Source organism: Shewanella seohaensis, from assembly GCF_023283775.1.
In the GTDB taxonomy this organism is placed as follows: domain Bacteria; phylum Pseudomonadota; class Gammaproteobacteria; order Enterobacterales; family Shewanellaceae; genus Shewanella; species Shewanella seohaensis.
In genome coordinates this window covers 1-57,671 of sequence record NZ_JAKILE010000016.1, presented here as the reverse complement: position 1 = coordinate 57,671, position 57,671 = coordinate 1, and the positions used below count along the sequence as shown (strand labels likewise).

At 47.1% G+C, this 57,671-nt stretch carries 50 protein-coding genes and 1 riboswitch (1 of these 51 running past the window's edge); of the genes, 26 read left to right on the top strand and 24 right to left on the bottom strand.

The window, feature by feature from the left end:
• Positions 1-173: riboswitch (FMN riboswitch) on the bottom strand; it reaches 62 nt to the left of the window's first position.
• 240 nt (positions 174-413) lie between these two features.
• Complete coding sequence (locus L2713_RS17190) at positions 414-2,549, top strand: S9 family peptidase (RefSeq protein ID WP_248968709.1); 2,136 nt, start codon at positions 414-416, stop codon at positions 2,547-2,549.
• Positions 2,550-2,559: 10 nt separating this feature from the next.
• Positions 2,560-2,997 (top strand): GIY-YIG nuclease family protein, encoded by a 438-nt coding sequence (locus tag L2713_RS17185; protein ID WP_248968708.1) that lies wholly within the window; start codon positions 2,560-2,562, stop codon positions 2,995-2,997.
• 268 nt (positions 2,998-3,265) lie between these two features.
• Here L2713_RS17185 and L2713_RS17180 read toward each other — a convergent pair whose 3' ends face one another.
• On the bottom strand, positions 3,266-3,601 hold the full coding sequence (locus tag L2713_RS17180; protein ID WP_248968707.1) for a hypothetical protein: 336 nt from the start codon (positions 3,599-3,601) through the stop codon (positions 3,266-3,268).
• Positions 3,602-3,820: 219 nt separating this feature from the next.
• Here L2713_RS17180 and L2713_RS17175 point away from each other — a divergent pair, with 219 nt between their 5' ends.
• Together L2713_RS17175 and L2713_RS17170 are read left to right on the top strand one after the other, a co-directional pair.
• Positions 3,821-4,654, top strand: coding sequence for a hypothetical protein (locus tag L2713_RS17175; RefSeq protein WP_248968706.1), 834 nt, complete (start codon positions 3,821-3,823; stop codon positions 4,652-4,654).
• Positions 4,641-5,039, top strand: coding sequence for a hypothetical protein (locus tag L2713_RS17170; RefSeq protein ID WP_248968705.1), 399 nt, complete (start codon positions 4,641-4,643; stop codon positions 5,037-5,039). The genes L2713_RS17175 and L2713_RS17170 overlap by 14 nt, the downstream gene beginning before the upstream one ends.
• A gap of 322 nt (positions 5,040-5,361) precedes the next feature.
• On the opposite strand, the gene L2713_RS17165 is transcribed toward L2713_RS17170, so the two are convergent.
• A complete protein-coding gene (locus L2713_RS17165) occupies positions 5,362-6,213 on the bottom strand; it encodes a LysR family transcriptional regulator (RefSeq protein WP_248968704.1) in 852 nt (283 codons plus the stop codon).
• 134 nt (positions 6,214-6,347) lie between these two features.
• Here L2713_RS17165 and L2713_RS17160 point away from each other — a divergent pair, with 134 nt between their 5' ends.
• Together L2713_RS17160 and L2713_RS17155 are read left to right on the top strand one after the other, a co-directional pair.
• Complete coding sequence (locus L2713_RS17160) at positions 6,348-7,037, top strand: FMN-dependent NADH-azoreductase (RefSeq protein ID WP_248968703.1); 690 nt, start codon at positions 6,348-6,350, stop codon at positions 7,035-7,037.
• Positions 7,030-7,503, top strand: coding sequence for a nucleoside deaminase (locus L2713_RS17155; RefSeq protein WP_248968702.1), 474 nt, complete (start codon positions 7,030-7,032; stop codon positions 7,501-7,503). The genes L2713_RS17160 and L2713_RS17155 overlap by 8 nt, the downstream gene beginning before the upstream one ends.
• On the opposite strand, the gene L2713_RS17150 is transcribed toward L2713_RS17155, so the two are convergent.
• Entirely contained in the window at positions 7,489-7,992 is a 504-nt protein-coding gene (locus L2713_RS17150) for a hypothetical protein (RefSeq protein WP_248968701.1), read from the bottom strand. The genes L2713_RS17155 and L2713_RS17150 overlap by 15 nt on opposite strands.
• A 290-nt stretch (positions 7,993-8,282) precedes the next feature.
• Complete coding sequence (locus L2713_RS17145; protein WP_248968700.1) at positions 8,283-9,059, bottom strand: DUF4097 domain-containing protein; 777 nt, start codon at positions 9,057-9,059, stop codon at positions 8,283-8,285.
• A 270-nt stretch (positions 9,060-9,329) separates the two neighbouring features.
• On the opposite strand from L2713_RS17145, the gene L2713_RS17140 reads away from it, so the two are divergent.
• Positions 9,330-10,097: a class I SAM-dependent methyltransferase gene (locus tag L2713_RS17140; RefSeq protein ID WP_248968699.1), complete on the top strand. Its 768-nt coding sequence runs from the start codon at positions 9,330-9,332 to the stop codon at positions 10,095-10,097.
• 24 nt (positions 10,098-10,121) lie between these two features.
• Here the strand turns inward: L2713_RS17140 and L2713_RS17135 are convergent, their stop codons facing one another.
• The 3 genes from L2713_RS17135 to L2713_RS17125 form a co-directional block, all read right to left on the bottom strand.
• A complete protein-coding gene (locus L2713_RS17135; RefSeq protein ID WP_248968698.1) occupies positions 10,122-12,056 on the bottom strand; it encodes a M14 family metallopeptidase in 1,935 nt (644 codons plus the stop codon).
• 131 nt (positions 12,057-12,187) lie between these two features.
• On the bottom strand, positions 12,188-13,306 hold the full coding sequence (locus L2713_RS17130; protein ID WP_248968697.1) for an FUSC family protein: 1,119 nt from the start codon (positions 13,304-13,306) through the stop codon (positions 12,188-12,190).
• A 263-nt stretch (positions 13,307-13,569) separates the two neighbouring features.
• Positions 13,570-14,799: a dicarboxylate/amino acid:cation symporter gene (locus L2713_RS17125; protein ID WP_089066670.1), complete on the bottom strand. Its 1,230-nt coding sequence runs from the start codon at positions 14,797-14,799 to the stop codon at positions 13,570-13,572.
• A 459-nt stretch (positions 14,800-15,258) separates the two neighbouring features.
• On the opposite strand from L2713_RS17125, the gene L2713_RS17120 reads away from it, so the two are divergent.
• Positions 15,259-15,615 carry a DUF7716 domain-containing protein gene (locus L2713_RS17120; RefSeq protein ID WP_346347598.1) on the top strand — a complete coding sequence of 119 codons (357 nt, stop codon included), beginning with the start codon at positions 15,259-15,261 and terminating at the stop codon, positions 15,613-15,615.
• A gap of 81 nt (positions 15,616-15,696) precedes the next feature.
• Here L2713_RS17120 and L2713_RS17115 read toward each other — a convergent pair whose 3' ends face one another.
• The 12 genes from L2713_RS17115 to L2713_RS17060 all read right to left on the bottom strand — a co-directional run bounded on the left by L2713_RS17115 (position 15,697) and on the right by L2713_RS17060 (position 29,012).
• Positions 15,697-17,430: a hypothetical protein gene (locus tag L2713_RS17115; protein WP_248968695.1), complete on the bottom strand. Its 1,734-nt coding sequence runs from the start codon at positions 17,428-17,430 to the stop codon at positions 15,697-15,699.
• 366 nt (positions 17,431-17,796) lie between these two features.
• Entirely contained in the window at positions 17,797-19,116 is a 1,320-nt protein-coding gene (locus L2713_RS17110; RefSeq protein ID WP_248968694.1) for a hypothetical protein, read from the bottom strand.
• Positions 19,117-19,272: 156 nt separating this feature from the next.
• Positions 19,273-19,779, bottom strand: coding sequence for a hypothetical protein (locus tag L2713_RS17105; protein WP_109286610.1), 507 nt, complete (start codon positions 19,777-19,779; stop codon positions 19,273-19,275).
• Between the two features lie 224 nt (positions 19,780-20,003).
• Positions 20,004-21,974 (bottom strand): hypothetical protein, encoded by a 1,971-nt coding sequence (locus L2713_RS17100; RefSeq protein WP_248968693.1) that lies wholly within the window; start codon positions 21,972-21,974, stop codon positions 20,004-20,006.
• Positions 21,975-22,242: 268 nt separating this feature from the next.
• Positions 22,243-22,920, bottom strand: a complete 678-nt coding sequence (locus L2713_RS17095; protein ID WP_248968692.1) for a hypothetical protein — start codon at positions 22,918-22,920, stop codon at positions 22,243-22,245.
• Between the two features lie 61 nt (positions 22,921-22,981).
• On the bottom strand, positions 22,982-23,818 hold the full coding sequence (locus tag L2713_RS17090; RefSeq protein WP_248968691.1) for a hypothetical protein: 837 nt from the start codon (positions 23,816-23,818) through the stop codon (positions 22,982-22,984).
• Between the two features lie 142 nt (positions 23,819-23,960).
• Positions 23,961-24,992, bottom strand: coding sequence for a hypothetical protein (locus L2713_RS17085; protein ID WP_248968690.1), 1,032 nt, complete (start codon positions 24,990-24,992; stop codon positions 23,961-23,963).
• 156 nt (positions 24,993-25,148) lie between these two features.
• Positions 25,149-25,634, bottom strand: a complete 486-nt coding sequence (locus L2713_RS17080; protein ID WP_248968689.1) for a hypothetical protein — start codon at positions 25,632-25,634, stop codon at positions 25,149-25,151.
• Positions 25,635-25,786: 152 nt separating this feature from the next.
• Positions 25,787-26,476, bottom strand: coding sequence for a hypothetical protein (locus L2713_RS17075; protein WP_248968688.1), 690 nt, complete (start codon positions 26,474-26,476; stop codon positions 25,787-25,789).
• A gap of 151 nt (positions 26,477-26,627) precedes the next feature.
• Positions 26,628-27,071, bottom strand: a complete 444-nt coding sequence (locus L2713_RS17070; RefSeq protein WP_248968686.1) for a hypothetical protein — start codon at positions 27,069-27,071, stop codon at positions 26,628-26,630.
• Positions 27,064-27,378: a hypothetical protein gene (locus tag L2713_RS17065; RefSeq protein WP_248968685.1), complete on the bottom strand. Its 315-nt coding sequence runs from the start codon at positions 27,376-27,378 to the stop codon at positions 27,064-27,066. Before L2713_RS17065 ends, L2713_RS17070 begins: the two co-directional genes overlap by 8 nt.
• Before the next feature lie 11 nt (positions 27,379-27,389).
• A complete protein-coding gene (locus tag L2713_RS17060) occupies positions 27,390-29,012 on the bottom strand; it encodes a hypothetical protein (RefSeq protein ID WP_248968684.1) in 1,623 nt (540 codons plus the stop codon).
• 219 nt (positions 29,013-29,231) lie between these two features.
• Here L2713_RS17060 and L2713_RS17055 point away from each other — a divergent pair, with 219 nt between their 5' ends.
• Positions 29,232-30,695 (top strand): OmpA family protein, encoded by a 1,464-nt coding sequence (locus tag L2713_RS17055; protein WP_248968683.1) that lies wholly within the window; start codon positions 29,232-29,234, stop codon positions 30,693-30,695.
• Between the two features lie 119 nt (positions 30,696-30,814).
• On the opposite strand, the gene L2713_RS17050 is transcribed toward L2713_RS17055, so the two are convergent.
• From L2713_RS17050 to hslR, 4 genes are all read right to left on the bottom strand, one after another.
• The gene (locus L2713_RS17050; RefSeq protein ID WP_248968682.1) at positions 30,815-32,374 is read right to left on the bottom strand and encodes an AbgT family transporter; all 1,560 of its coding nucleotides are present in this window, start codon (positions 32,372-32,374) and stop codon (positions 30,815-30,817) included.
• Positions 32,375-32,622: 248 nt separating this feature from the next.
• Positions 32,623-34,164 carry a phosphoenolpyruvate carboxykinase gene (locus L2713_RS17045; protein WP_011715419.1) on the bottom strand — a complete coding sequence of 514 codons (1,542 nt, stop codon included), beginning with the start codon at positions 34,162-34,164 and terminating at the stop codon, positions 32,623-32,625.
• Positions 34,165-34,364: 200 nt separating this feature from the next.
• Positions 34,365-35,225, bottom strand: a complete 861-nt coding sequence (hslO, locus tag L2713_RS17040) for an Hsp33 family molecular chaperone HslO (protein ID WP_011715420.1) — start codon at positions 35,223-35,225, stop codon at positions 34,365-34,367.
• Between the two features lie 36 nt (positions 35,226-35,261).
• Positions 35,262-35,660 (bottom strand): ribosome-associated heat shock protein Hsp15, encoded by a 399-nt coding sequence (gene hslR, locus L2713_RS17035; protein WP_011715421.1) that lies wholly within the window; start codon positions 35,658-35,660, stop codon positions 35,262-35,264.
• Positions 35,661-35,911: 251 nt separating this feature from the next.
• Here hslR and gspC point away from each other — a divergent pair, with 251 nt between their 5' ends.
• The 12 genes from gspC to L2713_RS16975 all read left to right on the top strand — a co-directional run bounded on the left by gspC (position 35,912) and on the right by L2713_RS16975 (position 47,426).
• Positions 35,912-36,838: a type II secretion system protein GspC gene (gene gspC, locus L2713_RS17030; RefSeq protein ID WP_011715422.1), complete on the top strand. Its 927-nt coding sequence runs from the start codon at positions 35,912-35,914 to the stop codon at positions 36,836-36,838.
• 24 nt (positions 36,839-36,862) lie between these two features.
• Positions 36,863-38,971: a type II secretion system secretin GspD gene (gspD, locus tag L2713_RS17025; RefSeq protein WP_248968681.1), complete on the top strand. Its 2,109-nt coding sequence runs from the start codon at positions 36,863-36,865 to the stop codon at positions 38,969-38,971.
• Positions 38,968-40,533: a type II secretion system ATPase GspE gene (gspE, locus tag L2713_RS17020; RefSeq protein WP_248968680.1), complete on the top strand. Its 1,566-nt coding sequence runs from the start codon at positions 38,968-38,970 to the stop codon at positions 40,531-40,533. Before gspD ends, gspE begins: the two co-directional genes overlap by 4 nt.
• A gap of 3 nt (positions 40,534-40,536) precedes the next feature.
• Positions 40,537-41,760 (top strand): type II secretion system inner membrane protein GspF, encoded by a 1,224-nt coding sequence (gene gspF, locus L2713_RS17015; RefSeq protein ID WP_208661077.1) that lies wholly within the window; start codon positions 40,537-40,539, stop codon positions 41,758-41,760.
• Positions 41,761-41,829: 69 nt separating this feature from the next.
• Positions 41,830-42,264 carry a type II secretion system major pseudopilin GspG gene (gene gspG / locus L2713_RS17010; protein WP_011715426.1) on the top strand — a complete coding sequence of 145 codons (435 nt, stop codon included), beginning with the start codon at positions 41,830-41,832 and terminating at the stop codon, positions 42,262-42,264.
• A 1-nt stretch (position 42,265) separates the two neighbouring features.
• On the top strand, positions 42,266-42,838 hold the full coding sequence (gspH, locus tag L2713_RS17005; RefSeq protein ID WP_248968679.1) for a type II secretion system minor pseudopilin GspH: 573 nt from the start codon (positions 42,266-42,268) through the stop codon (positions 42,836-42,838).
• Positions 42,825-43,193, top strand: a complete 369-nt coding sequence (gene gspI / locus L2713_RS17000) for a type II secretion system minor pseudopilin GspI (RefSeq protein WP_011715428.1) — start codon at positions 42,825-42,827, stop codon at positions 43,191-43,193. The genes gspH and gspI overlap by 14 nt, the downstream gene beginning before the upstream one ends.
• Positions 43,174-43,941 (top strand): type II secretion system minor pseudopilin GspJ, encoded by a 768-nt coding sequence (gene gspJ / locus L2713_RS16995; RefSeq protein ID WP_248968678.1) that lies wholly within the window; start codon positions 43,174-43,176, stop codon positions 43,939-43,941. Before gspI ends, gspJ begins: the two co-directional genes overlap by 20 nt.
• Positions 43,938-44,936: a type II secretion system minor pseudopilin GspK gene (gene gspK, locus L2713_RS16990; RefSeq protein ID WP_011620996.1), complete on the top strand. Its 999-nt coding sequence runs from the start codon at positions 43,938-43,940 to the stop codon at positions 44,934-44,936. The genes gspJ and gspK overlap by 4 nt, the downstream gene beginning before the upstream one ends.
• A 48-nt stretch (positions 44,937-44,984) precedes the next feature.
• Positions 44,985-46,172 (top strand): type II secretion system protein GspL, encoded by a 1,188-nt coding sequence (gspL, locus tag L2713_RS16985; RefSeq protein WP_248968677.1) that lies wholly within the window; start codon positions 44,985-44,987, stop codon positions 46,170-46,172.
• Between the two features lies 1 nt (position 46,173).
• Positions 46,174-46,650: a type II secretion system protein M gene (locus L2713_RS16980; RefSeq protein WP_011715431.1), complete on the top strand. Its 477-nt coding sequence runs from the start codon at positions 46,174-46,176 to the stop codon at positions 46,648-46,650.
• A gap of 14 nt (positions 46,651-46,664) precedes the next feature.
• A complete protein-coding gene (locus L2713_RS16975) occupies positions 46,665-47,426 on the top strand; it encodes a type II secretion system protein N (protein ID WP_248968676.1) in 762 nt (253 codons plus the stop codon).
• Between the two features lie 64 nt (positions 47,427-47,490).
• Here the strand turns inward: L2713_RS16975 and yrfG are convergent, their stop codons facing one another.
• Entirely contained in the window at positions 47,491-48,153 is a 663-nt protein-coding gene (yrfG, locus tag L2713_RS16970) for a GMP/IMP nucleotidase (protein WP_248968675.1), read from the bottom strand.
• Between the two features lie 110 nt (positions 48,154-48,263).
• Between yrfG and L2713_RS16965 the strand changes: the two genes are divergently transcribed.
• The 5 genes from L2713_RS16965 to L2713_RS16945 all read left to right on the top strand — a co-directional run.
• Positions 48,264-48,863 (top strand): aspartyl/asparaginyl beta-hydroxylase domain-containing protein, encoded by a 600-nt coding sequence (locus tag L2713_RS16965; protein ID WP_248968674.1) that lies wholly within the window; start codon positions 48,264-48,266, stop codon positions 48,861-48,863.
• A complete protein-coding gene (locus tag L2713_RS16960) occupies positions 48,841-50,850 on the top strand; it encodes a phytanoyl-CoA dioxygenase family protein (RefSeq protein ID WP_248968673.1) in 2,010 nt (669 codons plus the stop codon). The genes L2713_RS16965 and L2713_RS16960 overlap by 23 nt, the downstream gene beginning before the upstream one ends.
• Positions 50,850-52,481, top strand: a complete 1,632-nt coding sequence (locus tag L2713_RS16955) for a GNAT family N-acetyltransferase (protein WP_248968672.1) — start codon at positions 50,850-50,852, stop codon at positions 52,479-52,481. The genes L2713_RS16960 and L2713_RS16955 overlap by 1 nt, the downstream gene beginning before the upstream one ends.
• Positions 52,482-52,715: 234 nt before the next feature.
• Positions 52,716-53,300, top strand: coding sequence for a phage tail protein (locus L2713_RS16950; RefSeq protein ID WP_248968671.1), 585 nt, complete (start codon positions 52,716-52,718; stop codon positions 53,298-53,300).
• 282 nt (positions 53,301-53,582) lie between these two features.
• On the top strand, positions 53,583-57,671 hold a 4,089-nt coding region (locus tag L2713_RS16945; RefSeq protein ID WP_248968670.1), incomplete at its 3' end, for a beta strand repeat-containing protein.

Here is a 57,671-nt window from a genome sequence, read left to right as displayed (position 1 = left end):
GGCTCTGGAATAGTAGCGCTCGATAGGCGTTAACCAAAACGAGACAAGCTAAGTCACCAGATCTGCTGACCCCGAAATTGCATTCGGGCGCTCGCGGGCTTTAGTGGGAGTGAAAACGGCTCACGACACTATTTACCGCCGGTGGGGAGTTTCACCCCGCCCTGAGAATTGTTGTTAGGCCTTAGCCTAAAAACGCGGTTATGTTGCGCCTATTTAGTTGGAATGGCAATAAAATCGCGCCATAAATTGGGCAATGTTTGCACAAGCGCACAACTAGCCGCCAAGCTTAAACCAGCATCATCTTTAGGAAACTCGCAACAAGCGCTAGCTTGGGTATATCATATCCGGCACATCAACTTATTGGCTTGCCGTCGTGCCCCACGATGGTGTTTGAACGTCACAAGGACGTATAAATGCGCACTCTGCTGCTTACTTTAGGTCTCGCTATGCTATTACCCGGTTGCTCCACTCCAAAAGGGCAAGTCTCTGCGCCCGTTGCGGAAAAAATTCCCCATGTGATGACCTTGCACGGGGTCACGCGCACCGACGATTACTATTGGATGCGCGATGATAAACGCCAAGATCCTAAGGTTTTGGCGCATCTGAATGCCGAAAACCGTTACACCCAAGCCTACTTTAAGCCGCTTAAGTCATTGCAGGATGGGTTGTTTAACGAACTGACTGGGCGCTTAGTGGCCGATGAGTCGAGCGTGCCTTACCAATGGCACCAGCACAGCTATTACCGCCGCTACCAAGAGGGCGGCGAATATCCGCTGATCGCCCGCAAAGGCAGTGACGGGGTTGAGCAAATGATGCTGGACGTGAATGAGCGCGCTAAGGGCCATGAGTTTTATGGTTTAGGTGGCGTCAGCGTCAGCCCGGATGAAACCATGTTGGCCTTCGGTGAGGATGTCTTAAGCCGCCGCGTGTATAACATCTACTTTAAAGATATTGAATCCGGCGCCATGATCACCGATGTGCTTGAAAACACAGAGGGACGCATCGTTTGGGGCAATGACAATCGCCATGTGTTTTATATCGCCAAGGATTTGCAAACCCTGCTGGGTTACCGCGTATATCGCCATGAACTCGGCACGCCACAATCGCGCGATGTGTTGGTGTATGAGGAGCAAGATGATGCTTACTACATCTCCCTCGGCAAGAGTTTAGACGAGTCGCAAATTGTGCTGTTCCACGAGAGCACCACAACCAGCGAAGTGTCAGTGTTGGATGCTAACGATCCCCTAAGCCTGTTCAAACCTGTGCTCGCGCGGGAAGAAGGCCATGAATACAGCGTCTCTAAGCTGGGCGACAGCTATTACATTCTGACCAACTGGCAGGCGACTAACTTCCGTTTGATGAAAGTGGCGATTAAGGATGCCGCCGATAAGTCCAAATGGCAGGAAGTGGTTGCCCATAATCCTAATGCGCGCATCGAAGACGAGCTAGTGCTGAAGGATTATTTGGTGATTCAAACCCGTGAAAATGGCCTAACGCGCATTAAAGTGATGCCATTCAATGGTCAAAAGCCCTTTGAGCTGAGTTTTGACGAGCCCGCCTATGTGCTCGGTTTAGATGTTAACGCCCAGCAAGATAGCGATAAGTTACGGATTTTCTACTCGAGCCTGACTACGCCCGAGGCGATTTATGAGTACCACTTAAGCAATCCCGATAGACGCGATCTACTCAAGCAGGAACAAGTGCTCGGCGGCTTCGATGCCAGCCAATACCGCGCCGAACGTTTATTTGTCACCGCCCGCGATGGCGCTAAGGTGCCAGTGTCCTTGGTGTATCGTAAGGATAAGTTCAAGAAAGACGGCACCAACCCTCTGTACCAATATGGTTATGGTTCATATGGTTACACAGTAGAGCCTGACTTTTCGTCGTCGGTTATCAGTCTGCTCGACCGCGGCTTTGTATATGCCATCGCCCATGTGCGCGGCAGCGAAATGCTCGGTCGCCCTTGGTACGATGCGGGCAAATTACTGAATAAAAAGAATACCTTTAATGACTTTATCGATGTCACCACCGCCTTAACCGAGCAAGGTTATGGCGATAAAAATAAAGTGGTGGCCTCGGGCGGCAGTGCTGGTGGGCTGTTAATGGGCGCGATTGCCAATATGGCGCCTGAAAAGTACTTTGCCATTGCAGCACACGTGCCCTTTGTGGATGTGGTCACGACCATGCTCGATGAGTCGATTCCGCTCACCACCAACGAGTACGATGAATGGGGTAATCCAAACGAGAAAACCTATTTCGACTATATGCTCAGCTACTCGCCCTACGACAATGTTGCCGACCACGAGTACCCACACCTGTTGGTCACCACAGGTTTGCATGATTCACAGGTGCAGTATTTCGAGCCAGCTAAATGGGTAGCAAAACTGCGTGAAGTGCAAAATAAATGGTACAAACTGGACGATAAGGTGTTGTTATTCGACGTTAATATGGATGCTGGCCACGGTGGCAAGAGTGGCCGTTATCGCCAGTATCAAGACACGGCGCAGGAATATGCCTTCTTCTTAAGCCTGCTCGGCATGACTAAGTAGGCACCAACGGGTGACCGATTTAGTGATTGAAGCCGCTAATTCAACTCCCTCGGCTAGCCCCCAAAAAGGGGCTAGCCAAGCGCAAGCTGTTAACAAAGCTCAGCTTTCGTGCAAGCTAGAAGCGCAAGGTGCTGAGCAAGCTGTGACTTCGGAGCAAGGCGCAACATCAGAGAGAGAACAAGTCTCGACGTGGTATCTGTACCTTATCCGCTGCGCCAATGGCCACTTATACACTGGCATTACTACAGATGTCACACGCCGCTTTAACGAACATCAATCAAGCAGCCCCAAGGCAGCAAAGTACCTGCGTGGCAAAGGGCCATTAACTCTAATGTATCAAGAACAAGTCGGTACCCGCAGTGATGCACTCAAGCGTGAGATCGCGATAAAAAAACTGAGTCGTGCTCAGAAGTTGGCGTTGATTGAAAGTGGGCGTGAAACTGCTTAACAGCCTGTTTTTTGTTATTCCCGCAATGCTGTTGAGCGTGAATCCTGATCTATTAACTGCATTGAAATGATTAAGCACAGTCATTCCAGTGACACGCAGCAAGTACGTCCTTGTATGCTCGACCGTGACATCCATGTCACGGACGGTCACTTCCATGCCAGTGCTTAATCCCTTTAACCACAGAGTATTCTGTTAGCCTATAAACACCTCGATTCTGTCGTTAAGTAGCAAAATTTAACAGTGCCTCGGTTATTTTTACAGTAGTGAGTTAGTCGCGGAAGAAGCTTTCTCTTTGCTGCTCATAATCATCTGCCTCAAAGCGACAGTTTTCACACTGTACAGCGTCTCTCCATTCTGACTCTTCAAGTGCTTCCAAGTAGCTACCATTTGATAGTTGAGTCTGACAATCGTTGTGATATCCACCAGGGTCAGTTACTCCTTCGCAGCCTGAAGTTAGGAAGGGAATTAGTACTCTTTGCTGGGCGGGAGACAGATTCTCGTAGCCTTTATCAATAGCTAATTGCGCAATTCCACTAACCTTCTGATCCTCGTCGTTGAGGCGGCCAAACTCTAATAGTTTTTCTAAAATTCTTTCTGTAGTCATGTTTCTATCCCTAGCTATCGAAATTGTGGACTTAGTATGGTTTTTATGAGCTATATCAATATGTCATGGCACGTAATTAAAATGTAGCGAAACTCTTCTGATATCCAATATTACAGTAAATCTGATGTAAAACTATTGGATGAATTAGAATGCTTTTTAATCAGTGATGAGTGAGGTATTATCCAATAATCTCAGAATAACAATAAATTAGAGTCGTTCGTGGAAGCAAAGATTATTGAGTTTCATCTTGAATACAATCCCCATAGAAAGAATGCTGCGGAGGTGTTCCATGCAATGGGGAACTTCATTTCAGCATATGAGAAATTTGGGAAAATCATTTCCCAATCTGTGGGGGAGAATTTAGATTTTGAAGTTGAGTTAAAGGAAGTCACTCATGGTTGTATTCTTGCAAAGCTGATGCTCAAACTTGAAGAGTGGACGAGACCTGATGACCTAATTCGAGAGTTAACGGGAGAAATCTCGCAACCTCAGCAAGTTGCTCTAGTTGCCGCGAAGGAAAAAAGAAGAATCTCTGAGGAGTATCGAAAGAGATATGATCGAGAGATAGTCGAGCCTTATATTAGTGACATAGACGTTGCGCTTGCGATGGAACAGTGGTCTGAAGGAACCAAACTTTTAAACCAAGACGAGTACTTGAAGATTTGTGATGATGGAGATGATTTGTCAAATGTCGTGCCATTTGACCCCGAGTTCAGGTTTACGGGTAACATTCGGAAAATGTACTCGAATTACAAGTCTAGTCATGATGGTGAGGAAATCATCGATATATTCAGGCCATGTTGTAAAGGCAAGTCAAAATGGGAAGTTATCAGTCGTAAAACAGGAAAAAAATTTAATGCTGAAATCACTGATAAAAAGTGGCTTGATGAGTATCAAAAATCTGAAAAACGATTAGGAGGTAGCGACAGTTTAAGAGTCCACAGTAAATATGATGTAGTTGTCATTAACGGTGAAGAGCAAATCAAAAATGCGAAAATCGTTGAAGTAATAGGCATTATTAGTGGTTCTGGGTATCAGAATGAACTTTTCTAACGAGTTCAAAACAGCGTTAACAGCCTACCTCTTCGTGGCAACGCCATTTTTTATATTGATAGTGGTAAAGATATTGTCTGGCAGGTATGAAGACATTTTACTCACGGGAGATTGGGCAATAGCCAGTGCTATGATGTTTTCAACCTCCTACTTCAATGTTAAAAATGCATTGAACCGCGCCAATGACATTAACAAGGTTGGATTGGATTTGTATTTACAAGTGACACTTGTATTGGCGTTCATCAGTATAGCGATATACGTTGTCTTATTGTTGCAACCAAAGAATTATCCTGCAGCAGTGGCTCAAGTACTTATCTTCTTATTCGCAACAATAAACTTTATAAAATACAGTAGATTGACTTACAGGTTGAAAGGTGGTGTTTAAAAAGAGTTTAACTAGAAGAGTTTAATTAGACACCAATTGTTAAATTCAGCTGCGGAATAATGAAAGCCAGATCAAGCATTACTCAGTTATCAATGGTTGCGCCAGTGACCTTCTAAAACATGGATGTTTTAGTAGAGCCTACAAGGACGCGATTTTTAAAACATGAGTACGGCGAGTCACTGGTGTGGCTCATATAAGAGCGTGCGAAAGCCTGCGGCAGGCAATTAGGGAATACTATAGCCAGAAGCCAGCCTCTCGAGCCTTTACCGAAACTAAGTTTTGCTATGAAACTACCCATCGGCTGTATCGACGCCGCTGCTCCTTATGTATTTAAGGTTGCTTGTAGCCAGTCAATAAAGTGTGCGTTATGCCGATTGCTTAGTAGGGCTTTATTGGGGATGTAATAGCAAAGCGATGATTTTACAGCGTTAGGGCTAACGGCTTGCAATATCCCAGCCTGTACATATTGTTGGGTGAGCGTGGTAGAGCTAAAGACCCAAGCTTGCCCTGCGAGCGCCTGCTGAATACCAAACAACTCCTGATCATAGTATTTGATATCCAATCCAGAGTCTTGCAAGCCTTGCTTTGCCAACCAGTCCGTTAGCGGCGGTGGCGGTAAGTTATTATTTTTCCACCTTGTTGTGTATATGGTCAGAGGTTTAGGACCTGCTGGCAATGATGCAGCCGCTGGTGTAGCAAACATATTAAAGAACTCTGTTTTTAATACATCATCAGGATGTTGATGGCGCAGATCCCCAAAGCGCAGCGGCAGCGTAAAGGCATCATGCTGCATATCTTCGCCTGTCGCGACTTCAACTTGGGTTTGTGGGTAAGTCGCGTAAAACTGTTGTAGTGCAGGTATCAAGACCAACGCCGCAAGTGACGATGTGGTGGCGACCTTAATATGGCGTCCAGTACTCGCGATATCGTCCAAGGTTTGATTTATGGCCTGAAATCCTTGAGTGGTCACGGTGGATAAACGCTCACCAGCCGGCGTTAAACTAATGCGTCTGGCTTGGCGTTGAAAGAGCGCGACATCCAAGCGCTGTTCTAGATTGTTGATATGGTGCGATATTGCGGTCGGTGATAGTGATAACTCTAGCGCTGCCAATTTAAAGCTGCCGAGTCTGGCTGCTGCTTCAAATGCTTTTAACGCTTGTAATGAAACCTGCATAGTCATCCGCCTTCGATAAGTATTAGGTGAAAATAGATGAGTTTGGCTCATCTGTAAATGCGTTTTAGTCGTTTGTCTGTCACTCGCTGAAAAACCACAATAGCTGGGTATTTTCAGCTAAAGAGAGATTCAAGATGACACATATTCTTCATATAGATTCAAGCGTTAGAGCTGTGTTAAACGATAATCCAGCTCATAACTCTATTTCTAAACAATTGGCAGAATGGTTTATTGCTAGTTTTAAAACTCACTGTGCTACAGCTGAGTATACTTACCGTGATGTCGGGATGAATCCACCAGATTTTATCAACCAACAGTGGATTGGTGCGGTGTTCACGCCGGAGGCTAAACGCTCTGCGGCGCAGCGGCAGCAATTGGCATTATCGGATCAATTGATTGCGGAGGTGTCAGCGGCCGATCTGATTGTGATTTCTGCACCTATGTACAACTACGGTATGCCTGCTCAGCTTAAAGCTTGGTTTGATCAGATTGTGAGGATTAACAAGACCTTCGATTTTGACTTGAACCGTGGCGATACCCCTCTAGCGCCATTACTGTCAGGCAAAACCTTAGTGATTCTGACGTCCTGCGGTGAGTTCGGCTTTGAGGAGGGTGGCGTAAACGAACGGCATGGGCATTTGGTGCCGCATTTACGTACCCTGAGTAAGTATTTGGGTGTTGAGCAGATTTTTGAAGTCGCCTCTGAATATCAAGAGTTTGCCGATAATCGACATTGGCAATCGTTACAGCAGGCACTGGCAAAGTCCGCTGCCATTGGGTTACAACTAGCACAACACTACGCAGGGGAAGCGACTGATGTGTAATCGCTTTTTACCTGCGGTTAACCACACCTTGGCGTTGGCGCAAAAGGAAGTCGAAGGTACGGGCCTGCCGTTTTCGGCTGTGATTGTGGATGAGTCTGGGCGGATTGTGGCTGAAGGGGTGAATCGGGTACAGGCGCTGCATGATTGTACCGCCCATGCTGAAATCCAAGCGATACGAATGGCGACTTTGCTACTTAAACAAGTCAGCTTGGAGGGCATGACATTAATCGCTTCTGGTGAGCCCTGTGGATTTTGTTATATGGCGATACAGCTGGCTAAAATCAGTCGGGTCATCGTCTTAGTCGATCGCCACGAAGCTTGCCAATATGGCTTTGATTATCGTTGGACCTATCAGCTATTGCAGGAGTCGAAATTGCAAATTGAGATCAGTAAATGGCCGCAGTTGAATCATCGGCTTCAGCCATTTCGCCAAAGTTCTATTGGGTTAGCTTCAATCGGCATGTAGGTCAGTGGTATGGTTTGCGGCAGTATGACTTGCCGCATTCACTGAGGCTTTAAACCGAAGGTCACTCTTGCTCAAAGGTGCGAGTGTTTCGGCTTTATTGAGATACTCCAGCGTGGTGCGGATAGCGTCTTGATGATGGCTAAATTCCCTAAAAATACGCTTTGCAATCAACAGATTTAGCTGCTGTTGGCTCAATGCGGCATGCTCATGCTGCATTTGTAAAATAGTCTCCTCTAGGGAAATGGGGGGTATTTCTCCTAGGTTAATGAGGAAGGTTTTGGCGACTGAGCTGGCGTGTGAGAAATAGTCCGAGTGCGCATCTAAGGCGTAAATATGCTCGAAAATGTGTTTAGCTAGGGCTGTATTACCATTCTGATAAAAGGTTTCGCCATCAAAACAAATATCCCCTAGTCCTTCCATTATTTCTCTTGGGTTATCCGATTGAGAAAGCGATTCAATTTCTTGTTGGTATTCCGAAAACTGATCCATATTTTCGACCTTACAGGCAATACTGCGTGACTTTGTGACTATCGAGCGGGAAGGTGAATTATCTTAACAAATTCGCGGACTGAAAGTCTGGTTATCGCAAATTTAAGTTTTATGGTCGCACAAAAAAAGATGCCACTACAAGGGGTTAGTGGCATAAAGTGCATAAGAATGTCCATGGAACGGTAACGCAAAAAAGGGGTGGGTAGAAGACTGACATTTGGTTGGGTACTGCAACATCAGTCTCTACGCCGGGAAGTTGGTTGAGCGGTAACGCTAAGGGTCTAACGGGTTTAGTGTTTACTTACGGGGCCATCGATTTTATCGAAGCTCACATCCCCTGAACCTGCCGAGAGAATGGTTAAGCCCTTAGTGTTCACCACATTGATATCGCCTGAGCCATCGTTGATGGTGACTGTGTTTTGCACATTGGCTACGTTGATTTCACCTGAACCGTCATCAATGGTGATGCTGCCTTTAATATCATTAACTTGGATACCGCCAGAGCCATCGACAATCGCCAGATTACCGTTGACTTGGCTGACTTCAATCGCGCCAGAACCATCGTCGATACTGACATTATTGCCACCATGGATTGCCAGTTCGCCAGAGCCATCCTTGACCTTAATATCCGCAGTCATCTTATTGATCAAAATCGCACCTGAACCATCGTCTATGTCCAGCGCTAATCCGGCGGGCACTTGTAACTTAAGGTCGATATAGGGTGAGTAATTGCTAAAGCTGCTATGCGATTCAAAGTCGGCCTTAAGCTGGGCTTTGTTGGCTTTTTTCTCGAGGGTGAGAATGACTTTGCTATCGTCATTGCTATAGATATCAGCGACTAACTTAATTTGGGTCAGGCCTTCGACACCGATAATTTCAAGGCTGCCTGCACCGGTTTCGGCGACGAGTTCCTGTAGGTCTTGAGCATCGAGGCTGAGTTCACGTTGTTGGTGATCTAAATCCGGCATGCCAGCGGCGTTCACATTGATAATGCAGCCAGTGAGTGACACGCCAACCGTAAAGAGGGCGACAAATCCGAGGGTGAATATAAAAGGGCGTAGTGACATTTTCTTCTTCCTTGTTATCGACACTCGACGACCGACTGAGTGCTGAGCTATTAGCGATAAGCTTGATATCACTTGAGTTTGCACATCCTATGCCAATTTTAAAATGTATTAATAATCATGTAGATAAATTAAATGTGTCCGCTTGGGCGCTGGCGGACATGTCCGCTGAATGAGTGATTTTTCCCAAAGAGTGGTGAAATTACTCACTTATTCAGTTAGCGTGTGTCCATTCAGCCCGCTTGGCTCATCGCATGACTAGAAAGGATTCATATGGATTACTTAACGACCAATAAAATCGCTTGGGATGCCCGCACTCGGGTGCACTTAACCTCTGATTTTTATGATGTTGAAGGCTTTTTGAGTGGCAACACATCCTTAACGGAAATCGAGCTGAGTGAGCTTGCGGTGGCGGGCAAAAGTCTACTGCATCTGCAATGTCATTTTGGCTTAGATACCTTGTCGTGGGCGCGAATGGGCGCAAAGGTGACTGGGGTCGATTTATCCGAGGTGGCGATTGCTGAGGCGCGCAAGCTGGCGCAGCAGACGCAGTTGTCCGCCGAGTTTATCTGTAGCGATGTCTACAGCGTAGCGGGCAAGGTTGAGCCGCAAGATGTTGTATTTACCTCCTATGGCGCGATTGTTTGGTTGCCGGATTTAACACTCTGGGCGCAGACCATTGCGGCGTGTTTAAAGCCTGGCGGACAGTTTTATATGGCCGAGTTTCATCCAGCGCAGCAGCTATTCGATGGGTATAGCTATTTTAATCGGGGTGAGCCAGATATTGAGCAGGAAGGAACCTATACCGAGAATGCCGGTGATGAGCAGCAAACCTTAATGTGTTGGTCCCATAGCTTGTCTGAGGTGATCAATGTCTTATTGCAGGCGGGTTTAGAGTTAGCGTTCTTCCACGAGTTTGCGTTTAGCCCCTATAACTGCTTCGAAGGGCTAGAGGCGCAAGCCGATGGCCGTTATGTACTAACACACCAAGGGCAACAGGTGCCCTTGGTGTATAGCATTAGCGCGCGTAAGCCTGCTTAATCCTTGCCGTTTTTAACTGCGGGATTAACGGCTACGGTAGACCGGATACTTAAGATATTGATTATCGTAGTAAGGGCTGCGCTCATAGAACCAGCGTAAGCGTGCCTCGGGATCGGTGGCAAACTCTGGGTTTTCCAGTGCTTTGTTAAATTCCGCCTGCAGCTTGGGATCTTCCTTAAGCATCTTGGCGGCCAGCGGCTCTACGGCGTAGTCCTCAATGTATTCGGTACGGGTAAAGATAGGGTTAAAGAAGCCCCATTGCAGTAACGAGTCCGGTGATTGTGGCTCGAGCAGTAAAATCGCCAGATCGCCTAAGGGTTGATCTGTGCTGATTTTCACTGTGCCCGCGGGCAAGGTGGTGGTCAGTTTGGCCAGTGTCGAGTCGGCCTTCACTGTGAGTCGTCCCTCGAACGCCTTGGTATTAAACACCGGATTGCTCAAGCTGTATTGCTGCAATTTAAGCTCAGTTGGCTTGCTTAAACGTGTCATCCGAATGCCGTGTAGATTTAAGCGGTCAATCACTTGTGTCCACTGGGCGGGAATATAGTAAGCACTCGGGCGAGTGACTTTTATGTCGGGCACGGTTTCGGCAATCACAGGTAGGTTCGGGTACAGCTTAGGCTCGCCTGTCCAGCGCACTACCTCGGTGCCGCTAATCGGGCTCTGCTCAAGCTTGTAATCTATGCCTTTAAAATCCCAGCCTTTAGCCAGTGGCGCCGATTTCCATGTTAATGTGATCAGTGGCGAGGCGCGGTATTTATCCTCTTGAATCGCACTCTTTAACTTAGTCGCTTGGTCACCCACGGTTTTCAGGGTTTGCTCTAGCATCACATAGGTGCCAAGTACGCGCTGCTTAAAGGGTTTTAAGCTGTGGTTCTCAATCAAAATGGTGGGCAGATGGCGGGCATCACCATAACCATTAGAGAAGCGTGGGCTAGGGTTCCACAGTGACATGCCTTTAGTGATGTCGGTATTGTCGACGGCGAAAATCAGCGGACCCGGGATATGGCCTTGGGCGGTTAATGCCGCTTCTACCGCTGGGCGGTAGCTATTTTCGAGCCAGCGGAAACTGGCGGGACTCAAACCTTGGGCAAGGTTGTAGCCGAAGGTGATGTCGTACTGGTAGTCGATACCGTCGGTGACATGCACATCGATATACAAATCTGGTTGCCACACATTGATTGCCCGCAGCATATGCTGCATTTCTAAGGTGTCGGCCTTGGCGTAGTCACGGTTCAGGTTGAGGTTATTGGCATTGGTGCGCCAACCCATATTGACTGGGCCACGCTGATTTACGCGGTTAAATTCGCCGCTGCGCTCATGGGCATCGACGCTAAACATAGGCACAAACAGCAAGTTAGCCTTTTCGAGCAGATCGCTCTTGTCGCCTTTGACTATATCCCGCAGCAGCATCATGCCGGCGTCTTTACCGTCGATTTCGCCCGCGTGGATCCCGGCCTGCACCAGAATTGTCGGCTTAGTGTTTTGCTTTAGCCTTGCCGATTCGTTAATGCCTTCGCTGCTGGCGACATACATCCAAATGTCGCGCCCTTGAGGGCTCTTGCCTAGGCTGACTTTCTGCAATTTGGTGGTTTCGGCCGCTAATCGGTCGAGCCAAGTAATGGTGTCGTCATAGCTTGGGCTTTCGGTGCCGTTGCTTTGCTCGAAGGGGGTCGCCCATTCGTTATCGGCGCTGAGTAACAGGGCTTCGCTGCCACCGTGCCAAGTGATGCTTGGCGGGAGAATGGCGTCATTCACAAAGGTATTGGCGCGAGTCGGTGTTGCTGCCGCGTCGGTTTTAGCTGCCTCAGTGTTTGCGACTTCAACATTGGCAGCTCCAGTCGTTGTCACTTCGGGTTGCGCGACTTCGGTATTCGCGGCAACGGCTAACTGGGCGGTGAATAGTGAACCCGCCGATAAGCAGGCAATGGCGATAACGGAAGGGGAAAACAAGCGCATGAAAACAGTCCACACATCGAATTTTTATTAAGGCGGTATCTTTTCATTAAGCCCCTGCGAGTGCAAGGGCTGCCAAGGGTTTATCTTGATTCGAGAGGGTGATTTTCGCTGCCATGCGCCGTGGTAACAGTCTATGAAGGTTTGGCGGTTTTATGTAACACGGTTTGTCCGTTATAGGCGATTTCAATAATCTCGATATCGGCGTAGAGCGCTTCGACGGCAATGGCGAGTTGATAGATAAGCCAGCAGTATCCCGTGAGGGCAAATCCCTGCGTAACTTCATTGGCTAAAGGGGCCGAATTTGGCGTTTGGGCGGCCAAGCTGAGTTGTAATCTGTGCTGCAACTCTTGCTCTAATGAATTTGGTAGTGTTGGCAATGTGGCTGTTTTGCCTGCAACAAATTCACTCAGCCTGTGAAGATAAGCCGTAAGCTCGGCGGCGACACGGTTGATTTGGTGGTATGCCTCTTTGTCGGCCTCCTGCCAGCGACTCAAAGGTAATAACTCGAGTAGGGTGATCAGCCGCACCTGTTTATTGACTAATTCCGCCAGCAGCACTTTATGTTTTTTTAGCGTTTGGCTTTCCCACTCGAGGGAGAAAAACAGTTTCTTTTGGGTTAATACCGCCTTCATGGCCGCCTCTAGTTCGGCGCGAAAATCTAAATCATGGTTGGCGGGGGCCTGTAAATGTTGGGTAAGCACTTTGGCCATACTGTCGATGGCATTGGCGAGCTGGCTGCGCCAGTCCTGTTTGGCCTTAATCGGGAAGATAAACAGCGACACCAGAATGGCAATAACACAACCGAGCAGAATATTCGCCGTACGCCAGAGTGCCTCTGAGGTGTCGTGGTTCGCATCGCCCACCACGATAATAATGGTGAATCCTGCCACCAGATAGGCATAGCTGTAGCGTCCCGCCGAGATAAAACAGATCAGCGTGACCCCTAAGATCAGTAGCCCCATAATCAGCCAATAACTGTCGATAGTGGCCACTAACATCACGCCATAAGCCGAACCTAAACAGGTGCCTACCGCCCGCTGCAGGGACTTTTCAATCGCGCCACCCACCTGTGGCAGACTCATCATAATGATCACTATGGTCACCATGCTCCAAATGAAATGCGGCGGCGACCAAATGGCGTTAATAGTGACGGCAATCAGCAGGGCGAGGCCGAGTTTAAGGGCGTGAATGGCACGGAAATGACGATAGATAAAGTCGGCAAAAGGGCTTGCAGGGGCAAATACGGACATAATGCAACACTCCTTTGGACTGATGGTAGCCAAGCCATTATCGCAGAAAGGCACTGTGTCCGTGTGGCTTGGCGGATAAAGAAATACGAATTGCGAGGCGGCGCCGTTTGAGCTTAGACCAAGGCGCCGCCAAGATCACATAAATCTGCATTAAGTGATACAAAATCAGTAGGATAAGATGCGGTATCCCGAGGATTTAGACATAAAAAAGGCTTGAATAAGCAAGCCTATTCAAGCCTTGGTATATCAGTGTATTTACACAGTTAGTTTGAGCTTGGCTCTGCGGTGTACTTATCCATAATGATGGCGCAGGCGGCATCACCCGTGATGTTGAGCGCGGTGCGGATCATGTCAAACACTCGGTCGAGGGCGAATAACAGTGGTAAACCATCAATCGGAATCCCTGCGGCCAGTAGTACAGCGACCACTAAAAATGACGGACCGGGGACACCCGCTTGGCCAATGGCGCCTAAGGTAGAGGTAAAGATAATCGCGGCATAGGCGGTCATCGACAGATCGATGTTGTACATTTGCGCGAAAAACATAGCGACTAAACCATAGTAAATCGCGTTGCCGCTCATATTGATGGTGGCACCTAGAGGCAGCACAAAGGCGGTGGTTGCCTTAGACACCTTAAGATCTTCTTCGCAGGTTTCCATATTCACCGGCAGCGTGGCCATAGACGATGCCGTCGACAGTGCCATCACCTGAGGTTTTTTCATCGCCGAAATAAATTGGCGTGCCGATACCTTAGAAAACAGCTGTACCACTAAGGGGAAGAACACAAAACCGTAGATCAGAATCGCGGCCACAAACACGGCAAACAGCTTAAACACGACTTCTAAGGCATCGAAACCGAAGGTGCCGACGGAATCGGCCATCAAACCAAATACCCCAATGGGCGCAATCACCATCACACAGTTGATCATCCACACAAAGGCGTCGACGACGGTATTTAACGCCGCCATGATGGGCTTGGCGCCATCGCCTTTGACCTTGGTCAGTGCGATACCGAAAAATATACTAAACACCAGAATTTGAAGGATATTTCCGCCAGTCAATGATTCGAACACATTGGTTGGGATCATGCCAATGAAGGTATCCATTACTCCTGGCAGTGCGCCATGTTCGGCGGTGACTTCCATCAGGCCGCTACTGCTATGGGCGGTAAAGTCGACCCCCGCGCCCGGGGTAAACACCTTGCCCATGACTAATGCCAGAGCCACGGCAATCCCCGAGGTGACAATAAAGAAGCCGAAGGTGCCGACACCAATCTTACCCGCCGAGGGGCTATCGCCTAAGCTGGCGGCGCCGCTGATGATAGACACCAGTACCAGTGGGATCACTAGCATTTTGATTAAATGGATAAAGATGGTACCCAGTGGGGCGAAGATGCTCGCACTTTCGCCCATGGTAAAACCAACCAGTGCGCCAATAATCATGGCAATAACCACTTGCACACCAATGTTGCCTAATAAACTCTTGCTCTTCATTCTTGCGAAACTCCCCAATTACCGCGGCATTTTGTGTCTTAAGACTAGTTATCTATTTACAGGCCTGCCCTCGCTTTTGGCGTAAAAGCGCAGCCCTGACACGTTTTTTGGGCGCTTAAGGTACCACAGTTGCTGTTACGGGGTTTGTGAAACATCACCAACCTTGGTTTGAAAATAACCAAAATCTAAATAACGCGACGACTAAATGAATAATGTTTAAAAATACATGCTGTAAAATAACGTTTATTTAAATTTGATTGGTTTTTTGTCCATCGAATTGATGAATTGTGATTTTGGCTTTGATGGACGCAGATATCCTCTCGTATTCTTGGGGCGAGTTGAGTCGCGAGAACTCCCATCTGTTACTTGTATGCATCTTGGGAGTGGTGAATAGCTTCTATGACTATGCAATTTAGTGGCTCACTCGGTTTTACTATGACAACGCCATTCGAGGACATTATGAATATCAGCTCATTTTTCGGTCAGCCCGAGTCGTTACAGCGCTGGATAAGAAAGTGCATCGAACAACCGGGATTAAGTTATTGGCTGGTTTATCAAGATCTGGAACAAGGTGAATCCCTACAGCTGACCACGCTATTGTTCCCGATAGTGGCTGATATGAGAGACCTATCGGATGCCGAAATCGATGCCTTTGAGGATGGCTTAGGCCGCAGTGACTATGGTTATCTGCTGAACACGGATCAAATAGAGGATGTGATTGATAATCTTAAGCAGCAAAAAGCTCAGCCCAGTGAACAGGAACTGCTTGAAGCTATTATCTTTTACTATGAGCGAGATGCGTTTATCTGCCTCTAATGGGTTCTTTGTGGGGGTCGCGACTTAAGCAGATATAAGCGCCCCCGACGAATCAACGCTGGGGCGCGGGTGGAGTAAGCTTTACTTTGCTAGCGACTTAAAGTGGTTGCGCAGGGTATTGCTGAAGCTGCTGTCGTAGGTAAAGTTGTAGAGTTGTTTATTTTCAGCGGTATCCAATGCTTTGAATAGATCTGCCTCTGTCAGTAAGTTTGCCGTCACTAGATAGTAGTGTGCCTGAATGGTTTTGCTAGTAATCGGGTCCGCCTCAATTTCAGTGATAGTTAGTAGCTTGCCGCCGTTTGGACTAGTGCTAATGTCCCATTCATATTGGTGTTCTGGCTGACCGAAACTATCGAGAATGGTGAATTTATGTGGTGAGTCCTCAATGTAACTCTCGGGGTAAGAGTACGGCCACAATAGCTTCACGATCAAGCTAGAGGAAAGCTCGCTCGCGGTTTCTACACCCGTTTCATAGGTTACGGGATCTTCTTCGCGGCAAATCACGTCGGCCGATTGCTTGATATCGATGCGATATATTTGCGAAGGCCAACTGAGTGACGCCAGTTTGAGGTCGCTCGGGAGGTTTGCCAGCAAATCTTGCCAGTCAGCGGCCGTGTTTTGATACTTATGGAAATTTATTTCGACAGGGACTTCAGTGCCGGCATAAACGGTTTTTAATTGATTGCCTTCAATCACAGGTTCTTTAAGCACATACCCTTGGTCGTTACGCGAGGCATTGATCCATTTTTTCATTGGCTCATTCCAGCATTCGGTAGGGACTTCCTCTCCCGACGTGTTGTCGAAGATCATCACAGCGTCACCTGAAAATACGCCAGTAAGAGTTTGGTCAGCAGTACCATAATCTAAGCTGACAAAGTGGCTGTTGCGAACGGTGGCGATATTGAGCACATGAGATGCGTCGGTTTGATTGAGCATGCTGCTAAACACTGTATCCCAGTCAGTGCTGTTCATCGCCTTGTCGTCAACCAGCGCTTCCATATAACCGAAGGACACTAAGGTGCTCTCCACCTTATTGGTAACGGCAACGGGATTAGTTTGCAGATAAGCCTCAGTGCCAAAACCATACCCTAGGATTAAATTCTCGAAGGCTTCAAATGCGGCGATTAACACTTCGATAGCCGCCAAAATTTCCACTGTGCGCTCATTGGTGAGGTTTAACAGGTAATCGTGTAACAGCAGGGTGTCGAGAAATGTGGGTTGCAGAGTGATTTCGGGCGAAAGACTAAATAAATCGGCTTCGACTTGTTTAAATCCAGTGGCGTATAAGGATTTGAGTTTGGCGCGGAACTCAATCACTTGCTGTGGCGTTAAGTCGGCCTCAATCATCTTGCGATAGCGTGAAAACTCAATATTGGTCAGCGCGTTGATATGACCCGCATGATCGGGCAGGGCAACGATATTCATGCCGCCAGTGGTGGTGTTGGTGTTAGCTGCCGCGGAGCTCATCGCCAATGCTGAGCGTGCAGATGACGCCGCGTTATCAATCCAATTGGCCAACAGGTAATAGTTAGGTTTTTCGGTCTCGCTTTTCCAATCGATTTGATACTTACCGTCAGTGCCCGTAGTGGTGCTCGGTTCACCCTCTGAGCAGCTTAAGTCTTGGTTGAGATCGACGCACACGTTGGCCCCGGCGATAGCGCCGATATAAGTGACCTGACCCGTGACTTTATGTGCGTATTCTGTGGGTGGCGTCGGCTCTGGCGTCGTGGTGGTGTCATCTTTATCGTCTGAGCCAGAACATGCCGTCAGCAAACTGGTGGCGATTAGCAAAGAGAGCAGTTTAGGTTTAAACATCTTGTGTCCTTACATTAATTCGGCAATTTCCATTGCACTAAGTTAGCGTGGAGTCATCTGATAACGTCGAGTATTCAACGTGTTGCAGTATTATTCATGGCCAAGCCAAATAGCATGAGCCTAGGTGACTAAGAAGGGCGAGAGTATCGGTCTGAGTGGATAAAAATCGACGCCGCTTGTGATAAAACATGCGGCTTGATGTGAAATCCCTTTCACGACAACGTTTGGCATCCTTCCTGTCGTAACACAGCGCAGTAAAATTGCTGTATTAGTAGCGCGTATATTTTCTTTTTTGTTTAAAAATCATACAACTATACAAAAGTATGATAAGGGGCTCTTAGCGGCTTACGTCTGTTAAATACATTTTTAGATTGCACATTCGAGCATTAACAGTGGTATGCCATTAGCTTCTGCTTGTTGCATACGTTCGGCCATTTCTGTTGGGCTAAGTCCTGGATGAATAGGGATCAGCTTTTCCGATGTCAATAGAGGCTTGAGTTGATTGCAATCAACGGTGTTATCAATACTAATTGTCTGGGCGTTAAGGGAGAGTAAGCTTGACCAATTGTTAGAATTCACTTGGCTGATTAGCAAACTATCTAGCTGTAGGTTTTTCGAATTAAAATCAGTAACCTTCATATTGTTCAACATAAGTGTTTTAAGATTATTGTTGTTCAGATTAGAAAGTGAAGTGAGCGTGCCACCTTTTAAGCTAAGGGTGTCAAGATGGCTAAAGTCGTTGAGGTCGTCCAATATCACCATATCGGTGGGATTAAACTGACAATTCAGCAAGTTGAGTTCTTGGCTTTGTTGAATCGCGAGCAGTTTCGCCTGTTGTTGAATACAGTCACCCAGTGGCTTGTTGCTAAATTTTAGGGCTGAAATGGGCTGTGAAATCTCACTTGTGGCCTCTGTTTGAGGCCCATCAAAGGTGCCAAAATCTTGCTCTGGTTTTTCTTGGATAAGCTCAGGCTCGTCTATCTCACTGAATTGGGAAATACCTTCAGTATCATTCTCTGACATATATTCGGGTGTAGTAGGCGGAATCACTCCCTGTTTGGCTGCAAATGTACTGATAAAGGCATTAGCTATTGCATCTCCTTTCTCGCCGCTGAGCCCCTCGACCAAGGCTGGTGAATCATCGCCTAAAACACAGATACGAAATCGATGAAATAGACTCGTTAGGGTATTGACCCGTGCCTGGCTGATATTCATGTCCATTAACGCTGGGAAGGCATCGCCTAGATTTTGGATATTAGAGTAAGTGTTAAGCCTATCTGCATAGGCAGTTAGTTCTTTGATTTGCGAGTTAAAATCAGCCATTAGCTGCGGTTGATGGCATTGGCTTGTATGCGAAACTTGCTGCTGTAATTCTTTAAAATACTTAAGGTATTCATCCGCTAATGTGAGTTGTTGCTTTGCTTTAATCGCCAGACGTTGAGGTATACCTTCCTTTAAAACGGCAACTGCATCGCCTTGGTGACGCTCTAGCGCATCGTCAATTTTGTCCTCTGGCGCGGTTTCCCCTAATACAATTGCTTGCTTTAGCAGTGGTGCTGTTTTGCTGTCAAAAGTTGCCAATGCCAGATCTCTATCCTGTGCTGCACCCGCAGGAAAGCTACTCCAGACAAGTAAGCCATATAGGACGATTAAAGAGAAAAACCTGTGGAAGTGGGCAGAAGGCATAATAAACTTCCTTGTGATGAAAACGAATTTTAGCCAACAGATTGGCTAGCGAGACTGACAGGTATAATGGCTGACGTTTTTCGTTAGCCATTTTTGCGTCTAGAGTCCATCTCCTCAATCACGCTAAAGTATTAACTTGTGTTAGGTACCGTTTGGTTAAAACGGGAGATTATCTTCGAAATACCATTTACCAGCAGCTTCAAACAGAACGCAGTTCACGCTTCCTTTTTGTTTTCTGCCATCAGGTCTCACAAAGTAAAAGTTATAATGCAAATCTGCCATGTTTGTCATATCGGGATATTGCCCTATGTTATCTTTACTTGGGTCTCGAAAACTGGATTCTTGCTCGGAGAATACGATTTTATCTAATGGAATTTGACCGAACATTTCATTTTTATAACCATTGATGCTAAGCATGGCCATCTTCTTCGCTAACTTACCCTCATTCCATGTCTGTAACATGGGATGAAACTCTTTAATCATGTCATCCATTTTGTTATCGCGAATATCCTGCATCATTTTGTCACAGCGGGGTTTAAGCTCGGCAATTAATTCAGCAGGTAACTCTGAACCAGTGGCGTACATGGGGAATATCGCTGCAAGCCCTAGCAGTAGAGATATAGGTTTACCAAGTTTAAATAGGCAGAGTTTCTGTAATTTCATATGAGTTCCAATATCAAGAGTGTTATGCCACAGGGTTGAGACCCGTATTGCTGACTTATATTTCGTAAGAAATACGCTATTTCTTCTCTGTTTGTCATCGCTGTGCTGTTACAAACAGGGGGAGGTATTTCTGTCATTGAGAATAATCGCATCGCGTTACTGCATCAGCTTGCGAGTGCGTCATGGTTCTAATGGGTATCTCATTATTTCTGGTAGTTATCTCGCTATAACGTATTGAGTAATTTGTTCACTGCATCGCCTGCCGCCGCGACCCTCTGAAAAAAAGGCGGTTTATTAAACGTTTCGGGCTGTGTGATATGGCTACGAATATACTCTTCGAGTTGCTTAACTTCGGGTAGGGATTGGGTTTGTACAAAGAGTGATTGATAGTCAGGGATGAACGTTGTGCTTTTAATGCCGCTAAATTGCCAAGCACGTGATACCGCTGTAGTTGCATAATCAACAGTGATTTCAGACTGACCATGATAGACGGCATTAAGTATTTGTTGATCGCCTAAGAATACCAATATTTGGTCGTACCCTCTGTTGGAGACTGGTAGTAGCAACTCTTTTTGAACACTAAAAAAGAGAGGATCTTCATTATCACTGCCCATTGATAGCGCTGATAAGGTCGACGCGTTGAGAGATACATCAGAGGCTATTTTTAGTAACACTGAGCTACCTACTTGTACATTAAGGGTATTGCTCTTGCCGTAGGTATTTTTGACATATAATTCTCCCGAAACAGCGCTATTGGGAATATCAAAAATTAATTCACTTGGGTTGATTGAGCGCGGCGCAATTTCCTGTCCAAGGAAAACCACTTTAGTCTGTTCATTAAAGCGGCTGCCTCTCAGTAATATTTCACTGCCTGGTTTAGTACGGAGAGTTGTTTGCTCGAGTATTATGGGGATATTTTCATTACGATAAAGGATATCAATGCCATTGGCGCTGATTAGATTTGAGGCAACAAAATACATTTGGGTTGCGTCCTCTGGCAAAATGAAATCCACACTTGCATCTTGATTGACTTTGACTGGCATATTAATTGGTTCACCAGACTTACGGGCAAATACAAGTAAACCGTCACTCAGGCCATCACCCAATATTCGATGTTTTTTATTCGCAATTAAAACGTCTTTTATTGGAGTCTGTCCATCATGTAGATAATAGATAGTTCTAATTTCTTTATAATTTTCAGAAGGGTAGGCCGCAGATCTTACTCGTGAATGAGGTTCTATATCATTGACATCTAAAATAAGATCATCGTCGTCATCGAGATCGATGAAATCAGCCAGTGCATCGCCATCAAAATTGAGCGGAGATTGACTATTCTTACCTACTTCCATGGCATCCAATACCGAGTTTCCATCGGCATCAAGGTCAGCAAACGCTGCTAATCCGTCATTATCTAAGTCAGTCGCACCCTCCAAGCCATCTTTTATTCCATCTGCATCAGTATCATCATCGAGCCAGTTGGGTAAGCCATCTCCATCGACGTCATGCAGCATCAGATTGTCAGATTTTAATACATAGAACTCTTCCCCGTCATAAATACCATCATTATCAGTATCCTGAGAATAAGCTTCAAAACCGAAGGCAGGTTCTATTGCGTCATCAATGGCATCTACGTCATTATCAAAAAATGCCGCTATCTTGTAGTTAAAATCAGGCCTGCCGCGGAAAAGTTTGTCATTGATTACCAGATAATAAACGCCTGATGTCCTCGGTTTTACTTGGATTGCGCGCTTATATTTTCCGACAGGCTGATAGTTTGGTGCCCATGCAAGGATAGCTAGTCCCTCGCTATCTAACACTGCCATACCTGGTGAGAAATCATGACTTGGGGAAGATAATAAAAACGTGACTGATTTGCCTGCCTCTAGTTTTATCTGGTAAAAATCGAGATCATTGACTTGTTGCACAACCCCATAAATACGCGATGGGACTTGTTGGACATGATTTGCAACATCTTGATTATTATTGAACTCTTCTTCAGTAACTAAGGCGTACTGACTTTTATATTTATCAAACGGATAATCATCCAATTCATCTGGCACCCCATCACCATCTTCATCTTTATTTTCCCATGTGCCATGGTGTTCTGTGGGCGTGACAGTTGTTGCTTGTGTAAATAGCGGCAGGGCTAGAAAGGTGATTAAGGATAGCGCAAGGGCAGAGTGAGGTAGTCGCAAAATAAACATCCTTGTGATGAAGCGGCTCTTGGCGAAGAGAGTGATTAAGTGATTGACATCAATGTCAGTCTGTCGTTTTTTTAGTCAGTTATTTTTGCGTCTAGAGTCCATCATCACAATCACGCTAAAGTATTAACTTCACAACTAGAATAAGCCATTGTTCAACAATGCTTATTATCTTGCCAAATCCCAGCCTAAGTTGGTGTGCATAACGCTAAATAGCGTAACTTTATAGTAGAGTCATTCGTCGATTTGGTTTCTGTTAAATCTACAGAAAATACTCTTTAAACAGCAAGCCTGTTACCGCCACTAAGGCGACTAAGGGAAAAGCGACGAATATGCTGCGGGCGACAATGGTTAATGAATGTCGACGCTTTTGCAGCGTGATTGGATAGTCGAAGTAGACCAGCAGGTAAAGCAGAGGCTTAATCGGAAAGTAGAGGCTCTTTAAGCTGATTGATTTGTCCGATTGCAGCGTGATGATTAGCTCACAGACATCATAGGTGGTGCGCAGGTCGCGCGTGCTGGGCCAAAATCGAACGCAGATTTGCTTTATGTCTTGTCGCTGAATTTCTATCGGGCCAGCTTTGGTCTCGATAAGATGACTGCCGGGGATATTGAGTCGTTTGGCGTTAATCTGACAGACATGCTCTTTCACCCGACCATAAATGCTATCGATGAATAGCTTTTTGAGCATCAGACTACCCAAGATGGTGCCTATACTCAGCGCCAACCAGATTTCAGGGGGCATGAGTTGGGGATTGATAAAGGGTAAGATGGCCAATGCCAGCGGCCCAATGAAAAAGAGCATCTCTAAAGGCAAGGGAAGTGGGTAGAGTAGCCTTGATGACTTAAGGCGAATGTCACTGTCACTAGTGAGTTGATTTTTCCCTTTGAAATCGGTGGTGCCAAACCAGGGGGTGTCGTCAAGGGTTAGCTTTTCCATGCTTTTCAGGTTCCTTTTAAATTGAGTGAGCTAGTGATTGCCGCTATTTGAGCAGATTTAATCATGTACCATTTCCATCAGCATCTCGATCTAAAAAATTTGGAATGGTGTCATTATCTAAATCATTACTTCCCTCAAATTTATCGCTAAACCCATCGCCATCAGAGTCAGAATCCAACCAATTTGGAATAGAGTCATTATCAATATCTATACTTTTATTAATAGTGCCGAAGATAAACTCGAGTCCATCTAAAATTTTATCCTTGTCCATATCATTTTCTAGCAGGTCAGAACCCACTGCTCGTTCTTTCATATCATCAAATGAATCAACATCAGTATCGTTAAAAAATACAATTTCGTAGGAAAGATCTGGCCAACCTGAAAAGTTTTCATCAATTAAACTTAATTGATATGTACCCGGGTCATATATTGGAAAGTTTACTACGTAGATATTCGGTTTTGTGTATTGATATAAAAAGATGTCATTCATAACAAGGCCATCTTCATTTGAAATATACACTTGTGGTTTAAATCGAGCTGATGACGTTTTGAAGACAGCTGTGTATTGTTTAAGCTCGGTTGTTACAAACTTAAACAGATCTCCTTTGTCCAATTCAGAGCTTATAACCCCTCGTACTATGGCCCCTTGATCTATTTCGATTGGTGTGGCCACTGATGGGTTGTCATTCGGTTCCTGCTCTATAAATACTGGATATTTATTTCTGCTTGAATCAAACGGATAATCATCCAATTCATCTGGCACCCCATCACCATCTTCATCTTTATTTTCCCAAGTGCCATGATGTTCTTTGGGCGTGACGGTTGTTGCTTGTGTAAATAGCGGCAGGGCTAGAAAAGTGATTAAGGATAGAGTAAGGGCAGAGTGGGGTAGTCGCAAAATAAACATCCTTGTGATGAAGCGGCTCTTGGCGAAGAGAGTGATTAAGTGATTGACAACTAGACCTGTTTACCAGTTTGTTCGTCAGCCATTTTTGCGTCTAGAGTCCATCTCCTCAATCACGCTAAAGTATTAACTTGTTTTAGATTGGGTTGGATGAGTCTCGGATAAATTGCGTTAACCAACTGTGGATCGCAAAGTTATGCTTATCAGGTAGTTTATAGGCTAATTTTACAGCACCCTTTTTCGTCAATAGATAGGTAACATTTGTTACCTGTGAGACGCCCCAGACATCGGCAAGCTTAAAGTGTTTGGTCCTGCAGCCCTTCTTGCTGATGGTTAACATGTCATTCTCGACCGTTAACAGACAAGCACCTCTGATGAATGCCACAAACCCAAGGCTTAAAGCTATCAAGCAGGCTGACAAGGCATATTGGTAGAAAGGTGGGATATAGACTTGACGAAACATTTCTTCTTGGAAGTGCAGCATCCAGATACCCAGCAGTGCTACAGATAAAATGGGGATGTTGATCATCCAGATGACCAATGGATGTCCTTTAACACTGAGTTGCGCAACTCCAGTCTGCCGTACTAGGCCATCCTGTGGCAGAGGTGTGGGCTTACCTTTCTCCATGAGTCCTGCTGGAGTGAATTTGTGTCTGTTATTACCTATTAGCAAGGCGATGTTCGTATCAAAATGGGCTTCAAAAAACGCAATTGTTTTGAGTAGGTCGGAAAAGGTCGCAATTGTGAGTGTTAGTTTTGGATGGCTGAAGAAGGTCAGAGAATAGCTATGTCTGACATGTTCGCTGGGATCTAGGAAATGCGCAAATTCGCCAGAGATTAAGCCCGATATTTCAATCAAGGATAGTTGCTCATTGAGAATGTGCTTACTGCCAAAGACAACGCCAAACCAAGATTGGGTTTGTACTAGATCTTTGCTCTTGGCGCTTATCACGACCTTGTTAAACCGGAACACAGGCAAAAATGCCGCAGCGCCAAACAGGCACATCGCCACAGGCCATTCACCGCTCTCCTGCCATTCACCGACCGCCAGCGTCATCAACATAAGACCGAAAAAGACAAAGAATATGCTTACCAAGATCCCAGCCATGCCTCGAGTATTTGTTAAAATAAGTGAGTCATCCGTGTGTTTACTTATGCTATAGCTCATGTTGGCAGGGGTCCAATCGTGTGTTGTGATATTTGCTTTGGGTAATATGTTACATTGTCATCCATTACCCTTGGTTGTCAGTGGATAATTGGGTCGGTTATTCCTATGTCTGTCGTAAGTCAAAGGCGCCCATGGGACGCCTTCTTGCGGTAAGGGTCAGGGATGCTGACCCAGGTACCAACGACCATTCTCGTGCTGTTTAAAATAGCAGCGACTTCGTCTATCTCCTTTGACGCCTCGCCCCTGATATTTCAGTTTTATGGATCGGGTTGCTTTACCTTTATATTCTCCCTGTTCCATCGGGCCTACTTCCAATATCTGATAGCTTGGCTCGGTCAGTCCCTTGAACTTCTTCTCGAAAGATCGGGCAATACCTTTGCGGATATCCGCCTCATATTCTGCCGCTTCAGGCGGCAGCAGTTTGAGGTAGAGGGTGACCTCGTTATGAATGAAACCCTCGCGCATATAGCTCTCACATAGGGTGGTGAGATTGGCCTCGCTCGCATCGGCCGTGCCTTGAAATAATCCATCGCTCCGTGGGGCTGACATTGCGCCCTCAGTCGCTGTTGCAGCCGATGAAGTCATCAAGGTGAGAATGGATAATACGAGTGTAAATATGGCAACGGGAAAAAAACGTGGCATACATATCCTTATGATTTAAAGCATTAAACATCAATGTTATAGCGGAATGTTGTCCCGCTATTTTTCCCTTAAGCTGCCGTCATCACAATAGCACCTAAGTATTAACCCAAATGCCGAATCAGACATTTATAGCTTTATCTGCGGGCTTAAGGTCAATGCCAGTGGGCTGCAATCATGACTAGATTGAATAACGATGTGATGACCGCCAAGGCGATAACCAAAATAACCAGCCGTTCCCTTGGGGGCGGCTGCTCGATAAGCTCCACTGAATAATCAAAAAATATTGCCAGATAGAGCAAGCTTCTATGGGGGTAGGCCATACCGGAAAGCTGGTAATGCTTGCCGTTGTGCAAGTGAATCGTCACACCATGGACCCGATTGCGCTTTTGCATTTCACTGAAATAACTAACCCAATGGAAAGTGATTTTTTCAATCTCAACTCTAGGTATAGTGCTGTTGCCGCCGCAGATATGTTGGGGCAACCTGATACAGTGGCGATTGAAAATTAACTGTGTATTAGCGTCGAGATCTGCCTTATTGATGGACAGCTGACGCCACACCCAGCGCTTGCGCCAGCTCAAATATGTCAGCAACCAAATCAGTGTAATGCCTCCGGCCGCAATCAATACGGCAACAGAACCGACACGGCTCAGTACAAGTCCCAGAAGGAGAACGGGAATGGCAGAGGACAATAATAACAGCTCCTGCCTGAGTGGCAGTGCCGTAAACCCAAGTGAAACCGGCAACCTGAATTCATCTTCCTGACGGATCCTGAAATACTTGCTTTTAAAGCTGATATCAAACCATTTGAGGTCATTGAGCATGTACTTCAATGAGTTCATCCCTGCTGTTCCTTCCTCTTGTGTAACTTATATCGCCAGCCGTGAAACGGCATTTGATGGTATGACAATCTGAGATCATCAATGGAAAAGGGGGCGCAAGCCCCTTTTCCATTTGTCGATATCGCCATCCAAGCTCTGATATCCTCGACTATCAGAGTCTCAGCTCTCTAAAATACCAGTTCTCACCGATCCGTAAGAACTTGCAGCTGGTTGAGTGGCCACTACCGCGCTGATTATATATTTGAAATAAAACTTTTTTTCCTTCCACGGCACCAAGACGTTCCTTTTCAATCTTGGCCGGCTCCACAGGGTCTATTCCGCTAATAATCGTGCTAGCCGGCTTTCCCTGATAGGTACCCATGTACTCTTGATGTCTTGCGGACAACTCATTTTTTAACACCTTCTCGCCAAAAATACCCAGCCAAGGTTCAGGAAATGCCGCTACATAGGCATCAAAATCTTCATCTCTATATATGTCTAACATTCCCATACAACGTTGTACTAAAGGCTCTTGGCTGAAATTCTGTGTCGGGGCTGAGGCATTGGCGAAACCAGACGTAAGCAATAAAAACAGCGTCAATAATCTATTATTCATGTTGTAACATCCTTGCTTGATTCGTTGTGGCATTGACATAGGCACAATTTGTAATTTTGGGATTTGCCCCTTTAACTACTTTTATCCTGTAAGACTTAATCATTTCAATAAAGTCAGGATCTGATGCCGCCATCTTACTAATTGATGGCATCAACAAGATGTTCGAGAGTGCCAGTCTCTCAGCATTAATTACGACAGACTTTTCCTCCCTGAAAATAGCAACAGTGGAAGTAGGAATATAATCATTTGAATTTTTAATATACAGTTCATTATAGCTGATGTTATTTTTATTTATATCTAAATCCACACCATTTTGTGTTAAGCGAAAATAACTTTTTTCATTGTTGTTTTTACATATATCTCTGAAGAACCAATTATTTTTTCAATGTTATCTGATTTAAGGGTAACAGTTTCCTCGATGTCAAAATAAATCTTATTACTGATTAGTTGCAGCGACTCTACGTATAGAAAGCCAGAAACTGCATTCGCAGGGACTGTTATTGTTGCCTCACCATTAACAATCGAATCAGGAGAAACGACTATATCCCCAAAATGCACTGTCATGCCTGGCTGTAGGTTTCTTCCAAAGATCTTTATAATGTCTCCAGCTTTCAGAGAAGAATCCTTCAAATCTTTTATAACTGGAGTTAGAGGAGATGAAACAGTGAAATATCTAGAGTTGCTTTTAACACTGCCACTAGCTAAATAGTATTCATATTCAGCTTCATCAAGAATATTGTCAGGTAAATAAAATGAGAATCCACTTTCTGCGACATCAGATAGTTTAATGTTATAAAGTTTTGAATGACCTTTTATTACCAAGAATGAATCTGAAACAGGAATATTTTGGCCTTGAATATATACTCTTTCCCCAGGGAAAGCTCTATCAGTCATTGTCACCCCAAGCTTGTCATCAAATCTTAAAGCAAAAACCTGGAATTGTTCAGTTAATGATAGTTTTGAGAGCCTCTCAATATCATTTATATCAAGCAAGCCATCTGAATCATCATCAAGATCCAAAAAGTCGTAGATACCATCACCATCAGAATCTAATGGATTAGCTATATCCACAGCTTCTTCGCTATCAGCTATGGCATTTCCATCCGAATCTGTATCAGCGAATGCACCTACACCATCTAGATCTAAATCTGTAAGTTTTTCTAACTTATCAGGTAATCCATCATTGTCAGAGTCACTATCAAGCCAATTGGGAATATTGTCATTATCCAAGTCAAGTTGTAATGCACCAAAGGCTTGAACATAGACTTCGTTACCATCGTAAACCCCATCTCCATCACTGTCGGGGTTAGATGCATCCATAGCTAATGCGTTTTCAAGCTCAGCAGGTAAACCATCATAATCAGTATCAATGAATGCTTTTACTGAGTATGTAGCATTGGCTCCCCCAGCAAGATTTTGTTCCGCTACAGCAACGTAATAAACCCCAGTCCTTTCAAATGATACAGTTGCTATCGCACCGATCTTTCCGATTGCCTCTGTATTGTTTTTTATTTCGAATATTGCTCGCCCAGTTTCATCCAATATACTGATTGTTGGCTTATAACTGAAATCATTCATAAATAAAACAAAAGTGACGGGAAGAGCAGCATTCACCTGAGATTGATCAATTTGGAATCGATAAACATCCCCATCTCCCCTTTCTTCTAAGACACCCTGCAATTTGAAAGGAAATGAATCTGAAACCACAGTGGCTACCGATGGATTGTCGTTGAATGAGGATTCAGTAGTCGTGCTGTAACTTTGCTTTTTAGCATCAAACGGATAATCATCCAATTCATCTGGTACCCCATCACTATCTTCATCTTTATTTTCCCAAGTGCCATGGTGTTCTGTGGGCGTTACAGTTGTTGCTTGTGTAAATAGCGGCAGGGCTAAAAGGGCGATTAAGGATAGGATCCGAGCTGTGTGGGAAGATGGCAAAATAAACGTCCTTGTGATGAAGCGGCTCTTGGCGAAGAGAGTGATTAAGTGATTGACATCAATGTCAGTGTCATTCTGTCGTTTTTTTAGTCAGCTATTTTTGCCTGTACAACCCATCGCCTCAATCACGCTAAAGTATTAACTTGTTTGATATTTGTTATTGCGCAATCCGTTTAGTGTTACTTTTCGCAGCAGTATTTCTATGGAGAGTAAATATAGATGCGTGTTTCTAAGCGGAGTTATTTAGTGGGGTTATTGGCTATGTCGACGAGCCTAATGCCTTTGTCGTTAATGGCGGCGAATGAGGGGTTATTTACGCCTTTTCCTACGGCGAAATTAAAGGATGAATTGACGCGCCATTATGCCGAATATCCCTTTATTATCAGCGCGGGTGAACAAAGGTCTGACTATCGTTTTAAGCCCATCTTCGGTCAGGTCCATCAGCAAAAATACAAATTAGCGCCCGAATATAGCCCTGCGCATATTCTCGACAATTACCGTGAGCAGATTAAAAAGCTTGGTGGCGAAGTCCTATTCGAGTGTCTGCTTGAGGCCTGTGGTGATTCTCGCCTATTGGAAGAGCAAATTGCGCTGTTGGATGGCGTTATTGGTGTTGAAAGTGGTTACTTGTTTGCTCGAGTGAAGAATGAGCAAAAAGAGTTTTATACCGCCATACAAGCCGCAAATCTGAAGAGTTCTGCGGGTATTCATATTACGACGCTCGAGGTGATCCCCGAGCCGCTAGATTTAGTCACGGTTAATGCCGCATTTTTACAGCAGGCGCCTAAGCAAATCGAGTTTAAAGATAATCAAAAGAAGGATAAGAACGGCGCCGAGGATCATCCGCTTATCAGCCGCCTACAGGGAAGCTATATCCAGGACTTTAAACGCCAAGGCTTTGCCAGCACAGTATTTGTGTCTTCAATGGATGCAAGCAATAAGCCTGTGCTGGTGGAGCGTGCGGGTAAGTTGACTCAAAATGGCTATTCAATACCAAAGGAATATTCGGGTTACGAGGTGTTCACTAACTACAAGGTGGCATTGACTAAACTCGGATTCGAGACGCAATTTGAGTGTCAGGGAAAGGCCTGTGGTAGGGAGGATAGGTTTATCAAAGCCATCGATTCTCTAGTGAACATTGGTAACGAAGACAGCCAGTTTTATGCTTGGTATACCTTAACGCGCCCCGAGGGGAATGTGCATGTGAGCACTTATACTCTTGGTTATATTGATGGCTTATGGACCGACTTGCGGGTGTTAGAGGAGACTGAGCTTAAGGATGATCGCGTGGGGATCAATCTTGAGGCGCTGACCGACCAAATCGAAGCCAAGGGGCATGTTGCCTTAGAAGGGCTGTTATTTGAGTACGATAGCGACAAGTTGTTGCCCGAGGCGCAGCCCGTTGTCGAGGTGCTTGCGAGTTACTTAAAGGCAAATCCCAAGCGTGCATTTTATGTGGTGGGTCATACCGATGACAAAGGTAATCAAGCCTATAACCAAGGTCTATCCCAGCGCCGCGCGGTGGCGATAGTGAAGTTATTGACCACGAGTCATGGTATTCCAACTCAACAATTGGAAGCCGTAGGGATAGGTGAACATGCTCCCGTTGCTAGTAACAGTGATGAGGCGGGGCAGCAGCAGAATCGCCGTGTCGAGTTAGTATTGAGATCGGATACAAAGTAAGCCCAATTGTTTGATTCAATTGATATAAAAATGGCGTCAGCTCTTGTCGAGTTGGCGCCATTTTTGTTTACCTGTGATAGCTCAGCCGACGTCTCTGCCAAGCGATATTCAGGCTAAGGCTAAGATAGTGCCGGGAAGGAGAGTGAACTGCCAATTCCTAATGGCAGACCTAAGGCCCAGTAAGCGAGTAAGAAACCGCTCCAAAGCAGCAGAAAACTGATTGAAAACGGCAACATCAGCGCCACTAAGGTGCCAATGCCTGATTCCTTAACGTATTTTTGGCAAAACACCACTATCAGCGGAAAGTAAGGCATCAGCGGGGTGATGATATTGGTCGATGAGTCGCCCACGCGGTAAGCGGCTTGAGTCAAATCGGGCGATACGCCCAGCTCCATTAACATCGGCACCATGATGGCACCAATCAAGGCCCATTTGGCCGACGCTGAGCCGACTAATAGATTGACGAACGCGGTGAGAAACACAATCCCCACCAAAGTCACACCCATAGGAAGGGCCAATTCTTTCAACGCCAATGCGCCTTTAATGGCCATTAATGCGCCTAAATTGGATTGACCAAAGGCATAAATAAACTGGGCACAGAAGAAGGCCATGACAATGTAATAACCCATGCCGCTCATGGACTTACTCATGCCCTGAATAATGGCTCTGTGGTTATTCGCCGTGCCCGCAACATAGCCATAGACTATGCCTGGCACGAGGAAGAACACAAAAATAATCGCCACAATGGAGCGCATTAAAGGAGCCGAGGCGCTGGTTAGCGCGCCATCGGTACCCCGCCAGGCAGAGTTGTCACCATAGGCGCTAAACACCAGCCCTAAGGCACATAACAACATGGCGCCCATAGCGAATTTGAGTCCGCGGCGCTCATGGGGTTGCAGTTCATCTAGGGTTGGGAGCGTGCTGGGATCGCCATTCACAGCTGTGTTTTTTAGGCGCGGCTCAATCACTTTATCCGTTAAGAACCAGCCAACTAAGATAATTAAAATGGCAGAAGCCGAAGTAAAAAAGATGTTATTCAGTGGGTTAATCGTTAATGTGGCAGCCGCGGGGTCGGCCGATAATCTTGCCGCTGCCTGAGTTAAGCCCGCTAACATAGGATCAAGGCTCGATGGCACGCCTACGGTTGCAGAAAAACCGCCGGATACGCCAGCGAAAGCGGCGGCAATACCGGCTAGGGGATGACGACCCGCGGCATAGAAGATCACCGCGCCGAGTGGGATAACCAGTACATAACCCGCATCAACCGCGACATGGCTCAGGATACCCACGGCGATCAATACCGGGGTGAGTAACATCTTGGGGGTCACCGATAAAATCGAGCGCAGGCCAGCATTAATAAAACCAGTATGCTCAGCCACGCCAAGCCCCAGCATTGCAACTAGCACGACACCGAGCGGCGGGAAAGTCACAAAGGTGGAGACTATGTTCGAGGTAAATGCAGTCAGTGCGCCGCCTTCGAGCATATTCACGACTTGAATGGGGTTGCCTGTACGAGGGTCGATTTCATCAAAACTGACACCCGATAATCCCCAAGAGATCAGCCAGACTAGGCTCAGAAACATCGCAAATAACACCGCCGGATCGGGCAGTTTATTGCCGACGACTTCGACGCCATTGAGAAATCGCTGGAATCCAGTGACAGGTTTATGGTTTTCCATTTGGGTGCCGCTTCCTAAAAAATGATGATTGTTATCTGTGATTATAAAAACGCAGCATTAATTTAAGCTTGGTTTAACTAATCGATAAGAAATAAAACACATAAAAATCTATTGCAGTGACTTTAGTGCGGCTGGTTCTGAGCCATAAAATCAACAGGCAAATAAAAAGCGCGGATTCATCGCTGACCCCGCGCTTTTTTACTCAACAATGTGTTTGATTACATTATCTAAATGAGTCCGCTAACCACTTATGCCTTTGGGCCAGCGTTACGGATGGCATCTGACACTTGGTACTTAGCGAAGTTCTTAGTGAAGGCTTCGGCCAGTTTTTGGGCGTATTCGGCGTACAGTGCCTTATCGCTCCAAGTGTTCACTGGGTTGAGTAGGTTAGTGTCTACACCGGGTACCGCCACAGGCACGGCCAGATTCAGCGTCTCTAAGTGTACGGTTTCGACGTTTTTCAGCTCACCGCTGACAATCGCATCGACAATGGCGCGGGTCGTTGGGATGTCGAAACGTTTACCAATACCGTGTGGGCCGCCAGTCCAGCCAGTGTTAACTAAGTACACTTGGCTACCGAATGACTCGATACGCTTCATCAGCAGCTCAGCATACACGCCCGCAGGACGTGGGAAGAAAGGTGCGCCGAAGCAAGTAGAGAAGGTTGACTGAATCGCCGAGGTTGAACCGATTTCAGTCGAACCGACTTTAGCGGTGTAACCAGAGAGGAAGTGGTAAGCCGCTTGCTCTTTGCTCAGGATAGACACCGGTGGTAATACGCCAGACACGTCGCAGGTTAAGAACACTACTGCGTGCGGCTCGGCGCCACGGTTGTCTTCTTTACGCTGAGCGATATGCTCGAGTGGGTAAGCTGCACGGGTGTTTTCCGTCAGGCTGCTGTCTTTGTAGTTAGGCACGCGGTGCTCGTCCATGACCACGTTTTCCAGCACAGTACCGAAGCGAATTGCATCCCAAATCACTGGCTCGTTCTTTTGGCTCAGGTCGATACACTTGGCGTAGCAGCCGCCTTCGATGTTGAATACGCCGCCAGGTGCCCAGCCGTGCTCATCGTCACCGATCAAGAAGCGTTTTGGATCGGCAGACAGGGTGGTTTTACCCGTGCCTGACAGACCGAAGAATAGGGTAGTGTCGCCATCTTTACCTACGTTTGCCGAGCAGTGCATTGGCAATACGCCTTGGGCTGGCAGCAGGAAGTTTTGTACAGAGAACATCGACTTCTTCATTTCGCCAGCGTATTTCAGGCCCGCTAGCAACACTTTGCGCTCGGCAAAGTTTAAGATCACCGCCGCATCTGAATTGGTACCATCACGCTCAGGAACACAGACGAAGTCTGGCGCGTTGATGATTTGCCATACAGGCTTGTCTTGACGGTTAAATTCTTCTGGGATGATAAAAAGGTTGCGGGCGAACAGTTGGTGCCAAGCGTATTGAGTCGTCACACGCACTGGCTGGTAATGTTCTGGGTCTGCACCGACTTCGAGGTCAGATACAAACAACTCTTTATCGGCGAGGAATGCTTCTACACGCGCCCATAATCCTTCAAAAGCTCCGGGTTCAAATGCTTGGTTGACTGGTCCCCATTCGATGTCAGCCGCTGAACTGTCTTCTTTTACAATGAAGCGATCGCCAGGAGAGCGACCTGTGCGGGTACCAGTTTTAGCAACCAGTGCGCCGTTTGCAGTCAATTCACCTTCGCCGCGTAGCAGGGCAAATTCGACCAGTTGTGCTGTTGAGGGGTTGTAGTGAACGCGGTTTAATCCATCCGCCATAATGAGGTCTCCATTGACTTGTATTTGTAAGGTTATTTTTTATCGATCGTCTGCCGATTTTGTTTTTATTTATCGCGCTAGTCGTGCTAGGCGACAAAGTGTGCCGATTGTATCCTATCCGTGGGTAAAGTGTGAGCTGGATCATTGAGGCGGTACAAAAAAGGGCACCCTAAGGTGCCCTTTTAACAGTCAATTTTGACTTACTGCTGGGTATTTGAGCCAGTGCCGTTGGCATAAATGGCTGCGATATCAATGCCATCGAATACGTATTTCGCATTGCAGTATTCACAGCCCATTTCGACCTTACCATCTTCGGCCAGAATGGCTTCGACTTCGGCTTGATCAATTGTTTTGATCGCGGCTGCGCTGCGCTCACGTGAGCAAGTGCATTTAAAGCTGACTTCGATAGGATCGAATAGACGCACTTCTTCTTGGTGATATAGGCGGTGCAAGATGTCCTGCGCATCTAAGGTGAATAACTCTTCTGCCTTGATGGTTGCGGTCAGCTGACACAAATGCTCGAAGTCGGCATTGTGGTCTTCTTGGCTTGGTAAAACTTGCAGGAACATACCCGCAGCTTGTTTACCGTCGGCAAATAACCACAGTGCAGTAGGTAATTGCTCTGACTGGTTAAAGTAGTCTTCAACACAGGCGGCTAAGGTTGGTTTGTCGAGGGCGACCACGCCTTGGTAACGCTCACCTTCATCTGGTGTCAGGGTGATAACCATATAACCTTGGCCAAACAGATCGGCAAGGCTGGCATCGTCGGCTAACTCACCTTCCCAGCGCGCAATACCGCGTAATTGCTGCTGGTTATTGCCATTGATCACCGCCAGTGATACTGGGCCGTTACCCTGCAGCTGCACGCTGATATCGCCACTGAATTTTAAAGTGGCGGTCAACAGCGACGTTGCCGCCAGCAATTCACCCAGTAGGATTTGCAACACGGGTGGGTAAGCGTGTGAGCCAATCACCTGTTGATAGCTGTCTTGTAACTGTACGAGTTCACCACGCACATCGGCATTGTCGAACAGGTAGCGGTTTAAAATATCTTGTATCATCTTGTATCTCACTGTTAGGTAACTTTTACGTAATTCTTAGCATTCTTTAAAACGGATAAGTTGGCGTCGTTGCTTTTTATCCGGTTTATGGTCGGGCGCAGGATTATTGAGAATATTCAATCGTCTTGCTTCGGCGTTTACCGCACGCTTGGCCACACTAGCAGCCGTTTCTTCGTACAATTCCTGCGCAATCGTCGCGCTTTGACGCATTTCAGATAATTTTTTTATGACGATCTCTTTATCGTCATATCCCTGTCGTATCTTAAGGACGGCACCTATCTCGGCATTCTTACTAGATTTGGTGCGAGCACCGTTGTAATGTACTTTGCCGCCGTTGATCATTTCTTTGGCAATGGCACGGGTTTTATAAAAACGTGCGGCCCATAACCACTTATCGAGTCGAACGCTGCCACTGTCGCCTGAACTTTGCGTCATAGTGTCTCCAAGATAAAAGCTCGATGAGCTCACATGCTGAGCAATAAAATGCCTAAGTCGCATTGCGATGATGTTAAAGGGTGGTGCGCTTCACACCCTTTTGAGGCGGGCAAAGTTAGCATAAATGGCCAATTTTCGCCAATTGCAATACTGTTATGGGCTTGTTGCCAAATGCGGCCTAGGTTAGCATGTGGCGAACATTATAAATTTTATAATCAGAACAGAGACCTGTATTGAGGGTCCACATAAATATGGATTTATTAGATAAAGTTATCGCTAAAGCTGCAGGTATTCCGCATAAGCCATTGAGTCAGGTTGTTTTCTGGTTTGGTTTTATTCTGAGTTTACTCTTAGCCGCGCAAATTACATGGAAACTCGTACCTAGTACCTCATCCCCAACGGCTTGGTCGCCAACGGCTGTCACGACGACGGGCAAAGGCGCTGGGCAAGTTGATCTTGCGGGATTACAGCAGCTTGCACTGTTTGGTAGGGCCGATGCCAAATCGGATAAACCCAAAGTGGAAGTGGTTGAGACTGTGACCGATGCGCCTAAAACTTCCCTCTCTATTCAATTAACGGGTGTGGTGGCTTCAACCGCCGATCAAAAAGGCCTCGCGATTATCGAGTCCAGCGGTAGCCAAGAAACCTACAGCCTAGGCGATAAGATCAAAGGCACTTCGGCGTCGTTAAAAGAAGTCTATGCCGACCGGATTATCATCACCAACGCGGGCCGTTACGAGACCTTAATGCTCGATGGTCTGGTTTACACCAGCCAAAGCCCCGCGAATCAGCAATTACAAAAGGCTAAGAGTGAAAAGGCCGAAGTGGTTAGCCGCGTTGATCAACGCAAAAATACTGAAATTTCCCAAGAGCTGGCCGAATCCCGCAGTGAACTCTTAGCCGATCCCAGCAAAATTACCGATTACATTGCAATTTCTCCCGTTAGACAGGGCGAAAGCGTCGTGGGCTACCGTTTAAACCCGGGTAAAGATGTGAACCTTTTTAAGCAAGCGGGCTTTAAACCCAATGACCTTGCTAAATCGATTAATGGATACGACCTGACTGTGATGAGTCAGGCGTTAGAAATGATGAGCCAATTACCTGAATTAACTGAAGTTTCCATCATGGTTGAGCGGGAAGGACAATTGGTTGAAATCATGTTTAGTTTGCCGCAATAACACGCGTTAGAGGAAAGTAAAATAATGAATAACAAACGGATTCGACGCAAACTGATTGCTGGAGTTGTGGCTGGCGCCACTATGCTGACCTCGCAATTTGTTTGGTCTGAACAATATGCGGCCAACTTTAAAGGCACTGATATCCAAGAATTTATCAACATTGTTGGTAAAAACCTGAATAAAACCATCATTGTTGACCCGACCATTCGCGGCAAGATCAACGTGCGCAGTTATGATCTACTCAACGATGAGCAGTATTACCAATTCTTCCTTAACGTGTTGCAAGTGTACGGTTATGCCATCGTCGAGATGGAAAACAACGTCATCAAGGTCATTAAAGACAAAGATGCGAAAACCGCGGCGATTCGTGTTGCTAACGACAACGACCCTGGTTTAGGTGATGAAATGGTCACCCGCATCGTGGCGCTGTATAACACCGAAGCCAAACAGTTAGCGCCGTTGTTACGTCAGCTAAACGATAACGCCGGTGGCGGTAACGTAGTGAACTACGACCCATCGAACGTACTGATGCTGTCAGGCCGCGCCGCTGTAGTTAACAAGTTAGTTGAAATCGTTCGCCGTGTAGATAAACAGGGCGATACCTCGGTACAAGTGGTGCCGCTCGAATACGCCTCAGCCGGTGAAATGGTGCGAATTATCGATACCCTTTACCGCGCGACAGCTAACCAAGCGCAGCTCCCTGGCCAAGCACCTAAGGTTGTTGCCGATGAGCGCATTAACGCCGTCGTGGTCAGTGGTGATGAAAAGAGCCGCCAACGCGTGGTTGAGCTAATCCATCGCCTCGATGCCGAGCAGGCCAGCACGGGCAACACTAAGGTACGTTATTTACGTTACGCCAAGGCTGAAGACTTGGTTGAAGTGCTGACCGGATTTGCGCAAAAGCTTGAGGGCGAGAAAGATCCAAGCGCCCAAGCTGGCGGTAAACGTCGTAATGAAATCAATATTATGGCCCACACTGATACTAACGCCTTAGTGATCAGCGCCGAGCCAGATCAAATGCGCACTATCGAGAGCGTGATTAACCAACTCGATATTCGCCGCGCCCAAGTATTAGTTGAAGCCATTATCGTGGAAGTTGCCGAAGGCGATAACGTCGGCTTTGGGGTGCAGTGGGCATCTAAAGCTGGTGGTGGTACTCAGTTCAATAACTTAGGCCCAACCATTGGCGAGATTGGTGCCGGTATTTGGCAGGCCCAAGATAAAGAAGGAACTTATATCACCAACCCAAGCACGGGTGAGGTAGTAGGTAAAAACCCTGATACCCAAGGCGACGTGACTTTATTGGCCCAAGCCTTAGGTAAAGTGAACGGTATGGCCTGGGGCGTGGCCATGGGTGACTTTGGCGCCCTAATACAAGCAGTGTCGGCCGATACCAACTCGAACGTTCTAGCAACGCCTTCGATTACGACTCTAGATAACCAAGAGGCCTCGTTTATCGTCGGTGATGAAGTGCCGATTCTGACCGGTTCTACCGCCAGCTCAAACAACAGTAACCCATTCCAAACCGTTGAACGTAAAGAGGTTGGGGTAAAGTTAAAAGTGGTGCCTCAGATCAACGAAGGCAACGCGGTTAAGCTCGCCATTGAGCAAGAAGTTTCAGGTGTAAACGGTAACACGGGTGTGGATATCTCCTTCGCGACTCGCCGTTTAACCACCACTGTGATGGCCGACTCAGGGCAAATCGTGGTACTCGGTGGTTTGATTAACGAAGAAGTTCAAGAAAGTGTCCAGAAAGTGCCATTCCTCGGTGATATTCCGGTGCTCGGACACTTATTCAAGTCTTCTTCCAGTAAGAAGACCAAAAAGAACCTGATGATCTTCATCAAGCCCACCATTATCCGTGATGGTGTGACTATGGAAGGTATCGCAGGCCGTAAATACAACTATTTCAGAGCATTGCAACTTGAGCAGCAAGAACGCGGCGTGAACCTGATGCCAAATACTCAAGTGCCAATTCTGGAAGAATGGAATCAATCTGAATACCTGCCGCCCGAAGTGAACGACATTTTAGATCGTTACAAAGAAGGCAAAGGGTTAGATACCCAGATGCGTAAAACGGACTCGACCCTCAAGTCGCTGGATGAAAACAAGAACAAAGACAAAACACAATGAGTGAAATACAAGTAACCCAAGTCGAGGATTTAAGCCTAGTTTCTAACAAACTAGGGCTTGAAGCCGAAGGTGATGAGGTATTTCGCTCCAGCAGCAAAGAGCGTTTACCCTTTGCCTTTGCCCATCGCCATGAGGTGATTTTAGCCTATGGCGATGATGGCGCCTTGAACCTGTTTTATACCGCGAAAACCCCATTAGCGGCGATGCTCGAAGCACGCCGCTACTCGGGCGCGGATTTGCCGCTGGTCTTGCTCGAGCCGGGCAAGTTTGAGGCGAAATTAACCCAGGCCTATCAAGCCAACTCCTCCGAAGCGCAGCAGCTGATGGAAGATATTGGCAACGAGATGGATTTATTCACCCTCGCCGAAGAGCTGCCGCAAACCGAAGATCTGCTCGAAGGCGATGATGATGCGCCTATTATCAAGCTGATTAACGCCTTGTTATCTGAAGCGATTAAAGAAGAAGCCTCGGATATCCATATCGAAACCTACGAGAAGCAGTTGGTCGTGCGTTTCCGTATCGACGGTGTGCTGAAGGAAGTGCTTAAGCCGAATCGTAAGCTGTCATCCCTGTTGGTGTCGCGGATTAAGGTCATGGCGCGTCTCGATATCGCCGAGAAACGTGTACCACAGGACGGCCGTATTTCGCTGCGGATTGCGGGTCGTGCGGTGGACGTGCGGGTATCGACCATGCCATCGAGCCATGGCGAGCGTGTGGTGCTGCGTCTGTTAGATAAAAACGCCGGCAATTTGGACTTAAAACAACTAGGGATGACCGACAGTATCCGTGCCCAGTTCGATGAGATTATCCGTCGTCCACACGGCATTATTCTGGTGACAGGCCCTACGGGTTCGGGTAAGAGTACCACGCTGTACGCGGGTCTTACCGAGATTAACTCTAAAGATACCAATATCTTAACTGTTGAAGACCCGATCGAATACGAGTTAGAAGGTATTGGCCAAACTCAAGTAAACACTAAGGCGGACATGACCTTCGCCCGTGGTCTGCGTGCGATTCTGCGTCAAGACCCGGATGTGGTGATGATCGGGGAAATCCGTGACCTAGAAACCGCCCAAATTGCGGTGCAGGCCTCTTTGACCGGTCACTTAGTGATTTCAACCCTGCATACCAACACGGCCTCTGGTGCGATTACCCGTTTGCAGGACATGGGCGTAGAGCCTTTCTTAGTCTCATCGAGTTTGCTCGGGGTCTTAGCCCAGCGCTTAATTCGTACTCTCTGTCCAAAATGTAAGACAGAGCATGTGCCCGATGAGCGTGAGCGTGAGCTGCTGGGAATGGCGGCAGACGATCATCGCCATATTTACCGCGCCAATGGCTGTAAGGCCTGTGGTAGCAGTGGCTACCGTGGTCGTACGGGTATCCATGAGCTATTGCTGGTCGATGATAATGTGCGCGAGCTGATCCACGGTGGACGTGGCGAACTGGCGATTGAGAAATATATCCGCCAGTCGGTACCAAGCATTCGCCACGATGGCATGAGCAAGGTGCTCTCAGGTATCACCACTCTGGAAGAAGTTCTGAGGGTGACCCGCGAGGAGTAAGCTATGCCAGCATTTGAATACAAGGCGCTGGACGCCAAGGGAAAACAGCTAAAAGGGGTGATTGAGGCGGATACCGCCAGACATGCCCGTAGTCAGCTGCGCGATCAACGCATGATGCCGCTGGAAATTTTGCCGGTCACCGAAAAGGAAGCCAAGGCAAAAGGCACCGGATTCTCGCCCTTTAAACGCGGGATTTCGGTGGCGGAATTAGCGTTGATCACCCGTCAAATCGCCACACTGGTTGCGGCGGGCTTACCGATTGAGGAGTGTCTCAAGGCGGTGGGTCAGCAATGTGAGAAGGCGCGCCTAGCCAGTATGATCATGGCGGTGCGCTCCCGCGTGGTGGAAGGCTATAGTCTGGCCGACTCTCTTGCCGAATTTCCGCATATTTTCGATGACTTGTACCGCGCCATGGTGGCCTCGGGTGAAAAATCCGGCCACTTAGAAGTGGTGCTGAATCGCTTAGCCGATTACACCGAGCGTCGCCAGCAGCTGAAGTCCAAACTGCAACAGGCGATGATTTACCCCATTATGCTAACGATTGTCGCCATTGGGGTGGTATCAGTGTTATTGGCCGCCGTGGTGCCAAAAGTGGTTGGCCAATTTGAGCATATGGGCGCCGAGTTACCGGCGACGACCCGTTTCTTAATTGCCGCCTCAGACTTTGTCCAACACTATGGTCTGTTTGTTATCTTGGCGATCGGTATTCTGCTGGTGGTGTTCCAGCGTCTACTTAAATCACCGATTTTCAAGATGAAATACCATACGTTTTTGCTGAAAATGCCGGTGATTGGCCGAGTGAGTAAAGGATTAAATACCGCACGGTTTGCCCGTACCTTAAGTATTTTATCTGCCAGTTCGGTGCCTTTGTTAGATGGGATGCGCATTGCCAGCGAAGTATTGCAAAATGTGCGGGTACGGGCGGCGGTGGATGATGCCACGGCGCGCGTACGGGAAGGAACTAGCCTAAGTACAGCGTTGACTAACACTAAGCTATTCCCGGCGATGATGTTATATATGATCGCCTCGGGGGAGAAGAGTGGTCAGCTCGAAGACATGCTCGAGCGTGCTGCGGATAACCAGGATAGGGAATTTGAGAGTAATGTTACACTTGCCCTCGGGATTTTCGAACCCATGTTAGTGGTAAGTATGGCGGGGGTTGTACTCTTTATCGTGATGGCCATTCTGCAACCTATTTTGGCACTGAACAATTTGATTAGTGGCTAGTTTTTAAATTTATGGGTTATTGCCTCTTTGACTCAGAGATGGCGCAGGTTTTTCTAGGAGATGTAGTCGATGCAAATGAACAAAAAGCACAAGGGTTTTACCTTACTCGAAGTGATGGTGGTAATCGTTATCCTCGGTATTTTGGCGTCTATGGTGGTGCCAAACCTGATGGGCAATAAAGATAAAGCCGATCAACAGAAAGCGGTATCTGACATAGTGGCGCTCGAAAACGCCTTAGATATGTACAAGTTAGATAACGGTGTTTATCCAACGACTGAACAAGGTTTAGAAGCCTTAGTGCAAAAACCAACGATTTCGCCTGAGCCACGTAACTACCGTGAAGAAGGCTATGTGAAGCGTTTACCACAGGATCCATGGCGCAATAACTACTTACTGTTAAGCCCTGGCGAAAACAGCAAGTTAGATATCTTTAGTGCAGGCCCAGATGGTCAGCCAGGTACCGAAGACGATATCGGTAACTGGAACTTACAGAACTTCCAATAAGATGTTAACGCTGCGCCACGCCGGCTTCACCTTGATGGAGGTGATGCTGGTGATTTTGTTAATGGGACTCACCGCGGCGGCGGTGACTATGTCTATTGGCAATTCAGGCCCACAACAGGCGCTGGAAAAAAATGCGCAGCAATTTATCGCCGCCACAGAGCTAGTGCTGGATGAAACCGTATTGAGCGGTCAATTTATCGGTATCGTGGTGGAAAAGACCAGCTATCAGTTTGTTTATTATAAAGATGGTAAATGGAATCCATTGGAGAAGGACAGGATTCTGTCTGAAAAACAAATGGAACCCGGCGTCGTGCTGAATCTAGTGCTCGACGGTTTACCCCTAGTGCAGGAGGATGAGAAGGACGAGTCGTGGTTCGACGAGCCCTTAATCGAGCCTTCTGCGGAAGATAAGAAAAAGCACCCAGAGCCGCAGATTTTACTGTTCCCGAGTGGTGAAATGAGCGCCTTCGAGCTGAGCTTTATGACCAAGACCGACAGGGGGCCACTCGATGTATTAGTGGTGGGCGATGCCCTTGGCCGTTTAACCCTAGGGCGACCCGATGAAATACGCTAAGGGTATGACCCTACTCGAAGTCATTGTGGCCTTGGCGGTATTTGCCATCGCCGCCGTCTCTATCACCAAAAGCTTGGGTGAACAGATGGCGAATATGCCGATTCTGGAGTCGCGCACCCTTGCCCAATGGGTGGCGGACAATCAAATGGTCGACGCCAGACTCGATCCGCAATTTCCCGAATTAGGCAAAAAAGAAGGGCAGGTTGAACTCGCGGGTAAGGATTGGTACTGGCGGAAAGAAGTGGTGAAAACCACGGATGATAACTTTCGCATGATCCGCATTAGTGTCAGTGAAGATGAGCGTTATCAGCGTATTGCAGCACAAGTGAGCAGTTATGTCCTTAAAACAAACTAAGGCTCATAAGGGATTTACCCTGCTGGAAATGCTGATCGCGATTGCGATTTTTGCCATGTTAGGTTTAGCCGCCAATGCGGTGTTAAGCACTGTGCTGACCAACGATGAAGTGACCCGTAACTTCTCGGTGCGTTTAAAGGCATTGCAGCAGGGCTTTGGCGCGATTGAGCGCGACCTTGGGCAGATGGTGGCGCGGACGCCCAGATTACTCGAAGGTGGCCGTGGTACCACAGTCTTCCAAACGGGTAACGATATTTTAGATTCGGAATCAGAGGCCTTAGTGTTCTACCGCTTAGGCTGGCTCAACCCCGACGGCATATTGCCCCGTGGCAGCATACAGTCAGTTGCCTACGTGGTGCGCGAAGGAAAATTAGAGCGTTGGTACTTTCCGTATCCCGAACCCGAATTTGGCGCCGAGCCAATGAAGACTGTGATTATCGATAAGGTGCTCTCGGTCGAGTATTCCTTCTTTATGGAGGACAAATGGGAGCGCAAGGTCGAAGCGACCAAGTTACCCAAAGCCATCGCCATGGAAATTGAGATTGAAGGCTTAGGCAAAATTCAACGTAAGTTTATGTTGCCCTTGGGTGCTGCTGCGCCAGAAAAGTCCAATGATGAGGACAATAAGAACGACAACGCCGATGACAATAAAGACGACAACGGCGACCAAGACAATAACGGTGATGGCTCGGGTAACGGCGAAGAAGATCCCGGCAAAGGTGACCCTAGTAATGAGGATGGCGCATGATAAAGCGAAGTCCGACTAAACAACGTGGTGTCGCGCTGATTGTGGTGTTGCTGATCGTGGCCATGGTGGTGATTATCGCCACCAATATTACCAGCCGTAATCAGTTGTCGATGCGCCGCACCTTAAACTTAGCCCAGTACGATCAGGCCTATTGGTACGCGATTTCCGCCGAAGAACTGGCGAAAAAGATCCTCAAACAGGACTTAGACGATTCGGAAGGCCGGGTACACAAGCAACAATATTGGGCCATGAGCGACGTGGTATTCCCGGCGGAATATGGTGAGATTGCAGGCAAGATCACCGATATGCGTTCGTGTTTTAACTTAAATGCTTTGTCCGTCACCACAAAAGATGTGGAAAACGGTCAACCTAAATTGCCGTTAGCGGCAAAGCAATACAAAGCGTTATTAGTGAGTTTAGGGATGGATGATTTTACCGCGGATCATTTAACCCAAACTCTAAAGGATTATATCGACGAGGACACGGTCGCGAGCCCATATGGCGCCGAAGATGCCGAGTATGAGGCGCGAAATGTGCCTTATCGCGCCGCAAATACCCTGATGAATCACAGGAGTGAGTTGCGGGCGGTGATAGGTTACACCCAAGATATTTATCTGAAATTATTGCCTTATATTTGCGTCATTCCAGGGAATGACAGACAACTGTTAAACGTGAACACCATAGAGGTTGAGCAAGCGGCGCTGCTGGCAGCCATGCTGGATAATCAGATATCGGTTGGCGAGGCCGAAAGCATTATCAACCAACGTCCCGGCGATGGTTTTGCCAAGATCGATGATTTTTATGAATCCTCCTCAATGGGGTCGATTAAGTGGGAAGATGCGATGAAGTCCAGTTTTGTGGTGGACAGTCAGTACTTCCTCCTCGCCTCGGGCGCTAAGGTCGATAACGCCATTTTTAGAATGGAGAGCGTGCTCAAAAAGAGCAGCGGTAACAAAATGGATGTGCTCACCCGTCAGTTTGGTGGACAAAAATAATAGCAAACAAGCTCAATCTTTTAAGATGGAAGCTGGTGGAGAAAAACTGTGAGTGAACGGCTATTTATTCGCTTAGGCAGAACCGCAGAGCAGGCTTGCTCTTGGCTGGTTTGGTCCGAACAAGAACAAGAAATTATCGCCTCTGGTGAACTTGCCAACGCCCAAGGTTTATCAACCTTAACCGAGCGCGCGGGAAATCGGCCTATCGATGTATTGGTGCCAGCCTCCGCCATGACGCTCACCAGCGTGAATCTGCCCGAAAAAGGCCAACGCCAAGCCTTAAAAGCCCTGCCTTTTATGCTGGAAGAAACTATCGCCGATGATGTGGATGCGATGCATTTTACCGTTGGCCCACGCAATGGCGATGCCCTCAGCGTGGTAGCCGTTGCCCATGAGCAAATGCAAACTTGGCTTAGCTGCTTGGCCGAAGCGGGTTTAAAAGTGAAGCGTATCGTGCCCGATTGCCTCGCCTTGCCATTACAGGAATGCCAATGGGCGGCAATGCGTTTTGGTAACGAGTTATTACTGCGTACAGGATTAGGAACCGGCCATAGCCTGCCTTTACCTTGGCTGCCTGTCGCGATGAAGCAACTGACGGCACAGGCCGACGAAGTGTCGGTCGCCAGTTACACTGAGATGGAACTGGACGGCGTTGAGCTTAAGCCACAGCCGCTCGATTTGCCTATGTTGGTGCTAGCGCGCGGTATTTTACATGCGCCCATCAACTTACTCACGGGTGTGTATACGCCGAAGCGCGAATACAGTAAGCATCTGTTGCAATGGAAAAATGCCGCAATCGTATTAGGTGTTGCCATTGTCTTGTCCTTAGTGAATAAGGGCTTAACTATTCATCAGGTGAATGGCCAGATTGCCGATTTGAAGGCGCAGAGTGAAGCCATTTATCAACAAGTGGTGCCGGGGAACTCACGCATTGTGAATTTACGTTCGCAGATGGAAAGCCAGCTGCGCGCACTCCAAGGCCAAGGCAGTGGTGCTGAGTTTTTTGCGATGCTCGATGGTTTACAGGACGCCTTTAAACAAGTGCCAGAGCTGAAACCAAACACCCTAAGATTTGAGAGCGCCCGTAATGAAATCCGTATGCAAGTTACGGCTAAGAATTACGCGCAAATTGAGAAGTTTAAAGAAATAGTCGGCCGTCGTTTCCAACTGGATGGCGGTACGATGAACAGCGGTGAAGATCAGGTCACCAGTACCTTAACCTTGAGGGGCAAATAAGATGGATAATTTGCGGACTTGGTGGCAAGGGCTTGCATCGCGCGAGCAGCAAATCGTCGGATTCGGCGCCGTTTTCTTAGTCATCGGCGTGTTTTACTGGGGCATCTGGACACCTATTGCCAATGCCGAAGCCAATGCTCTGCGCAACTTAACGGCGCAGCAGCAGACACTAACCTATGTAAAGCAAACGGCGAATAAAATCGCTGGCTTAAAACAAAGCGGCGCTAAACCGACAATGTCAGGCAGCTTAAGCTCGGTCGTTAACCAAACAGCGGGCACTTACGGATTAGTGATCACTCGTATGCAGCCCCAGGGCGATAAAATTCAAGTGTGGATGGATGATGTGCCATTCGATGCCTTACTCAATTATTTGAGTGACTTAGTGCAGAAAAAAGGCCTATCACTTGAGAGTGTTGATTTGGCAGAGGCCGACGCGCCTGGCTATGTCAAAGTAAGACGTATCCAACTAGCGCAATAGGTTAAGGTGTAGCTGTGAGTTTGATAAAAAAAATCATTATAGGTGTACTGGTTTATTTAGTGTTTTTACTGGCGCTATTTCCCGCCAGTGTTGCTGTGCGCCTCGCGCCATTGCCTGCAAATGTCGGAATTTCTGGCGTGAGTGGCAGTATTTGGTCTGGCAGCATCGAAACCTTAAATCTGCAGCAACGCCAATTGGAACAAGTTCGTTGGGAGCTGAGCCCTTGGGCGTTGTTTTTAGGTAAAGTGAAGCTGGATTTTCAAGTGGGTAACCGTGCAACCCCAGTGAGTGCTAAAGGGTTAATCACTTGGTCTATGGGCGGTATCAGCGCTCAAGGATTGCGTTTTGAGGCGCCCGATAGCTTCTTAATTGGCAATGCTAAACTGCCCTTTAGAACCGAAATTAACGGTGAAGTCAGCCTGCTGGTCGAAACCCTAGAGCAAGGTAAACCTTGGTGCGAGCAGTTATCGGGTAAGTTGTTTTTAAATCAAACCAATGTGAAGAACCAATTCGGCAATTATCCACTGGGTAATATCGAACTGGGGCTGAGTTGTGTTGAGGGTAAAGCCCAGCTTGCCACCGATGAGAGTAAAAACCAGTTGGGGATTATCGGCACGTTACAACTAGACGAAGGCAATATGGTCAAGGTTGCCGCTAAAATTAAAGAAACCAACGAACAGCCAGAAGATATGCGTAAATCCCTCGGTATGCTCGGCAAGCGTGGTAGCGATGGTTACTTCCCAGTAGTTTATCAAGGCCGTATTCCAGGGCTTTAATCTTAGAAAAGCTCGTGCATGATTCGATAAAGGCACCTTAGGGTGCCTTTTGTATTTTAAGGGATTAACCCGCCAGATCGGCAAACAGCAGGCGATAGTCGCTAATGGCCGGAAAATCATTGAAGGCTTTGGCAGGTTTTTGGCTATCGGGATTGCTGATCCCGAGCTGATGCCCCACGCCCGCTAAGCGCGCAGCATTCAAAATAGGCTCGCTATCATCAATAAACAGGCAGCGCTCTGGCACTAGGGCGAATTTTTCAAATAGCGTTTGCCAAAATTGAGGGTGTTCCTTGGGATAACCCGTTTCGTGACTCGAAATCATCGCATCTAAGCCGCTAGCAAGTTCAGTGTGTTCTAGCTTAAGCGCAAGACTCTTAGGGTGGGCATTGGTGACTAAGATACGTTTTTTCCCCGCGGCGGAGAGGGCATCGAGAAAAGGCATACTGTCTTGGCGCAGCTGAATGCGGTCAACTAAGTTACGGTGAAGCCCCATAATGTCGAGCTGCAGCTCGGACTGCCAATAATCGAGGCAATACCAGTCTAACGTACCCGCGACTCTGCCGTAGGCTTGTTCCACCAGTTGTTGTGCCTGGCTCTGGCTTAATCCCCGCTGCTTGCTCAGTTCCTGCGGCACCAGACTCAACCAAAAATGGTTATCAAAGTGCAGGTCGAGCAGGGTGCCATCCATATCGAGCAGTACAGTATCAATCTTCTTCCAGTCAAACATGGGATGTCCTGTGTGGTTAGGTCGGCTTGTAGATCAGCTTATCTTGTCAGCATGACACTTTGTGCTAGGCTTGATTAATTCGTTTTTGTCTAAAAATGAGACACTTGGATATGGATATCTGCTCATTCGCCTTACTTACCCAAGCTCCGAATATCACTAGTTTACAGCAAGAACTCACGACTTTGTTGCAGCATGAGTGGTTACCACACATTAACCAGCGTGATTATCACGCGGGCTCTCAGGGCGGTTGGGATGTGTTGGCCCTGCGCTGCGCCGAGGAATATCGAGTCGCGCACCCTATTTTGCAAGCCTTTTCCATTAGTGCCGCGACAGATTGGGATAACTTGCCCTCATTGGAGTCGAGCCCTGCGCTGCTGCAGTTTATTCAATCCCTTGCTTGCCGGGTTAAATCGGTACGTTTAATGCGTTTACACGCTGGCGCCGAAATCAAGCCCCATAGGGATCAAGGCTTATCCCTAGAGCAAGGCGAAGCAAGATTGCATCTTCCCATTCAAACTCACGCCCAACTGTATTTTTATGTGGACGATAAGCGAGTGCCTATGCAAGCGGGGGAGCTGTGGTATATCAATGCCGACCAAACCCATTGGGTCGCAAACAAAGGCGTGGAGGCCAGAATAAATTTGGTGATCGATTGTGAAGTCAACTCGTGGTTAAAGGAGCTTATCCATGATGCCAAGATCAAAGCCTAATGCAGGGCAGCACGAGGCGTTTCTAAGATTAAAGCTGTTTGCTCAGGCGCTACTGCAATCGCACTCAGCGGGCGAGGCAAAGCGGCTTATCGATCCTATGCTGGCGCAGTTATGCCAATTGACAGGGTTAGAGCTGCATCCGGCGTTGTTTCTCGATACAGAGGCCAGCATGACCCCTTTTGGCAAGGCGGTATCACCAACAACTGCGGCGCAATGTGCAGAAGACCCGGAGCGTAGCAGAGTGTTTATTCAGGGAATTTATCAAGCGATACAAGACAAACTTAAAGCTAACTCGAACCAACCTGTGCACATACTCTATGCCGGAACAGGGCCTTTTGCTTGGCTAATCTTAGCCTTATTACCGCTATATACGGCAAAGCAAGTGCGAGTAACCTTACTCGACATTCATCAAGCATCATTGGAGAGTGTGGAAAAACTGCTGACGTATTTCGGCGTAGCGGATCGTGTCGATGCGCTTATCTGTGCTGACGCTACGCGTTGGCAGCCAGCATCAACACAAGCCTTTGATCTGATTATTTCTGAAACCATGAAACACCTGCTGCAACAGGAACCGCAGGTACAGATTTTTAGCCATCTACAGCATTTTTTATCTGAGGATGGATGTTTGATCCCTGAGTCGATTGAGTTGGATGCATGGCTCGAGCTAAAAGATCGGCCGCCCATTTATTTGGGCCCTTTATTCTGCCTCGATTTAGCCCACGCCCGCTTGCTCGCTCAAGGCGACTGGAGTGGGTTAGTGGGGAGCTTATTGTTACCTCATTATGCTCCTCAATCCATAAACCTAAAATTGACGACGCAAATCAGGGTTTATGGCGAACATCAATTACTTGAAAACCAATCACAATTAACCCTCTCCCAATATAAAAAATCCTTGTGGCTTAAACCTCTTAGCAGGGTGGACTTCCGTTACGAGCTGGGAACATATCCCGATTTTATCTTCCAATATCAGCGGCATAAATTGGCGCTTGTTGGCAGTGAGGATTTGAGTTGTTTGGGCATTTATCACTTGCAGCGACTATGGCAAAAAATTCAGTTGCAAAAGCGTGGACAAACCAATGAGGTGGCAGAGGGAGAATGGAACCTAGATAAAGCGCTGCTGGATCTGTGCGGTATTGGATTAGAACCTGGGATGAAGGCGCTCTATCAATATGACAAACAAACTGATTTTATCGCCTTCGTTCAAAGGCAAACTAAGCTGACTACGGCGGATATCGTTGGCATCAATCAGCGATTGCGTGCCTTATCCCAAGCTGAGCCAGAAAGCGGCAATACCGAGTTAGTTTATGGTAACGCTTTACCTCAAGTGCTTACCGATGCCCAACTCGCCTTTTGGCAACGGGAAGGTTATTTAGTCATCCCGCAAGTGTTGTCAAAAGCGCAATGTGCGGTGAGTCGAGCAGTGATTTGGCAACAGCTTGGTGCGAATGAAAATGATCCATCAACTTGGTACCAGTCCCATGAGTTGATGCAGAAAATCATGCTGCAGTTATTTCGTCATCCCATCCTCGATGCCAATCGGCAAACACCGCTAATCCGCCAAGTCTTTGAACAATTATGGCAGCGTACTGATTTAGTGATGACGACTGATAGAGTGAGTTTTAATCCTCCTGAAACGCCCACTTGGCAGTTTCCTGGCCCAAATATGCATTGGGATATGCCACTGCAACTACCCGTGCCCTTTGGAACGCAAGGATTGATTTATCTGACGGATACCCCTGCTGAACAGGGGGCATTTTGCTGTGTTCCCGGTTTTCACCTCAAAATAGAAACCTGGCTACAAGAACAAAACAAGACTGATATTGAGTTGCAGCAACAGCGTTGGGAGGAGTGGCCCATTAAACCCATTGCCGCAAACGCTGGGGATTTAATCATTTGGCACCACGCCTTGCCCCATGGACCGACGCCAAATCGAGGCGTGCTACCCCGCATGGTGCAGTACATTAACTTCTACCCAATGGCCAGCTAATGATTGATATTCATGAACAGCAGCAACGCTATTGGCAACTGTTGCATCAACCGCAAATGCTGATTTTGCTGCATCAAGCTAACGATGTTGAGCATTTTATTGCTTTGATGGCCGACTTCCTCAATTGGCCCGAGCTAAATTTAGAGCAGATGTTGGCATTTATTGCCTTGCAGCAACAAGGTTTCATTCCGGATTTAGCACGCTTTAGCCAAGTTTGGTTTCCTTCTCGTTATCATGCTCAAACCAAAACAATAAGTTGGGTTCCTGTCTTTCAGCGGTTATCAAAACCTTTCTTGGAGGACGATATCAGCGATGCTCGTCGTGGTTTACTGGCCAGTTTTATCCAACCTCAAACTTTGCTCGAACCCTTATTATCCCAACGTGAAAGTTTGCCCGCGATCAATCCTAATTTGATGATTTTCCATTGGTCTCGTTGTGGCTCAACACTGGTTTCTAGCAGTTTCTCCCTACTCAAAACTTGCCGAGTGTTATCCGAATCTATGCTCTGCAGCGATGTGATGCACCATGATGCTTGGCCTTCGACCTTAACACCGCTGCTGGTGGATTTATGTTTAAGGCTACAAGGGCGGTTGAGGCTTGATGAGCGTGAGCTAGTGATCAAGTGGAATGCCTGGGATTTAGCCTGTTGGCCCATGTTGCTCGAACTTTATCCTAATAGTCGAGTGCTATGTCTGATGCGCCACCCCAGAGATATTTTGGCTTCGCATCAACGAGAGGCTGGGATGCATATGGCGGGGCGGGTGAAGGCTGTATTTCCCCATTCATTAGCGCTTACGGAAAGTGAGCCTAGTGTAGACGCATTTCGAATGGGTGTGTTGTATGGTTTTGCCCAGCAAACTGCTGCACTTTATCAATCAAGTCGTTGCATTTTAATGGATTATCAACAATTAAATGTGCTTAAACCCAGTGCACTTTCGGCCATTCTAGACTGGCCGTTAGCCGCAGAAGATATCGAGCATTGGCAACAGCACTGGCGCTTTGATGTTAAGCGACAAGGACAATTGTTTACGCCCAAGGTACCCACGCAATCTATCCCATTGAATGAATCACAAACACTCTCATGGCAGCAGTTATTGAATGCTTATGAGCAACTGTTGCAACCTTTAGATCGAGATAAAACCATGATGCTAGCTGAGTTAAATCCATTCACTGGCTTGAGTATTAAGCCTGCCAACGCAAACGATAACCTATTTATGGCAGAGCTTTTTTATTCGACTAAAACCTTCTTCTATGAGCTTGGTTTACCCCTTGATATCGCACAGAACATGTTGGAGCAACAATATCGGCTGCAGCAAGTCTCCTATCGGGAACAATATCCAAATGCCATCAGCTACATTTTGTTTTATCAGCAACAAGCGGTCGGCAAACTGATGCTAGATATTAATGAGCAGAGAGTTCATCTTGTTGATTTTATTATTACGCCAAGCATGCGAGGTCGTGGTTTAGGCTCTACGATATTGGAGGCGGTCAAGCTTGAGGCGACACAACGTCAGTTGCCTGTTCATTTATCAGTAGAGAGTGAAAATACTCAGGCTAAATCACTCTATTTACGGCATGGATTTCAGTTTCAAAGCCGTTCCGAAACCTATGAGTCAATGCGATGGCCTTAAACGTTGGCTGATAATTTACACAAAATTATTTCTGCCTAATTGTGTTTGCCGATTTTTCAGATATGTTTAGTTGTAACTAAGCTGTTTTAATTGTGTTGCATAATAACCTCCCCAATGTGTGATGTGGATGATGTTGTAATCAGCAGAAGGAACTCGCTGTCGATTAATTGTCGTGAGTAATTAAACCATTAAAAGACGTTACATAGACAAAATCGTTATTTAAGGAGAAATACAATGTCAGAGCCATTTATCGGTCAAATCTCTATGTTCGCTGGGAATTTCGCTCCCCGTGGTTGGGCCTTTTGTAATGGGCAATTATTGTCCGTCTCGCAACATACCGCACTTTTTTCGATTCTAGGCACTACCTATGGTGGCAATGGCCAAACGACTTTTGCGCTGCCTAATTTACAAGGGCGTGTTCCTGTGCATATAGGTCAGAGCCTTGACACTAGCAATTATATGCTTGGTGAAGCGGGTGGCGTTGAAAGTGTAACGCTGACAATCAATCAGATGCCTGCACATAGCCACCAGGTTACTAAGGCAGGCTCTGGCTCGTTACAAGTAGCGGGTACCGGATCGAATGCATCAACGACACCTTCAGCAACTAACAATATTTTGGGTGCATCTGCCGCGGGTGGGTCACCTGCTGCCGCAATTTGGTCAGATGAGCTGAACGATCCTGTTTCCCTCGCAAATCCGATAAATGCAAATTTTATTGTGCAGCTTGCAGGTGGAAGTCAGCCATTTTCAATCAGAAACCCGTATCTGGGGATGAATTTTATTATTGCGTTGGAAGGTCTTTATCCAACGCGTAATTGATGCCATGTCGGTTTTTATAATAGGAGCATCATCATTGTGATGCTCTTCAAAAATGGTAAATGGATAAATAATCTGTGAACAACTCACAAGTTATCCATTAATGATTAACTGATAAGAGCTTAACATGAAAAGTATATGTCTAGAAAAATGTTTGTTATGTTGGTTGCTAATCGTTTTTTTTGTTACGTGAATTATTTGAAATGGTCATTTTAGCTGCAAGGTAAGTGGCGTCCGCTATTTTGGATATTTTTGAAGTTTTACTAAATTATGGGATTTAGCACCATGACTTTACGTAACATCAAATGGAGTCTGTTAATTTCATCATGTATGTGGGCAAATTTAGTCTTTGCTGCTGCACCCCCAGACCAAAATTTCGATGCGATAACGCCACAAGAAAGCGCCCAGCAGAACAATCCATCAATTACTTTTAATGGCGTCATCTACTCAGCTGACACTACCGCTGAGGTCATTCGTGTTGATACAATAGGCAATATTACAGGTAACTTGCCCACTTTAGGCAGCGGAAATGGTATTACTTCGGCTTGGTATAATAGCTCTGGTACCTACTTTCAATTTGCTTCTGTTAGCAACGCTAATGACTTCAAGCTCGAATCGCTAAGAGCAGAAGTCTGGGGCGGGAGTTCTCTAACTGCAGAGGTGTATACTGTCACGGGCTATAACAACGGTAGCTTAGTAGTGAGTGCCACTGTAACATTTACCGCCGATGGAACCTATGGCGTGGGTAATGCAGCTATTGTTTATGATCGCCAAACAACGCCAGCAGAAGAGTCCAGTTCTGGTAATTCAGCCAACGCGGGTTTATTGACGTTCGGTAGCGCGTGGACTGGTATTGATCAAGTTAGATTCACTTCAGCCGACGGTAAACCCCTTGCGGTTATGATGGATCAAATAGACTTCTCGGATATTGACTCCACACCACCCGCTGTCACCAGCGTAAGTGTTCCTTCGAATGCAACTTATATCACCGGGCAATCACTGAGCTTCACTGTTAACACGAGCGAAAACGTCATAGTGAACACGGGTGGTGGAACCCCCCGCATCGCCTTGACCATTGGCGCCACAACCAAATACGCAACCTATTCGTCGGGCTCTGGAAGCTCGGCGCTGGTTTTTAGTTACACGGTTGAGAGTGGTTTGGTTGATTCTGACGGTATTACCATAGGTGCGCTTGGTTTGAACGGCGGAACCATGAAAGATGCCGCTAACAATGACATGACGCTCACCTTGAATTCTGTCGGTTCCACAGCCAGTGTTCTGGTTGATAGCACTGCTCCCACCGTTTCTTCCGTGACAGCCAGTACAGCCAATGGCACTTATAAAGTGGGTGATAGCATCAGTATCCAAGTTAACTTTAGTGAAGTGGTCAATGTCACTGGTACGCCGCAATTAACCCTGGAGACCGGCACTACAGATCGTGCCGTTAATTATACCAGTGGCAGTGGAACCAGTAGCTTGACCTTCAGCTACACCGTTCAGGCGGGCGACAATAGCAGCGATTTGGACTACGTATCAACCAGTGCACTGGCGTTAAACAGTGGTACCATTCGTGACGCCGCTAGCAACAACGCAACGCTGACATTGGCAACACCGGGTGCTGCCAACTCGTTGGGTGCTAATAAAGCGTTGGTGGTCGATGGTGTAACACCTTCGGTGACCAGTACGTCACCATCGGGTGGCGCAGTATCAACCGATGTCAGTGTTGATTTCACTGTAAATTTCAGCGAAACAGTCAACAATATATCTACTGATGACTTTACCTTGGGCACTACCGGTGGCGCATCGGGCACTATTGCCAGTGTTTCTTCCAGTTCGGGATCCAGTGTGACAGTGACGGTGAGTGGTATTACTGGCAATGGTACGATAAAGCTCAACCTGAATGGTTCCACCAATATTTCAGATGCCGCTGGTAATTCAGGTCCTGCTGCCTATAGCAGCGGTACAACCCACACGGTCGCAATTCCTACTGCACCAAGTGCACCTACGATAGGTACGGCAACAGCGGGGGATGGTCAAGCAAACGTGACCTTCACCGCTCCTGGTAGTAATGGTGGTTCGGCTATTACCACTTACACCGCAACAGCTAATCCTGGAGGGGCGATAGGAAATTGTGCTGGCCCGGGGGCTTGTACTATTACCGTGACTGGATTGACTAACGGTACGGCTTATACATTCACGGTAACCGCAACCAATGGCATTGGGACTGGCTCTGCCTCGGCGGCCTCCAACTCGGTAACCCCCAAGGCCGATCAGACTATTACCTTTACCCAACCGGCCAACTATAACTTTGGCGCTACGCCAACCTTGACGGCGACTTCTAGCTCTGGGCTAACGGTCAGCTTCACCTCGTCTACCACTGGTGTTTGTACTATCTCTTCCGGTGGTGCATTGACCTTTGTGAGTGCGGGTACTTGTACGATTGATGCAGACCAGGCAGGTAATTCATCAACCAATGCGGCGAGTACAGTAACCCGTAGCTTTACGGTGAATGCGGTGGTTCCCGGTGCACCGACCATCGGTACCGCAACCGCCGGTGACCAGCAAGCGACTGTGACATTTACTGCTCCAGCCAGTACGGGGGGAGCAGCTATTAGCCCCAATGGTTATACCGTGACAGCTAACCCCGGTGGGCTTTCAGAGGTAGGTTCATCATCACCCATTACAGTGACTGGCCTGACTAATGGTGTTTCCTATACTTTCACGGTGACGGCGACTAACTCTGTCGGGACAGGTGCCGCTTCTGTCGCTACCAATGCAGTAGTTCCTGCATCGCCGCAGACGATTACCTTTGCCAACCCAGGTTCACAAAACTTTGGTACCACGCCGGATTTGAGGGTTGTAAATGGTGGCGCTTCAGCGACATCAGGACTGAATGTTACGTTTACGTCTTCTACAACCGGTGTTTGTACAGTTACCAGTGTGGGTGTATTAACCTTCCTCACTGTCGGAACCTGTACCATCAATGCGGATCAGGCGGGTGATAGCAGTTACCTAGCTGCAGCTCAGGTAATTCGTAGCTTTACTGTGAATGCCATTGTTGCCGGGGCTCCAACCAGCGTGGTGGCTACTGCGGGCGATACCCAAGCGAGCGTTGCCTTTGTTGCGCCAGCCAATACTGGCGGCACTACAATTACTGGTTATAGAGTTACAACAAGTCCCCCTGACGTGGCACCTGTGAATGTGGCCGGTTCCCCAACTGTGATTACGGGTTTAACAAATGGCCAAGCTTATACCTTTACTGTGGCCGCCGATAACTCTGCGGGTACGGGCCCTGCATCAGCAGCATCCAACTCGATAACCCCCAAAGCGACTCAGACCATTACTTTCAATAACCCCGGTGCGCAGAACTTTGGTGCGTCACCAATGTTTAGTGCGACTTCTGATTCTGGTTTGTTACCTACCTTTACTTCATCCACAACTGGTGTCTGTACGATCACAAGCCTTGGTGCTGTGACATTCGTCACTGCGGGAACTTGTACTATTAATGCAGATCAGTCTGGTAACGCCAGTTATTTACCAGCGACTCAAGTTAGTCGTTCCTTTACAGTGAATGCTGTTGTTCCTGGTGCGCCAGTCATTGGCACGGCGACAGCGGGTGATGCTCAAGCCTCGGTGAGTTTTACCGCTCCAGGATTTAGTGGTGGTACAGCAGTTACGGGATATACCTTAGTCTCTACTCCTGGTGGTATTACCGCATCGGGTGCTTCTTCACCCATCACTATTACGGGATTAACCAACGGTACTTCCTATTCATTTACTGTAGCTGCGACAAATTCGGCTGGTTTAGGTAGTGCTTCAGCGGCAAGTAACACAGTAAAACCCAATGGCGCACCAGTCATTAATGGCACACCAACGTTAACCGTTAACCAAGGTGCGTTATATAACTTCGCGCCAGTAGCGACTGATTCCCTTGGAGATAGTCTAACGTTTAGTATTAATCAGACTATTTCATGGCTGACCTTTAATAGCGCAACGGGAGCTTTATCTGGCACACCTTCTAATCAAGATGTGGGTGTGATTAACGGTATTGTGATCAGTGTGTCAGATGGTTCACTGTCTGCCAGTCTTCCTCCCTTTGATCTGAGAGTGATTAACGTCAACGATGCACCGACCATCAGCTCAACAGCAATTACGAGTGCCACTCAAGATGCGGCTTATAGCTACACCTTGGTGGCGACGGACAGCGACGTGGGCGACAGTCTGACCTTAAGCGCCGTGATACTGCCAAGCTGGCTGAACTTCAATGCGGCGACGGGCGTGCTGAGTGGTACGCCAACTAATGCTAACGTCGGCAGTCATTCGGTAGCGTTACGAGCAACGGATGTTGATGGCTTAACCGCAGACCAGAGCTTT

What these genes read in the sequence shown, in the direction of transcription:
- gspE (WP_248968680.1), top strand. Translation starts at nt 38,968, where the DNA reads ATGAGTGAAATACAAGTAACCCAAGTCGAGGATTTAAGCCTAGTTTCT.
- L2713_RS17105 (WP_109286610.1), bottom strand. Translation starts at nt 19,779, where the DNA reads ATGAAATTACAGAAACTCTGCCTATTTAAACTTGGTAAACCTATATCT.
- L2713_RS17145 (WP_248968700.1), bottom strand. Translation starts at nt 9,059, where the DNA reads ATGTCACTACGCCCTTTTATATTCACCCTCGGATTTGTCGCCCTCTTT.
- L2713_RS17080 (WP_248968689.1), bottom strand. Translation starts at nt 25,634, where the DNA reads ATGCCACGTTTTTTTCCCGTTGCCATATTTACACTCGTATTATCCATT.
- gspC (WP_011715422.1), top strand. Translation starts at nt 35,912, where the DNA reads ATGGATTTATTAGATAAAGTTATCGCTAAAGCTGCAGGTATTCCGCAT.
- gspK (WP_011620996.1), top strand. Translation starts at nt 43,938, where the DNA reads ATGATAAAGCGAAGTCCGACTAAACAACGTGGTGTCGCGCTGATTGTG.
- L2713_RS17180 (WP_248968707.1), bottom strand. Translation starts at nt 3,601, where the DNA reads ATGACTACAGAAAGAATTTTAGAAAAACTATTAGAGTTTGGCCGCCTC.
- L2713_RS16980 (WP_011715431.1), top strand. Translation starts at nt 46,174, where the DNA reads ATGGATAATTTGCGGACTTGGTGGCAAGGGCTTGCATCGCGCGAGCAG.
- gspD (WP_248968681.1), top strand. Translation starts at nt 36,863, where the DNA reads ATGAATAACAAACGGATTCGACGCAAACTGATTGCTGGAGTTGTGGCT.
- L2713_RS17140 (WP_248968699.1), top strand. Translation starts at nt 9,330, where the DNA reads ATGGATTACTTAACGACCAATAAAATCGCTTGGGATGCCCGCACTCGG.
- hslR (WP_011715421.1), bottom strand. Translation starts at nt 35,660, where the DNA reads ATGACGCAAAGTTCAGGCGACAGTGGCAGCGTTCGACTCGATAAGTGG.
- L2713_RS16955 (WP_248968672.1), top strand. Translation starts at nt 50,850, where the DNA reads ATGATTGATATTCATGAACAGCAGCAACGCTATTGGCAACTGTTGCAT.
- L2713_RS17190 (WP_248968709.1), top strand. Translation starts at nt 414, where the DNA reads ATGCGCACTCTGCTGCTTACTTTAGGTCTCGCTATGCTATTACCCGGT.
- L2713_RS17160 (WP_248968703.1), top strand. Translation starts at nt 6,348, where the DNA reads ATGACACATATTCTTCATATAGATTCAAGCGTTAGAGCTGTGTTAAAC.
- L2713_RS16965 (WP_248968674.1), top strand. Translation starts at nt 48,264, where the DNA reads ATGGATATCTGCTCATTCGCCTTACTTACCCAAGCTCCGAATATCACT.
- L2713_RS17125 (WP_089066670.1), bottom strand. Translation starts at nt 14,799, where the DNA reads ATGAAGAGCAAGAGTTTATTAGGCAACATTGGTGTGCAAGTGGTTATT.
- L2713_RS17055 (WP_248968683.1), top strand. Translation starts at nt 29,232, where the DNA reads ATGCGTGTTTCTAAGCGGAGTTATTTAGTGGGGTTATTGGCTATGTCG.
- L2713_RS17075 (WP_248968688.1), bottom strand. Translation starts at nt 26,476, where the DNA reads ATGAACTCATTGAAGTACATGCTCAATGACCTCAAATGGTTTGATATC.
- gspJ (WP_248968678.1), top strand. Translation starts at nt 43,174, where the DNA reads ATGTCCTTAAAACAAACTAAGGCTCATAAGGGATTTACCCTGCTGGAA.
- L2713_RS16960 (WP_248968673.1), top strand. Translation starts at nt 48,841, where the DNA reads ATGATGCCAAGATCAAAGCCTAATGCAGGGCAGCACGAGGCGTTTCTA.
- L2713_RS17170 (WP_248968705.1), top strand. Translation starts at nt 4,641, where the DNA reads ATGAACTTTTCTAACGAGTTCAAAACAGCGTTAACAGCCTACCTCTTC.
- L2713_RS17110 (WP_248968694.1), bottom strand. Translation starts at nt 19,116, where the DNA reads ATGCCTTCTGCCCACTTCCACAGGTTTTTCTCTTTAATCGTCCTATAT.
- L2713_RS17130 (WP_248968697.1), bottom strand. Translation starts at nt 13,306, where the DNA reads ATGTCCGTATTTGCCCCTGCAAGCCCTTTTGCCGACTTTATCTATCGT.
- L2713_RS17165 (WP_248968704.1), bottom strand. Translation starts at nt 6,213, where the DNA reads ATGCAGGTTTCATTACAAGCGTTAAAAGCATTTGAAGCAGCAGCCAGA.
- L2713_RS17115 (WP_248968695.1), bottom strand. Translation starts at nt 17,430, where the DNA reads ATGTTTAAACCTAAACTGCTCTCTTTGCTAATCGCCACCAGTTTGCTG.
- L2713_RS17155 (WP_248968702.1), top strand. Translation starts at nt 7,030, where the DNA reads ATGTGTAATCGCTTTTTACCTGCGGTTAACCACACCTTGGCGTTGGCG.
- gspI (WP_011715428.1), top strand. Translation starts at nt 42,825, where the DNA reads ATGAAATACGCTAAGGGTATGACCCTACTCGAAGTCATTGTGGCCTTG.
- hslO (WP_011715420.1), bottom strand. Translation starts at nt 35,225, where the DNA reads ATGATACAAGATATTTTAAACCGCTACCTGTTCGACAATGCCGATGTG.
- L2713_RS17120 (WP_346347598.1), top strand. Translation starts at nt 15,259, where the DNA reads ATGAATATCAGCTCATTTTTCGGTCAGCCCGAGTCGTTACAGCGCTGG.
- yrfG (WP_248968675.1), bottom strand. Translation starts at nt 48,153, where the DNA reads ATGTTTGACTGGAAGAAGATTGATACTGTACTGCTCGATATGGATGGC.
- L2713_RS16950 (WP_248968671.1), top strand. Translation starts at nt 52,716, where the DNA reads ATGTCAGAGCCATTTATCGGTCAAATCTCTATGTTCGCTGGGAATTTC.
- L2713_RS17095 (WP_248968692.1), bottom strand. Translation starts at nt 22,920, where the DNA reads ATGGAAAAGCTAACCCTTGACGACACCCCCTGGTTTGGCACCACCGAT.
- gspG (WP_011715426.1), top strand. Translation starts at nt 41,830, where the DNA reads ATGCAAATGAACAAAAAGCACAAGGGTTTTACCTTACTCGAAGTGATG.
- L2713_RS17150 (WP_248968701.1), bottom strand. Translation starts at nt 7,992, where the DNA reads ATGGATCAGTTTTCGGAATACCAACAAGAAATTGAATCGCTTTCTCAA.
- gspH (WP_248968679.1), top strand. Translation starts at nt 42,266, where the DNA reads ATGTTAACGCTGCGCCACGCCGGCTTCACCTTGATGGAGGTGATGCTG.
- L2713_RS17050 (WP_248968682.1), bottom strand. Translation starts at nt 32,374, where the DNA reads ATGGAAAACCATAAACCTGTCACTGGATTCCAGCGATTTCTCAATGGC.
- L2713_RS17135 (WP_248968698.1), bottom strand. Translation starts at nt 12,056, where the DNA reads ATGCGCTTGTTTTCCCCTTCCGTTATCGCCATTGCCTGCTTATCGGCG.
- L2713_RS17045 (WP_011715419.1), bottom strand. Translation starts at nt 34,164, where the DNA reads ATGGCGGATGGATTAAACCGCGTTCACTACAACCCCTCAACAGCACAA.
- L2713_RS17070 (WP_248968686.1), bottom strand. Translation starts at nt 27,071, where the DNA reads ATGAATAATAGATTATTGACGCTGTTTTTATTGCTTACGTCTGGTTTC.
- L2713_RS17085 (WP_248968690.1), bottom strand. Translation starts at nt 24,992, where the DNA reads ATGAGCTATAGCATAAGTAAACACACGGATGACTCACTTATTTTAACA.
- gspF (WP_208661077.1), top strand. Translation starts at nt 40,537, where the DNA reads ATGCCAGCATTTGAATACAAGGCGCTGGACGCCAAGGGAAAACAGCTA.